The organism is Pseudomonas sp. NPDC088429 (assembly GCF_044753305.1).
Classification (GTDB): Bacteria; Pseudomonadota; Gammaproteobacteria; order Pseudomonadales; family Pseudomonadaceae; genus Aquipseudomonas; species Aquipseudomonas rustica.
Window position 1 is genome coordinate 1 of sequence record NZ_JBIVMX010000025.1, and the last position, 57,671, is coordinate 57,671.

The following is a 57,671-nucleotide window of genomic DNA, read 5'->3' on the forward strand; positions in this document are numbered from 1 at the left end:
CTGATCCCATCCCGAACTCAGCAGTGAAACGATGCATCGCCGATGGTAGTGTGGGGTTTCCCCATGTGAGAGTAGGTCATCGTCAAGATTAAATTCCGAAACCCCAATTGCGAAAGCAGTTGGGGTTTTGTTTTGCCCGCAGGAAAGTTCCTACATCATTCAACGGCGTCGTCCGGCTGTCACAACCTGCTGACAATGCTAAGGTTCTGCCCTGGCTTTCGCACTTTTCCAAGGAATCCTTTATGCCGGGCGCCCAGTCCCTCAACGCTGCATTCATGGTGGTTCAGAGCAATAGCCTGGACGAACTGCGCAGCCTGGTGATCAGCATAATGCGGCGCTATCCACTGGCGCCCTTGGAAAACGAAATTGCCCTCGTACAAAGCAACGGCATCGCCCAGTGGCTCAAATTGGCCTTGGCTGAAGACCCTGAAGAAGACGACCTCGGTGGCTGCGGTATTGCCGCTGCTATCGATGTGCAACTGCCCGGCAGCTTCATGTGGCAGCTGTACCGGATGGTGTTGGGCCGTGATGAAATCCCACCGAAATCCCTGCTCGATAAAGCCCCGCTGACCTGGCGCCTGATGCGCTTACTACCTCAAGTGATCGGTCGCCCGCATTTCGAGCCGCTGCAACGCTTCCTCACTCACGACACTGACTTGCGTAAGCGTTACCAGTTGTCCGAGCGACTGGCGGATCTCTTTGACCAGTACCAGGTCTATCGGGCCGACTGGCTCGAAGATTGGTCCGAAGGACTGCACCAAATCCGAAATGTCCGAGGTGAAATAAAGCCACTGGCGCCCGCGAGCTGCTGGCAGGCTGAACTGTGGCGTGCGCTGCTGGAAGATGTCGGTGAACAAGGCATGGCGCAAAGTCGCGCCGGTGTTCATCAACGATTTATCGAGCGCATCAACACCCTCACAGAGGCACCCGTCGGCCTGCCCTCGCGAGTGATCGTTTTCGGGATTTCTTCGTTGCCCGCTCAAGTGCTCGAAGCATTGGCCGGGCTTGCACGTTTCAGTCAGGTTCTGCTTTGTGTGCACAATCCATGTCGCCACCATTGGGCCGATATCGTTGCTGATAAGGATCTGCTGCGACACCAGTACAAACGCCTGGCACGCAAGAGCGGTATGCCCGTCGTACTCGATCCGGACGCTTTGCACCAACACGCCCACCCGCTGCTAGCTGCATGGGGCAAGCAGGGCCGCGACTACATCAACCTGCTCGACAGCTACGACGATCCCAACAGTTATCGCGCGGCTTTCCGGGATGGTCGCATCGATCTGTTCAGCGACACGCAACCCGAGAACATGCTCAACCAACTCCAGAACGACATCCTCGAACTGCGCCCGCTCAACGAGACACGCGAGATCTGGCCAGCTGTCGATCTGATACAAGACCATTCGATCCGTTTTCACATTGCACACAGCGCCCAGCGTGAAGTGGAAATTCTTCACGACCAACTCCTCGCGCGCTTCAGCGCCGATCCCGAACTACGTCCTAGGGATGTGATTGTGATGGTGCCGGACATCGACAGCTACGCGCCGCACATCCGTGCCGTATTCGGCCAGCTCGATCGCCATGATCCGCGATTCATTCCATTCACCTTGGCGGATCAGGGCCAACGCGGCCGTGACCCCTTGCTGATTGCAGTCGAGCACCTGCTAAAGCTGCCAGACAGCCGCTTCCCTGTCAGCGAAATCCTCGACCTGCTCGACGTTCCTGCACTGCGCGCTCGTTTCGGTGTGGAAGAGCGCGACCTGCCGACGCTGCATCGCTGGATCGAAGGCGCCGGTGTGCGTTGGGGCATGAGCGCCGAACAACGTGCCGGCCTCGGTTTGCCGGATGAGCTGGAGCAGAACAGCTGGCACTTCGGCCTGCGCCGGATGCTGCTGGGTTACGCCGTCGGCAGTGCGAATGCCTGCGCCGGCATCGAACCCTACGATGAAATCGGCGGACTGGACGCCGCGTTGATCGGGCCACTGGTGGCACTGCTCGATGCCTTGGAACTCGCTCATCAGGAATTGATGCAACCGGCTCAACCCAAAGAGTGGGGCTACCGGTTGCAGGCGCTGATGCAATTGTTCTTCAAAGCCAGCAACGAGCATGACGACTATTTGCTTACCCAACTCGAAGAACTGCGCGAAACCTGGCTAGAGACGTGCGAGGCCGTCGGTCTCGACGATCAGTTACCGCTGACTGTCGTCCGTGAAGCCTGGCTCGCCGGTCTGGATCAGGGGCGTTTATCGCAGCGTTTCCTCGCCGGCGCGGTGAACTTTTGCACGCTGATGCCCATGCGTGCGATCCCGTTCAAACTGGTCTGCCTGCTGGGGATGAACGATGGCGATTATCCGCGTGCACAACCGCCGCTCGACTTCGATTTGATGGGCAGCGATTACCGTCCCGGCGACCGTTCGCGGCGTGAGGATGACCGTTATCTGTTGCTCGAAGCATTGCTGTCCGCGCGCAATCAGCTCTATATCAGTTGGGTCGGCCGCAGCATTCGCGACAACAGCGAGCGGCCTGCTTCGGTGCTGATCGGCCAGTTACGCGATCACCTCGCCAGCGGCTGGCGATTGCTCGACGAGACCCAGGATATTTTGAGCGCCATGACCGAGGAGCATCCGTTGCAACCGTTCAGTGCGCGCTATTTTCATGAGGGCGATCAGCTCTTCAGCTATGCCAGCGAATGGCAGGTGCTGCACCAACAGCACGGATCTCAAACCGCTGTGGAACTGCTTGCGCCCTATGTCCAAGAGGAACCGTTGACCTTCGCCCTGTTACAGGACTTCCTGCGCAACCCGGTTCGACACTTTTTTACCCAGCGCCTCAAGGTCTATTTCGAAGCCGCCGAGGCGCCGCTCGCGGACGAAGAGCCGTTCGTGATCGACGCTTTGCAGCGCTACACGCTCAGCGACAGTCTGCTCGAAGCCGCAATGAGGCAGCCGGACAATATCGATCAGGCCCTCGAATCTCAGGCCCGTCGCCTGCAAAACAGTGGTCTGCTGCCAATGGCTGGTTTTGGCGAATGCCTGCAACGCGAGCTGATCGAGCCGCTGCCGGACTTGCTGCAACGCTACCAACAACTGCTGACGTTGTGGCCGACCCCGCTGACCAGCGCAATTCCGATCAACCTTGAATTGCGGGGCTTGCGCCTTGAAGGCTGGCTCTCAGGTTTGCATGAGCGCGCCGATGGTGGTCTGCTGTCGGTCACAACCATTCCCAACAGTATTGGCTCGATCAAAAGCCGCAAATGGCATCGGCTGACCAAGCCGTGGGTCAACCATCTGGTGGCCTGTGCCAGCGGACTTTCGTTAACCACAGCGCTGGTGGCCAGTGACGATTCACTGCTGTTGGAGCCCATGGAAAAAGACCGCGCGGTTCGTATCCTCAGCGATCTGTTGCTCGCCTGGCAGACCGGCATGCGCCAACCGCTGCCGATTGCAGTAAAAACTGCGTTCGCCTGGCTGTCCCAGACCGACCCACTCAAGGCCGAAGCCGCCGCGCGCAAAGCGTACGAAGGTGACGGCCAGACCAGTGAAGGTGAGCGCCGCGAAAGCCCGGCCTTGTCTCGACAGTTTGCCGACTTCGATGCCTTGCTCGCCGATGAGACGTTCTCTGGTTGGTGCGACGCGCTCTATCGGCCACTGCTGGAAGCGCCTTGGCGTTCGTTGTCCAGTGAAGGAGCGCGCGCATGAGCAGTAAAACTCCACTGGCACTGGCCTTCCCGCTGCACGGCAGCCAACTGATCGAAGCCAGCGCCGGCACCGGCAAGACCTTCACCATTTCTGCACTCTATCTGCGGCTGATCCTTGGTCACGGCGGCGACACCAACGGTTTCGGTCGCGACCTGCTGCCACCACAAATTCTCGTGGTGACCTTCACGGACGCAGCGACCAAAGAACTGCGCGAGCGGATCCGCACGCGTCTGGCCGAAGCTGCGCGATTCTTCCGCGACGAGACGCCGGCGCCTGACGCGCTCATCGCCGAACTCCGCGAACAGTTCGAGCCACAGCAATGGCCCGGCTGCGCCAATCGTCTCGACATCGCCGCACAGTGGATGGATGAAGCCGCCGTTTCGACGATTCACAGTTGGTGCCAGCGCATGCTGCGCGAGCACGCATTCGACAGCGGCAGCCTGTTTACTCAATCGTTGGAAACCGATCACAGCGATCTGCTCGGTGAAGTCCTGCGCGATTACTGGCGGCTGTTTTGCTACCCGATGCAGGGCGATGCGCTGAACTGGGTTCGCAACAATTGGGGTGGGCCGGCAGCGCTGTTGCCGCGTGTCCGTGGACTGTTCGCCAGCGAGCGCGACAGCGACGAAGGCAAGGCGCCCGCCGAGCTGATCGAGGAATGCTTGCTGGAGCGTCGCGCAGCATTGGTCGAGCTGAAAATGCCTTGGCGGCAGTGGGCCGATGAGTTGCTCGCCATCTGTCATCAAGGCGTTGCCAGCAAAACCGTCGACGGTCGCAAGATGCAGGCGCGCTACTTTGAACCTTGGTTCGAGAAGCTCAAAAGCTGGGCCGAAGATGAATCCATGGAGCAACTGGATATCGGCACCGGCTTCACCCGACTGACCCCCGACGGCATGGCCGAAGCGTGGAAAGGTCAGGCACCGAGTCATCCGGGGCTGGATGCCATGCCCGCACTCAAGTCGAGTCTGGATGGCTTGCCCACGCCAGACGCCGCCGTCCTGCAGCACGCCGCGAAATGGGTGGGCGCGCGCTTCGAAGAAGAGAAGCGTCGCCGCGCCGAAATGGGCTTCGACGACATGCTCTTGCGCCTCGATGCTGCGCTGCAATCAGAAGGTGGTGAGCGTCTCGCAACGCTGATTCGCGAGCAGTTCCCGGTAGCGCTGATCGACGAATTCCAGGACACCGATCCGGTGCAGTACCGCATCTTCGAAAGCATCTATCGCATCGAGGAAAACAGTCCTGACACTGGCCTGTTTCTGATCGGCGATCCCAAGCAGGCGATCTACGCCTTCCGTGGTGCGGACATCTATACCTATCTGCGCGCGCGCAAGGCTACGACCGGCCGCTTGCATACCCTGGGCACCAACTTCCGCTCCAGTCACGGCATGGTGACAGCGGTCAATCACGTATTCGAACGCGCCGAGTCCCGCGAGCTGGGACGCGGCGCGTTTTTGTTCCGCGAGAAAAGTGGCGAGAACCCGGTACCGTTTCAACCCGTCGACTCACAGGGCCGCAAAGAACACCTGCAAATTGCCGGGCAGAAAGTTGCGGCGCTGAACGTCTGGCAGCTGTCCAGCGATCAGCCGTTGTCCGGCGCGGTGTATCGCCAACAACTGGCTGCCGCCTGCGCCAGTGAAATCACCGCGTTGCTCAATGGCGGGCAAACCGGTCAGGCCGGATTTGTGCAGGACGGCAAAGACTTCAAAGGCCTGCGACCTTCCGACATCGCGATTCTGGTTCGTGACGGTAAAGAGGCGCAGGCCGTACGCGGTGAGCTGGCCGCTCGTGGCGTGCGCAGCGTTTATCTGTCCGACAAGGATTCCGTGTTTGCTGCGCAGGAAGCCCGAGACTTGCTGTCCTGGCTCAAGGCCTGTGCCGAGCCTGACGTTGAACGTTCTCTGAAAGCCGCGCTGGCCTGCATCACGCTGAACCTTCCGCTGGCCGAACTGGAGCGTCTGAATCAGGACGAACTGGTGTGGGAATCCCGCGTCATGCAGTTCCGTGGCTATCGCGAGTTGTGGCGCAAACAGGGCGTGCTGCCGATGCTGCGGCGTCTGCTGCATGACTTCCATTTGCCGCAGACATTGATTGCCCGCAGCGATGGTGAGCGCGTGCTGACTAACTTGCTGCACTTGTCCGAATTGATGCAGCAAGCCGCTGCTGAACTCGACGGCGAACAAGCGCTGATCCGGCATCTGGCCGAGCTGCTGGCCTTGTCCGGGCAGGCCGGCGAAGAACAGATTCTGCGCCTCGAAAGTGATGAGCAATTGGTCAAAGTGGTGACCATCCACAAGTCGAAAGGCCTGGAATATCCGTTAGTGTTCCTGCCGTTCATCTGCTCGGCCAAACCGGTCGACGGTAGCCGCCTGCCGCTGCATTACCACGACGCCTCGGGCAACGCGCAATTGAGTCTGAAACCGACGCCTGAGCTGATTGCGTTGGCCGATGACGAGCGTCTGGCTGAAGACCTGCGTTTGCTCTACGTAGCGCTGACGCGTGCGCAACATGCCTGCTGGTTGGGCGTGACCGATCTCAAACGCGGCAATAACAACAGTTCGGTGCTGCACCTTTCTGCGCTGGGCTATTTATTGGGCGGTGGTGCGTCGTTGGGTGAATCCAGCGGTTTGAATAGCTGGCTGCGAGATTTGCAGCAGGATTGCCCGGCGATCAGTGTCGGTGAAATGCCACCGGCCAGCACCGAACATTACGAACCTGCGCGCAACGAAGCGGTTCTCAGCGCCACGCTTGTGCCCAAGCGCAAGGCCAGCGAGAACTGGTGGATCGCCTCGTACAGTGCGCTGCGCATCAGCGACGTTTTGAGCGTCGGCAGCGATGAGGCGCCGGACAGTCCGCAAGCGCAAAAGCTCTTCGATGACGAACGCCTCGATCCGGATGCACCACGCGAAATCATCGCCGGCGGTGCCGATATCCATCGCTTCCCGCGTGGCCCCAACCCCGGGACATTCCTTCACGGTTTGCTCGAGTGGGCAGGGGATGACGGTTTCGCCGTCACGCCCAAAGCCGTGGAAGACGCGATCGGCCGGCGTTGCAACCTGCGTGGCTGGGAAGGCTGGATCACCACGTTGAGCGACTGGTTGCAACACCTCCTCAAATCGCCGCTGCCGATCGGTGCCGGCCAGGCGCCGGTGGTGCTTGAGCAGTTAACGCAGTATCGCGTCGAGATGGAATTCTGGTTCGCCAGCCATAAAGTCGATGTGCTCAAACTCGATGAGCTGGTACGTCAGCACACCCACAATGGCGTGGCGCGGGTGGCTGCCGAACCTGTGCAGCTCAACGGCATGTTCAAGGGCTTTATCGACCTGACCTTCGAACACGATGGCCGTTACTACGTGGCCGACTACAAATCCAACTGGCTGGGCGTCGATGATTTCGCCTACACCGAGCAAGCCATGGAGCAGTCGATTCTCGACAACCGTTACGACCTGCAATACGTCTTGTACCTGTTGGCCTTGCACCGTCAGCTCAAGGCGCGGTTGCCCGACTATGACTACGACCGGCATGTCGGTGGTGCGCTTTATCTTTTCCTGCGTGGCACCCGCGCAGACAGTCGCGGGGTGTACTTCGCCCGGCCACCCCGTGAATTGATCGAACGTCTGGATCGGCTGTTTCAGGGCAAACCCGAGCCCAAGGCCGAACCCGCGTGGGAACAGGGAGTCTTGCTATGAGCCGCACCTTCGCCGATCTGCTGCCGACGCCTTTGGCCGCCGACAGCCTGTCGAGACTTTCGCCGCTGACCCGTGCCGAAGACTTGTTGCTCTTGCTCACCCGCTGGGTCGAGCGCGGCTGGCTGCGTGCACTGGACAAGGCATTCGTCGCGTTTCTGCATGAGCTCGAACCGGACACCGATCCGCTGGTGTTGCTCGCGGCCGCACTGACCAGCCATCAACTCGGCCATGGTCACGTTTGTCTGGATTTGTTTGAAACCCTCAAAGCGCCGGACTTTGCGCTGTCATTGCCGCCCGAAGGCGATGTGCAGGGTGGCGTCTTGTTGCTGCCTTCGCAATTGCTTGAGGCGCTCGACGGTGCTCATTGGTGCAAGGCTCTGGCGGGCAGCGCTCTGGTCGCCCTGGCTGCCGATACCAGTGAAGAAGCTCAGCAACGCCCGCTGGTGTTGTCCTCGAAGCGTCTGTACTTGCGGCGCTACTGGGCTTACGAGCGGCGTATCGATTCCGCGTTGCGCCAGCGTCTCGCCCAATCCGAAGCGACGCCGGCCGATCTGCCGCAGCGCCTCAATGAGCTGTTCGGTTCAGCCAAGTCCGGCGAGGTCATCGACTGGCAAAAGCTCGCTTGTGCGCTCGCCACGCGCGGTGCCTTCAGCATCGTCACCGGCGGCCCCGGCACCGGCAAAACCACCACCGTCGTGCGTTTGCTGGCATTGCTGCAGGCGCCGGCGGTGGAGGCCGGCCATCCGTTGCGCATTCGCCTGGCAGCGCCCACCGGTAAAGCCGCCGCACGCTTGACCGAGTCGATCAGCCAGCAAGTGCAATCGCTGAAAGTCAGCGAAGACGTGCGGGCGAAAATCCCTTGCGACGTGACCACCGTCCACCGTTTGCTCGGCAGTCGTCCGGGCACCCGACATTTCCGCCACCACGTCGGTAATCGTTTACCGCTGGATGTGCTGGTGGTCGACGAAGCCTCGATGATCGACCTGGAAATGATGGCCAATCTGCTCGACGCCTTGCCGGCCCATGCGCGACTGGTGTTGCTCGGCGACAAGGATCAGTTGGCGTCCGTTGAGGCTGGTGCGGTGCTGGGTGATCTGTGCCGCGATGCCGAGGGCGGCTGGTACAACCGGCAAACCCGCCAATGGCTGGAGTCGGTCAGCGGTGAGTCGTTGCAGGACAGTGGTCTGCACGAAGATCTCGACGGCTCGCATCCGCTGGCTCAGCAAGTGGTGATGTTGCGTCACTCGCGGCGTTTCGGTGAAGGCAGCGGCATCGGTCAACTGGCGCGGCGGGTCAATCAGCAGCTTCCGGAAGAGGCGCGGCAATTGCTCGCGGCGGGGCACTATGACGATGTGTTTTCGCTGCCGCTCAAGGGCGAGCACGATCACAAACTCGAGCGGCTGCTGCTCGACGGTCATGGCGAGGGCCCGCACGGGTATCGGCATTACCTGAGCGTGTTGCGCAATCAACGCCCAACATCTGGCAAACCGCTGGAACATCCGGACTGGATTCTCTGGGCCCGCGACGTCTTGCAGGCGTTCGACACCTTCCAGTTGTTGTGCGCGGTACGCAAAGGCCCGTGGGGCGTTGAAGGTTTGAACCAGCGCATCACCGCCGCGTTGCTCAAGGCCCGGCTGATCGAGCACGACCAGCAATGGTACGAAGGCCGGCCGGTGTTGATGACCCGCAACGACTACGGCCTGGGCTTGATGAACGGCGACATCGGCATCGCCCTCAAACTGCCGGAACGTGAAGGGCCCGACGCCGGCAAACCGGTGCTGCGCGTGGCGTTTCCGCGCAATGACGGTCAGGGCGGCGTGCGTTTCGTCCTGCCGAGCCGACTCAACGATGTTGAAACCGTGTACGCCATGACCGTACACAAATCCCAGGGCTCGGAATTTGCCCACACCGCGTTGATCCTGCCGGATGCCTTGAATCCGGTGCTGACCAAGGAGTTGATCTACACCGGAATCACCCGCGCCAAGCACTGGTTCACCCTGATCGAGCCGCGTGCCGGGGTTTTTGAAGAGGCCGTACAACGCAAGGTCAAACGCCTCAGCGGACTGATGCTTGAACTGGAGGAGGGCGCCCAGTCTCCTGAATGATAACCGCGATGACGGCCAGCGGTTTCTGACCGACCAGTCAGAGGTCGCTGCCTCGCTGGCCATTCGCCGCTGTGCTATCGTTGCGGCATCATTTCGGTAAGATCCAAGAGAATCCCTGCATGAAGGTGTCTGTCTGGGCGGCAGAGCGCGTGGTTGGCTGCAAGCACGCGTTGCTTGTCGGCCTGCTCTGGTTGTTGACGAGCGTGGCCGTCGCACAACCGCAAGCGCCGACGGGCATGGCCGAGCAACGCGCCAAATCTGTCACCCAAGTCGTGCTGGGCATCCTCAGTTATGCTCGCTGGCCGGTAGAGCCTGCGCAATTGCGTCTGTGCATCGTCGGCCCCACCGAATACACCGACGACCTGGTCAAAGGCACCACTCAAGCCACCGGCCGACCGGTTGTCGTGCGCCGCTTGCTGGCCGACAACCCGGCCATCGTCAGCGAATGCAATGCCGTGTACATCGGCAAGCTCACCGCCGATGAGCGCAGTCGCCTGTTCGCCGCATTGATCGGACACCCGGTGCTTAGCATCAGCGAAGCCGACGACCAATGCACGGTCGGCAGTCTGTTCTGCCTGCGCGTCGGTGACGAGCAGGTGTCCTTTGAAGTCAATCTCGATTCCGTTGCCCGCAGTGGCGTGCGCATTCACCCGAGCGTGCTGCAGTTGTCGCGCCGTAAATCGGCGGCCCCATGAAATTGTTCAGATCGAATAAGCGCCCCACGTTGGGCTCGGTACTGGGCCGTGGACATTTGACCGTGGCGTTGCTGGCGGTAGCGATGGCCAGTGTCTCGCTGACGCTGCTCGGTGTTTTGGCGCTGCGGGTTTATGCCGACCACAATCTGCATCTGATCGCCCGTTCGATCAGCTACACCGTCGAAGCCGCGGTGGTCTTTAACGACAAAGCGGCGGCGACGGAAGCGCTGGCGCTGATCGCTTCGACCGAGGAGGTCGCCGACGCGCAAGTGCTGGACGCTCAGGGAAAATTGCTGGCGCGCTGGCATCGCGCGGAAAACGGCCTGTTCTCCGATCTGGAAATGCAGATCACCCGCGCCCTTCTGGAAAAACCGATCAGCCTGCCGATCGTGCATCAAGAGCATGAAATCGGCCGAATCCTGCTCACCGGACACGGCGGCAGCCTCATGCGCTTTCTGTTGAGCGGTCTGGCGGGGATCATTCTTTGCACCGCGATCAGCGCTTTTGTGGCGATCTATCTGGCGCGCCGGCAACTGCGTGAAATCATCGGCCCGCTGCGCAGCCTCGCCACCGTGGCCCACGCCGCACGCAGCGAACGGGCGCTGGATCGCCGCGTGCCACCGGCGCAAATCGCCGAGCTGGACAACCTCGGCAACGACTTCAATGCCCTGCTCGACGAACTTGAATCCTGGCAGAGCAACCTGCAAAGCGAAAACGAAACCCTCGCGCACCAGGCCAGCCACGACAGCCTTACCGGTCTGCCGAACCGCGCCTTTTTTGAAGGCCGCTTGATGCGTGCCCTGCGTAACGCCAGCAAGCTCAACGAGCGCGTGGCGGTGCTGTTTCTCGACAGCGACCGTTTCAAAGGCATCAATGACAATTTCGGCCATGCCGCCGGCGACGCAGTGCTGGTGGCGATTGCCAATCGTGTCCGCGCACAACTGCGTGAAGAAGATCTGGTCGCGCGATTGGGCGGTGACGAGTTCGCCGTGCTGCTCACGCCGTTGCACAAGATCGAAGATGCCGAACGCATTGCCGACAAGATTCTCGCCAGCATGGACACGCCCATCGCATTGCCGGGCGACACCCGTGTTGTGACGTCGCTCAGTATCGGCATCGCGGTTTTCCCTGATCATGGCGCCACCCCCGGCGCCCTGCTCAACGCTGCCGACGCGGCGATGTATCAAGCCAAGCGCCTCTCCCGTGGCGCGCAATTCACGGCCGGGTCGGAGCACCCGGTCGATCCCGTTCAAACCAGGAGCTGATTCCCGTGTTCAAACATCCATTTCGATTGTTCTCCGCTGTGCTGTTGATGGCCGTGCTGGCCCTGACCGGTTGCCAGACCGCGCCGCAAAAAGGCCTGACGCCGGCGCAAGTCGCCGTGCTCAAACAACAAGGTTTCGAGCTGACTGATGAGGGCTGGGAATTTGGCCTGTCCGGCAAAGTGCTGTTTGGCAGCGACGTCGAAAGCCTGAACAATCAAAGCACCGAAATCGTCGAGCGCATCGGCAAAGCCTTGCTCGGTGTCGGCATTGAACGCGTGCGAGTCGATGGCCACACCGATGCATCGGGCAAAGAAACCTACAACCAGCAACTGTCGCTGCGCCGCGCGAAAAGTGTGGCCGCCGTGCTCAGCACCGTCGGCATGAAGCAAGAGAACATCCAGCTGCAAGGCCTGGGCAGCAAAGACCCGGTGGCTTCCAACAGTACCGCCGCCGGCCGCACGGAAAACCGCCGGGTGGCGATCGTGGTCAGCGCCGACTAATCGGCGAACTGCATTTCGCGGGTCTCGCCCATCAACAGACCCTGATTCTGCTCAGTCACCTCGCGAATGTAATCCCACAACAAAGTAATCCGCTTCAACTTCCGCAGATCCTCCCGGCAGTACATCCAGAACTGCCGGGTGATGTTGATTTCCTCCGGCAGCACCGGCAGCAAGCGCGGATCCTGCGCGGCGAGGAAGCACGGCAGAATCGCCAGTGAACGCCCCTGCTGTGCAGCAACGAATTGCGCGATCACGCTGGTGCTGCGCAAATTTGCGTGGGCACCGGGCAGCACGTTGGCCAGGTAGAGCAGCTCCGAGCTGAACGCCAGATCGTCCACATAACTGATGAATTGATGCTTGCCCAAATCTGCCGGGCGGCGGATCGGTGGGTGTTTGTCCAGATAGTCCTGGGTTGCGTAGAGCTGCAAGCGGTAGTCGCAGAGTTTGCAGCAGACGTACGGCCCGTGCTCCGGGCGTTCGAGGGCGATGACGATGTCGGCCTCGCGTTTGGACAGGCTGATGAAGTGCGGCAGCGGCAGGATGTCCACCGAGATCGCCGGGTAGGCGTCGACGAAATGGCTCAGTTGCGGGGTGATGAAAAAACTGCCGAAGCCTTCGGTGCAGCCCATGCGCACGTGGCCGGACAAGGCGACGCCGGAGCCGGAGACCTGCTCACAAGCCATGTGCAACGTGCTTTCAATCGATTCGGCATAACCCAGCAAACGCTGGCCTTCAGCGGTCAGGACGAAACCGCTGGTACGCGACTTTTCAAACAGCAGCGTGCCGAGCGCCGCTTCCAGCGAACTGATCCGTCGCGACACCGTGGTGTAGTCGACGGCGAGCCGTTTGGCGGCGGTGCTGGCCTTGCGGGTGCGGGCGACTTCGAGGAAAAACTTGAGGTCATCCCAGTTCAGCGAACCTAGAGAGGTGATGTTTTTTTGCATGATGGACGGGCTTTTATGTGCGTTCTTATTAGAAGTTTGCACATCTATACTCCAAAAACAGTCCGACAACCAATTCGTGACACACGCCTCATCTCAAGGCGAACCTTTCGCCTTGGCTCCTACGATAAAAACAAGTTTCGGAGACCAGCATGAACGCATCGCTTACGCCCAACGAAACCACGCTGCAGAAGGTCAAGCTGCTGATCGACGGCGAATGGGTCGAGTCGCAGACCACCGAGTGGCACGACATCGTCAACCCGGCCACTCAACAAGTGCTGGCCAGAGTGCCGTTCGCCACCGCCGCTGAAGTCGATGCCGCCGTCAGCGCCGCACAGCGTGCCTTCCAGACCTGGAAACTGACCCCGATCGGCGCGCGGATGCGCATCATGCTCAAGCTGCAAGCGCTGATCCGAGAACACTCCAAACGCATCGCCGTGGTGCTCAGCGCCGAGCAGGGCAAAACCATTGCCGACGCCGAGGGCGATATTTTCCGTGGCCTCGAAGTGGTCGAGCACGCTTGCTCGATCGGCACTCTGCAAATGGGCGAATTCGCCGAGAACGTCGCCGGCGGCGTTGATACCTACACCTTGCGCCAGCCGATCGGCGTGTGCGCCGGCATCACGCCGTTCAACTTCCCGGCGATGATTCCGCTGTGGATGTTTCCGATGGCCATCGCTTGCGGCAACACGTTTGTGTTGAAGCCTTCGGAGCAGGATCCGCTGTCGACCATGTTGCTGGTTGAGCTGGCGGTCGAGGCGGGCGTTCCGGCGGGCGTGCTCAACGTGGTGCATGGCGGTAAAGACGTGGTCGATGGCCTGTGCACGCACAAGGACATCAAAGCGGTGTCCTTCGTCGGTTCGACCGCCGTTGGCACTCACGTTTACGATTTGGCCGGTAAGCACGGCAAGCGCGTGCAATCGATGATGGGCGCGAAAAACCACGCTGTGGTGCTGGCCGACGCCAATCGCGAGCAAGCGCTGAATGCCTTGGTCGGCGCCGGTTTCGGTGCGGCCGGGCAACGTTGCATGGCTACTTCGGTGGTGGTGCTGGTTGGTGCGGCGAAACAATGGTTGCCGGATCTGAAAGCGCTGGCGCAGAAACTCACCGTCAACGCTGGCAGCGAGCCGGGCACCGACGTTGGCCCGGTGATCTCGAAAAAAGCCAAGGCACGAATTCTTGATCTGATCGAAAGCGGCATCAAGGAAGGCGCCAAGCTGGAACTGGACGGCCGCGACATCAAGGTGCCGGGTTACGAGCAAGGCAACTTCGTCGGCCCGACCCTGTTCTCGGGCGTGACCACCGACATGCAGATCTACACCCAGGAAATCTTCGGCCCGGTGCTGGTGGTGCTGGAAGTCGACACCCTTGATCAGGCGATTGCGCTGGTCAACGCCAATCCGTTCGGCAACGGCACCGGCCTGTTCACCCAGAGCGGTGCAGCGGCACGTAAATTCCAGACGGAAATCGACGTCGGTCAGGTCGGCATCAACATCCCGATTCCAGTGCCAGTGCCGTTTTTCAGCTTCACCGGTTCGCGCGGTTCGAAACTCGGCGACCTCGGCCCGTACGGCAAGCAAGTGGTGCAGTTCTACACGCAGACCAAAACGGTCACGGCGCGCTGGTTCGACGACGACAGCGTCAACGACGGCGTGAACACCACCATCAACCTGCGCTGAGGATCGGCCATGAAAATCGCATTTATCGGGCTGGGCAACATGGGCGCGCCGATGGCGCGCAACCTGATCAAGGCTGGCCACTCGCTGAACCTGGTCGACCTGAACAAAACCGTGCTGGCGGAACTGGAACAACTCGGCGGCAGCATTCGCGCTTCGGCGCGTGAGGCGGCCGAGGATGCTGAACTGGTGATCACCATGCTGCCGGCGGCTGTGCATGTGCGCAGTGTCTGGTTGGGTGAGGACGGCGTTTTGGCCGGGATTGGCAAAGGCGTGCCGGCGGTGGATTGCAGCACGATCGATCCGCAGACGGCGCGTGATGTGGCTGCCGCTGCTGCCAAACAAGGCGTGGCCATGGCGGATGCGCCGGTGTCTGGCGGTACGGGCGGTGCGACGGCCGGGACGTTGACCTTTATGGTCGGCGCCACGCCAGAACTGTTCGCCACCCTGCAACCGGTGCTGGCGCAGATGGGCCGCAACATTGTGCATTGCGGTGAAGTCGGCACCGGGCAGATCGCCAAGATCTGCAACAACTTGCTGCTGGCGATTTCGATGGTTGGCGTCAGTGAAGCGATGGCGCTGGGCGATGCGTTGGGGATTGATACGTCGGTGCTCGCCGGGATCATCAACAGCTCGACCGGGCGTTGCTGGAGTTCGGAGATGTACAACCCGTGGCCGGGGATTGTTGAAACGGCGCCGGCTTCGCGGGGGTACACCGGTGGGTTTGGTGCGGAATTAATGCTGAAGGATTTGGGCCTGGCGACGGAAGCAGCGCGTCAGGCACATCAGCCGGTGGTGCTTGGCGCGGTGGCGCAGCAGTTGTATCAGGCGATGAGTCAGCGTGGGGATGGCGGGAAAGATTTCTCGGCGATTATCAACAGCTACCGCAAACCGCAGTAACTTGGGTCAGCAATACTTTTGTGGCAAGTGAGACTTTGTGGTGAGGGGATTTATCCCCGATGGGTTGCGCAGCAGCCCCCTACAGTGTGTCAGGTAAACCGAGTGCTCAGGTTTTGCGACTGCTGCGCAGCCGATCGGGGATGAATCCCCTCGCCACAGGGATCTCTATTTCCATAGGGATCATTGGGTGGGTTTGAAAATTTGCAGTAGGTGTTGCCGGGAAATCACGTCGGGTGATTTCCCGGCTTTTTTGTGCCAAAAAAAGATCGCAGCCTGCGGCAGCTCCTACAGGAAACGTATCTCTGTAGGAGCTGCCGAAGGCTGCGATCTTTTGCTTTATCAGGCAAACACGAAATACTTACGCACCGTCTCAACCACTTCCCACGTGCCTTTCATCCCCGGCTCAATCACAAAGATGTCGCCAGCACGCAAGTGAATCGGCGCCATGCCGTCCGGGGTGATCACGCAGTAGCCTTCCTGGAAATGGCAGTATTCCCACTTCACGTATTCCACGCGCCACTTGCCCGGCGTGCAGATCCACGTGCCCATGATCTTGCTGCCGTCTTCGCTGGTGTAAGCGTTGAGGTTGACGGTGTGCGGGTCGCCTTCGAGTTTTTCCCATTTGCAGGCGTCGAGTACCGGCAGCGGGTGGGTGTCGCGCAGAACGGTGATAGGGGCGGTCGCGGTCATGGGAGCTCCGGGCAGAAGGAATTGAAGTCGCACCGTATAGCGCCCGGTCGCGGCTCAGTTGTCTGGGGTCGACATCGAGCTGCTCAGAAACGCGCGAACGTTCAGAGTTTTTCCAGTGGCTGAATCTGTTTGGATGAAGTCTGCCCCTTAGGGGAGAGTCAAGGCGTGTAGCAGGGCTTTGGCGTAACCCGGCAGGGCGGTGAAGTCCTTGGCGCAGAGCATCAAGGTGCGGCGCGCCCACGGTTCGTTGAGCGCAACGCTTTTGAAGCTGCGTGGCGCCGCGCGTTCGATGGCCGCCAGTGGCACGATGGCGAGCCCGGCGCCACGGCTGACCATGCGCATCACGCCGTCGAAACCGTCGGCGCGGATACGCACCTGCATGCGGGCGCCGCTGTGCAGGGCCTGTTCTTCGAGGTAGATCGCCAAAGCGCTGTTGGCGCTGAGTCCTACAAAATCGTGGTGTAACGCATCGCTGAAACTGACCTCGTCGGCGTCAGACAACGGGTGATCGAGGGGCAGAATCAGTACCAGTGGATCATCGCGAAAGGGTTGGGTTTGTAGGTCGCGGGTGTCTACGGCGTCGGAAACAATCCCGAGATCCGCTGCGCCTTGGCGCAAGGCGTGGGTGATGCGCGCGCTCGGCAATTCCTGCAAATCGATGTCGAGATTGGGGTGATTGCGCAGGAAATCGGCGAGCACTTCCGGCAGGTATTCGGTGATCGCCGTGGTGTTGCACAGCAGTCGCACCTGGCCTTTGACGCCTTGCGCGTAGTCGGCGAGATCCTGCTGCATACGTTCGGCTTGTTGCAGGAGGATGCGCGCGTGATGGGCGAGGGCTTTGCCGGCGGGGGTCGGGGTGACGCCACGGCGACCGCGTTCGAGGAAGTCGGCGCCGAGCGAGGCTTCCATGGCGCGGATTCTGGCGCTGGCGGCGGCGAGGGATAAATGGCTGCGCGCGGCGCCGGCGGTGATATTGCCGGTGTCGAGGATGTGCAGGTAGAGGCGCAGGTCGGTGAGGTCGAAGTGCATGTCGGCAGCCGGTTTTTGTGGTGTTTAGGCCGGCCCCATCGCGAGCAGGCTCACTCCTACAGGTTTTGTGTTCGCCACCGATCTAATGTAGGAGTGAGCCTGCTCGCGATGAGGCCAGAAGCTTCAAAAAAATTTAAGCCTCTTGCTCTGGAAGAGGCACCCTCAGTATATGGCAGATTTTCAGCCAACCCCGACTGGCGCACAGTACCGCCATGAACACACTCACAGACTTCTACCAACACCTGGGCCTGACCCTGTCCCTGCTGGTCATCGCCACCTTCATCCTCGCCGGCCTGATCAAAGGCATCATCGGCCTCGGCTTGCCCACGGTCGCCATGGGCCTGCTCGGTCTGGCTATGGCGCCATCGCAGGCAGCCGCGTTGTTGATCATCCCGGCTACCCTGACCAACCTCTGGCAACTGGCATTCGGCGGGCATTTAAAAGGCCTGATCAAACGCCTCTGGCCGATGCTGCTGATGATCTTCCTCGGCACCGCAATTGGCACGTTGTGGATCGGCATGGCCGGCGGACATTGGGTAGTGCGCGGACTCGGCGCGGCGCTGTTTCTGTATGCGTTGAGCGGATTGTTCCTGCCGACGCTGAGCGTAAACCCCCGCCACGAACCCTGGCTCGGCCCGGTCTGCGGTGTGATCACCGGCGTCATCACTTCAGCCACCGGCGTCTTCGTGATTCCGGCGGTGCCCTACCTGCAAGCACTGGGTTTGAACCGTGATGAACTGGTGCAAGCACTCGGCCTGTCCTTCACCGTCTCGACTCTGGCGCTGGCCGGCGGTTTGCTCTGGCGCGGCGCACTCGGCGGCGGTGAATTGAGCGCCTCGCTGCTGGCGCTGATCCCCGCCGTGCTGGGCATGTCGCTCGGCCAATGGCTGCGGCAACGCATCAGCGCCGTACTATTCAAACGGGTTTTCTTCATCGGTCTGGGCGCGCTCGGCGCCCACTTATTGATCAGCGGTTAGCCGACGCTTCGCTGAGCATGTCGATGGCGCGAATGTCGAAATCGCGTTCCAGATAGTCCATGCGCTCGGCGAAAAACGCCTTCATGTGCGGCAGACTCGAGTGCACATCCAGGTGTGCCTGGCTCTCCCAGATCTCGTAGAAGATAAACAGCGACGGATCTTCCTTGTCGCGCAGCATGTGGTACTCGATGCAGCCGGGCTCGGCGCGGCTCGGTTCAACATAAGCGCGGAACAGCGCTTCAAAGGCCTCGGCTTTTTCCGGGCGGGTCTTGGCGTGCAGGATAAAACCCTGGCGTTCACTCATCACAACGACTCCTCTAATACAGATGGCCGAGCATGCTATGGCAACAATCTGTGTTCGATTCGTGCTTTTTGGTCAAATGTATTTTGCGCAATCACGGCTTATTCCGCGCGAGGCAGATGGTTAATCTGCCGCCATTCCAGTTTCCCTTCTCCACCCAGCCGGAATGGCTGCGCCGAGGCTTTCTCATGAAAAAAGTATTGTTGTTGAATGGCGGTAAAAAATTCGCCCACTCTGACGGTCGTTACAACGCCACTCTGCACGAAGCGGCGCTGAGCGTGCTGGATCGCGGCGGGCTCGACGTCAAAACCACCTTCATCGACGAGGGCTACGACGTCGCTGAAGAAGTGGCGAAATTCCTCTGGGCCGACGTGATCATTTATCAGATGCCGGGCTGGTGGATGGGCGCGCCGTGGACGGTGAAAAAGTACCTCGACGAAGTCTTCACCGAAGGCCACGGCAGCCTCTACGCCAGCGATGGCCGCACCCGCTCCGACGCCTCGCAGAAGTACGGCAGCGGCGGGCTGATTCAGGGCAAGCAATACATGCTGTCGCTGACCTGGAACGCACCGCAACAAGCGTTTGATGACCCGACCGATTTCTTTGAGGCCAAAGGTGTTGATGCGGTGTACTTCCCGTTCCACAAGGCCAATGAGTTTCTGGGCATGGCCGCGTTGCCGACATTTTTGTGTGTGGATGTGATGAAGCGTCCGAACATCGAAGGCGATGTGGCGCGTTATGAGCAGCATCTGACCGAGGTGTTTGGCCTTAAGGCTTGAGTGGTTTAGGGCTACTATCGGTGGTAATAGCAAAAGATCGCAGCCTGCGGCAGCTCCTACAGAGTTCACATGTAGGAGCTGCCGAAGGCTGCGATCTTGGCGATCTCAAAGAGGACACCCGTGAAAGCCAGATCCGATGAGTTGCAGATTTTCGTCTGCGTGATCGAGTGCGGTTCCATCTCCGCCGCTGCCGAGCAGGTCGGGCAAACACCGTCGGCCGTCAGCCGCACGCTGTCGAAGCTGGAAGCCAAACTCGACACCACGCTGATCAACCGCACCACGCGGCGCATGGATCTGACCGAGGAGGGCAAGTACTTCTTCGAGCACGCCAAGCTGATTCTCGATCAGATGGATCAACTCGAAGAACGCCTGTCCTCACGCCAGCAAACTCCGTCCGGGCGTTTGCGCATCAACGCGGCGTCGCCGTTCATGCTCCACGCCGTCGTCCCCTACATCGACGAATTCCGCCAGCTCTATCCGGACATTCAGCTCGAGCTCAACAGCAATGACCTGATCATTGACCTGCTGGAACAAAGCACCGACATCGCCATCCGCATCGGCACCCTCGCCGATTCGACGCTGCACGCGCGTTCGCTCGGTTGCAGTCCGCTGCTGATCGTCGCCAGTCCTGCGTATCTGGAAAAACACGGCGCGCCGCAGCAAGTCGCTGATCTGAGCGAACACACTTTGCTCGGCTTCACTCAGAACGAAGGCCTCAACCAATGGCCGCTGCGCTATGTGCACGGCGATCGCTGGCCGATCACCCCGGCGATCAGCGCCTCCAGCGGCGAGACTGTGCGGCATCTGGCGCTGGAAGGGCAGGGCATCGCTTGCCTGTCGCATTTCATGACCATCGACGACATCCGTGCCGGCCGTTTGAAAGTCCTGCTCGGCGAATTCAACAGCGGTTATCGCCAGCCGATCAACGCGGTGTACTACCGTAACTCGCAACTGGCGCTGCGCATTCAGTGCTTCCTCGACTTTATCCAGAGCAAACTCGCCGCCTACGCCAGCGCCGATTTCAAGGGCTGATTCGTGACCTCTGCGCAAGAGTGAATTGGGCGGGAGCGGGTTTTTCCCCCGGGCTCACGGGCCGATACTCGTCCCATCACTTACTCACGCAGGGAGTTTCTCCATGAACGTATTCGTCACCGGCGCTGCCGGTTTTATCGGCGGCTCGATCGCTACCGGTCTGGTTCAGGCCGGGCACAACGTCACCGGCCTGGTGCGCAGCGCTGAACAGGCTGCTGAGCTGAAAGCACTCGGCATCACCCCGGTTATCGGCACACTCGACGACCAAGCACTGCTCGCCGAACAGGCCCGCGCCGCCGACGCCGTGATCAACGCCGCCAGCAGCGACCATCGCGGCGCGGTGGAAGCGTTGCTCGATGCTTTGCGCGATACCAACAAAGTGTTCCTGCACACCAGCGGTTCGAGCATCGTTGGCGATGCGTCGGGCGGCAAGTCCAGCGACGTCATCTACTACGAAGACAATCTGCCGGAGCCGACCGTCGATAAAGCCGCACGCGTGGCCATCGACAACTTGATCCTCGCAGCGGCGAAGGACGGCGTGAACTCCGCCGTCATCTGCAACACGCTGATCTACGGGCATAGCCTGGGCGTCAAACGTGACAGCGTGCAACTGCCGCGACTGCTCAAGCAGGCACGCAAGAGCGGCGTCGTTCGCCACGTCGGCACAGGCCAGAACATCTGGTCCAACGTACACATCGAAGACGTCGTCGCCCTGTACCTGCTGGCGCTGACCAAAAACGTTCCGGGCACTTTCTACTTTGTTGAAAGCGGCGAAGCGTCGTTCATCGACATGACCACCGCCATGGCCCAAGCGCTGAACCTGGGCCAACCGCAAGACTGGCCATTGAAAGACGCCGAAGCCGAATGGGGCTACGAAATGGCCAACTACGGCCTCGGCTCCAACAGCCGTGTGCGCGGCAAACATGCGCGCGAAATACTGGGCTGGACGCCGAAGCGCACGTCCGTGGTTGAATGGATTCGTAACGAAATGGTGTGAGTTCACGCAACACCGAGTGAAGCCATTCGCGAGCAAGCCCGCTCCCACAGTTTGACCGCATTCTCACTGAAGGAATGCACTCAAAACTGTGGGAGCGGGCTTGCTCGCGAAAGCGGTATCTCAGGCAACACAGATATTGAATGTGCAACCGCCATCGCCAGGCTGGCTCCCACAATTTGACCGCATTCTCACTGAAGAAATGCACTCAAAACTGTGAGAGCTGGCTTGCTCGCGAATGCGGTATCCCTGGCAACACAGATATTGAATGTGCAGCCGCCATCGCCAGCAGGCTGGCTCCTACAAGTTGACCGCGTTCTAACTGAAGGAATGCACTCAAACCGTGGGAGCGGGCTTGCTCGCGAATGCGGTATCCCTGGCAACACAGATATTGAATGTGCAACCGCCATCGCCAGCAGGCTGGCTCCTACAAGTTAACCGCGTTCTGACTGAAGGAATGCACTCAAACTGTAGGAGCAAAGCTTGCTCGCGAAAGCGCTGTGTCAGTCGACAGAAATGTTGGATGTGACATCGTCTTCGCGAGCAAGCTCGGCTCCTACAGGTCTTGTGTGGGCATGAAAATTCGCTGGGTGGATTTTCATTAATCACGACAAGACATATCTGTTAGCGACATCCCTTACCTCTCCACGAAAATTACTTTCATGTGGTTTGAAATCTCGATCTCGAAATGATTTATGAGTTTCACAACCCATTCGAACGTGACCCTTTCGAGGAGTACCGCATGACGCCTGACTTCGGCTATTGGCTGCTGGTTTATGCAGCCGTTGCCATCATTGCTCTGATCGTTCTGATCGCCCGTTACCGGCTCAATCCGTTCATTGTCATCACCTTGATTTCCATCGGCCTGGCGCTGGTGGCCGGGATGCCGGCCTCCGGGGTTGTCGGGGCGTATGAGGCCGGGGTGGGCAAGACGCTGGGGCATATTGCGCTGGTGGTCGCGCTGGGGACGATGCTTGGCAAGATGATGGCCGAGTCCGGCGGCGCCGAGCAGTTGGCGCGCACGTTGATCGATAAATTCGGCGAGAAGAACGCGCACTGGGCGATGGTCTGCATCGCGTTTCTGGTCGGTTTGCCGCTGTTCTTTGAGGTCGGTTTCGTCTTGCTGGTGCCGATTGCATTCACCGTGGCGCGCCGCGTGGGTGTGTCGATTCTGATGGTCGGTTTGCCGATGGTCGCCGGTCTGTCGGTGGTGCACGCGCTGGTGCCGCCGCACCCGGCGGCGATGCTGGCGGTGCAGGCCTATCAGGCGTCGGTCGGGCAGACCTTGCTCTACGCGATTGCCATCGGCATTCCGACGGCAATCATTGCCGGCCCGCTGTACGCCAAATTCATCGTGCCGCGCATTCACTTGCCGGCGGATAACCCGCTGGAAAGACAATTCCTCGACCGCGAACCGCGCGACAAACTGCCGGGTTTCGGCATCACCATGGCGACCATTCTGTTGCCGGTGGTGTTGATGCTGATCGGTGGCTGGGCCAACCTGATTTCCACGCCGGGCAGCGGTTTCAACCAGTTCCTGCTGTTCATCGGCAACTCGGTGATCGCGCTGTTGCTGGCGACGTTGCTGAGTTTCTGGACGCTGGGTATCGCTCAGGGTTTCAGCCGTGAATCGATCCTCAAGTTCACCAATGAATGCCTCGCGCCAACGGCCAGTATCACTTTGCTGGTCGGCGCGGGCGGCGGTTTGAACCGCATTCTGGTGGATGCCGGTGTGACCGATCAGATCGTCGGCCTCGCTCACGAATTCCACCTGTCGCCGCTGATCATGGGCTGGCTGTTTGCAGCGCTGATGCGCATCGCCACAGGCTCCGCGACCGTGGCCATGACCACCGCATCGGGCGTGGTCGCGCCGGTGGCCATTGGTCTGGGATATCCCCACCCTGAGCTGTTGGTGCTGGCGACCGGCGCCGGGTCGGTTATCTTTTCCCACGTCAACGACGGCGGCTTCTGGTTGATCAAGGAATACTTCAACATGACGGTCGCCCAGACTTTCAAGACCTGGACTGTATTGGAGACCCTGATTTCGGTGGTCGCTTTTGCAATGACCCTCGGTCTTTCTTACCTGCTGTAACCGGAGCCAGCCGTCATGGACATCCTTTATCAGATCCGCGCCCGTCAGGATTCCTTCAGCGCCGGCGAAGGCCGTATCGCCCGGCTGATGCTCGACGACGTCGGTTTCGCCGCGAGTGCCAGCCTCGAAGACCTCGCGCAACGCGCCGAAGTCAGCACCGCCACGCTGTCGCGGTTTGCGCGCACGGTTGGCTGTCGTGACCTGCGTGATCTGCGTCTGCAACTGGCCCAGGCCAGCGGGGTTGGCAGCCGTTTTCTCGACCCTGCCGGTACGCCCGATCAGTCAGCGTTTTACGGGCAAATCGTCGGCGATATCGAAACCACCTTGCGTCAGCATCTGGCCGGTTTCGATGAATCACGCTTCGCCGATGCGGTGAGATTGCTCGGCCAGGCACGGATGATCCACGCCTTCGGCATGGGCGGTTGTTCGACCCTGTGCAGCGATGAATTGCAGGTGCGGCTGGTGCGCCTCGGCTACCCGGTTGCGGTGTGTCATGACGCGGTGATGATGCGCGTCACCGCCGCCAGCCTCAACGCCGAACAAGTGGTCATCGTCTGCTCGCTGACCGGCATCACCCCGGAGCTGCTCGAGACCGTCGAACTGGCACGCAACTACGGCGCACGCATTCTCGCCATCACCCGCGCCGACTCGCCGCTGGCCGAATTGGCCGACGTCGTGCTGCCGCTGCAGAGTGCGGAAACCTCGTTCATTTTCAAACCGACGGCGGCGCGCTACGGCATGCTGCTCGCCATCGACGTGCTCGCCACCGAGCTGGCGCTGGCCAATCCTGAAGACAATCAAGAACGTCTGCGGCGGATCAAACTGGCCCTCGACGAATACCGTGGCGGCGACGATCACCTGCCGCTGGGAGACTGACATGTTGTACGACACCCTGATTCGCAATGCCCTGATCATCGACGGCAGCAACACGCCCGGCTACCAGGCCGACGTGGCCATCCGCGATGGCCGTATCGAGCGCATCGGCGATTTGTCCGAGGCCACGGCGACCGAAGAAATCGACGCCGCTGGCCGCGTGCTGGCGCCGGGGTTTATCGACGTGCACACCCATGACGACACGGTGGTGATTCGTCAGCCAGAGATGCTGCCAAAACTCAGCCAAGGCGTGACCACGGTGATTGTCGGCAACTGCGGGATCAGCGCCTCACCGGTGAGTTTGAAGGGCAATCCACCGGATCCGATGAACCTGCTCGGTACTGCGGCGGCGTTTGTTTATCCACGTTTTAGCGATTACCGCGCGGCGGTTGAAGCGGCGAATACCACACTGAACGTCGCCGCATTGATCGGACACACGGCGCTGCGCAGTAATCATCTGGATGACCTGATGCGCACTGCGACACCCGAAGAAATCGCCGCGATGCGCGAGCAATTGCGTGAAAGCCTTGAGGACGGTGCGTTGGGTTTATCCACAGGTCTGGCCTACGCCAGCGCTTACAACGCGTCCACCGATGAAGTGATGCAACTGACCGAAGAACTGACGTCATTCGGCGCGGTGTACACCACCCATTTGCGCAGCGAATTCGCCCCGGTTCTGGAGGCGATGGATGAGGCGTTTCAGATCGGTCGTCACGCCAAATCGCCGGTGATTATTTCCCACCTCAAATGTGCCGGCGTGGGTAACTGGGGGCGCAGCCCTGAGCTCCTCGCTTCATTGGAAGAGGCCGCGAAAACCCATCCGGTTGGCTGCGATTGCTATCCGTATGCGGCGAGTTCTTCGACGCTGGATTTGAAGCAGGTCACCGATGCGCATCGCATCACCATCACCTGGTCGACGCCGCACCCGGAAGTCAGCGGCCGCGATCTGATCGACATCGCTGCGGAATGGAATCTGCCGCTGCTTGATGCCGCGAAACGCTTGCAACCGGCGGGGGCTGTTTACTACGGCATGGACGAGGCGGATGTACGAAGAATCCTCGCGCATCCGTTGTCGATGGTCGGTTCCGACGGACTGCCGGAAGATCCGTTCCCGCATCCGCGTTTGTGGGGCGCGTTCCCACGGGTGTTGGGCCATTTCAGTCGCGACGTCGGCCTGTTTCCGCTGCACACCGCCGTACACAAGATGACCGGTTTGTCGGCGGCACGGTTTGGTTTGAAGGAGCGCGGCGAGATTCGTGAAGGGTATTGGGCGGATCTGGTGTTGTTCGATCCGGCGACGGTGCGTGATGTCGCGGATTTCAACGATCCGCAAAGAGCGGCGCAGGGCATTGACGGGGTTTGGGTTAATGGCGTGTTGAGTTACCACGACGGGCAGGCAAATGGGCGCAGGGAAGGGCGGTTTCTGGCGCGCGAAGGTGATTTACGCAAAGGATTTCATCAGTCGAAATCCCCCCTGTAGGAGCTGCCGAAGGCTGCGATCTTTTGATCTACGTCTCATAGTGGCAATCTGAGATTAAAGAAAGCCATCAACAAGCCGAATTCCTGACATCCACCCCGTCTACACTGTGGGGCCAACCAGTCAGGGAGCACCCCATGAGCTTCGGCAAAACCACCCCGATCCTGCGGATCTTCGATGAAGCCAAAGCGGTAGAGTTTTACGTCGACTTTCTCGGATTCAAGATCGACTGGCAGCATCGCTTTGAAGCGAACTTCCCGCTGTACCTGCAGGTGTCGCGTGGCGAGTGTGTGCTGCATTTGTCCGAGCACCATGGCGACGCGAGCCCGGGTTCGGCGCTGCGTATCGAGACGGATGAGCTGGAGGCGTTTCAGCAGCAATTGATCGCCAAGGACTACAAGTTCTCGCACCCGCAGATTCAGGCGATGCCGTGGGGGAGTCAGGACATGACGATTGCCGATCCGTTTGGCAATCGGTTGGTGTTTACCAACGCAATCAGCCTTTGAGGTGAATCAGGCTAAAAGCCCCTCACCCTAGCCCTCCCGAAACGTCGGACCGCCCGGAGGGAGAGGGGACCGATCCGGGGATGCTTGAGAGATACACCGACCTGAACCAGCTCGGTCGAATCCATAATCGACTCGGTCATTCAGGTCGATGTATAGCGCCAGACACCTCGGTCGGCCCCCTCTCCCTCGGGAGAGGGCTGGGGTGAGGGGAACATGGCACACCGCAAAAAGAAGCCCGCCATCCAACCCTTCCTGTTGGGCCGCGGGCTCTTGCGTTACTCGGTCGGCACTAACTGATCCAGCACGCGATTGACCGCCATTTCCGCCACCATCACCACTTGCGCAATGCCCTGCAAAGTCTTGCGATGGGTGCCTTCAACCTGCGCGGCGTGGTTGTTGAGCATGACAGTGGCCGAGCCAAGGGTTTCGCTGGCGTCGGTCAGCAGGGATTCGGTGTTTGCTGCGGGGTTGGCCATGTACAGCGTGTTAGGCGAATAGGGCGTGGCCATGAGGTCGGCGTTCGTCGGACCGAGGTAGTGGTCGAGCGCGCGCTCGGCGGCTTCGTGGAATTTTCTGGAGTCGGGGGATTCATAGGGGGATGCCGGGTCGGTGGCCGGCGGGTTTGGCGTTATCTTGAACATAGCTGTGTTCCCTTTGTTGAGCGGCAACCCTTTGGCTACTAAACGAAAGGGTGGCAGCTGTACGCAGGTTAGTAGACCGGGGAACTCAGCTAAGCCGGCGCGCCGAAGCGCCCTGCGTACAGCCACCATCAAGCTCAGGTATGCAAGCACCTGTGATGAATGTACGACCAGCCGAGTTACCACCGGGCTACTAAACCCGATCACTGGAAATCAGTGACGCAATCAAGTTACGCAGCATGCTCAGGGCGCACAAGCCGGCGGATTCTGGCGTAGGCGTAGGTTATGGCGCAAGGATTTGTGGGCTGTTTCGCGTAACGCCTGGTGTCCTTAAACATCATTATCGAAAGTGTTTATTGCGTTGTGGTGAGAGGCCTCATCGCGAGCAGGCTCACTCCTACAATTGATCTTCAGTGAACGCAGATTCTGTGTCCGACACGGCCCCCTGTAGGAGTGAGCCTGCTCGCGATGACGCCGGCTCATTCACCCCCGATGCATCTGCCGAAACTCCCCCGGCGGCATCCCGCGCCGGCTCTTGAATGTGCGGTGAAACGACCTCGGTTCGGTAAACCCCAGATACTGCGCAATATCCTGAATCGGCAACGTACTGTTGAGCAAATAATGCTCCGCCAACTCCTGGCGCAAATCATCCAGAATCTGCTGATACGACGTCCCCGCCTGATGTAACTGGCGCTGTAACGTACGCACCGACACCGCAAGATGTTCTGCAACCTGTTCCTTGCGCGGCAGTCCTTCCTTAAGCAACTGCCGCAGAATGTTCTTCACCTGCTGCTCCAGCGAAGCGTCCTCCAGCGTTGCCATCAACCCCAGCGCATGTTCCTCCAGCGTGCGCAGTAACTGCGCATCGGCCTGACGCAGCGGCAACTGCAAATATGCCAGCGGCACAACCAGCGCCGAATACGGCTGATCAAACAGCACCGGGCAATCGAAAAACGCCTCGTACTGCGCAGGCGTCGCCTCGGCCGGGCATGAATGTTCGAGCCAGACTGCGGCCGGCGACATCTGCGTATCGGCGATCCAACGTGCATATTGCAGCCAGGAACCGAGCACGTTTTCCACCAGATGCCGGCGAATCCGTGGGCGCTGATAACGGCACGTCCAGATCAAATGCACGTGGCCATCCAGCACCTCGGCGCGACTCACGCCCATGTCGCCGACCAGTTTTTCGAACGGCATGATCCGGCTCATCGCATCGCCCAACGTCGCGCAGTTCATGGTGATGTAACCGAGCACACTCCACGAATTGGGCAGGACGAAATTCGCCGCGTTGAGCCCGAACAACGGATCCCCAGAGTGCTCGCAGAAATAATCCAGCAGCCGCTCATGTGCCTCACCGGGCAAACGCAGGGTGTTGTCGCTCAACTGCTGCGCCTGCAAACCCGCCGCCGCCAACGCCGGTTCGACGGCCATGCCCAGTTGTTCGGCGTGGCGCAGGTATTTGAGCAGGGGCGGAACTGAGGTGAAGCCGAGCGATTGCATGATCCCTTCCTTTGATCGACGGCCGCGCGGGCGGATGAATGCCTGAAAGGTAATTTGAAACCACGACTAAAGTAAATGGCTGACGCTTGCGCGACGTTTGACTCAATTGGCTACACGAACTGGCCGGATGCGACCGTGACACTTTGCGGCCGCTGGCTAGTATGGGGGCCTGAAATATCACTGATCTGACGGCAAAAAAAGGACACACGCATGCGACGCTGGAACGGCTGGGGAGATGCAACCACGGTGGTCGAGCTGCCGGCCCGGGGCGCGGAGTTTCTTCATGAGCGACTGGGCGAGGGGCGCGCGCTGCCCGATGCCACGCTTGAAGCCGCATTGGCGCGTGTGCCGGCCTCGCGGTTGTCGGCGCACACTTTGTACAGTATCGATGCTCATGATCGTTTGTTGCATGCGCGGGGCCAGAGCCTGCCGGACTGGCTGGCGTTGCGCGAAGGTGCGCTGGGCAATTATCCCGATGCGGTGGCGTTTCCCGAGACCGCTGAACATATTCGCCAATTGCTGGCGCTCGCCCACGAACAGGACTTGTGCCTGATCCCGTATGGCGGCGGCACCTCGGTGGCCGGGCACATCAATCCGCCGGATTCTGCGCGGCCAGTGGTGACGGTGTCACTGGCGCGGATGAATCGCCTGATCGATCTCGATGAACAGAGCCTGCTGGCGACGTTCGGCCCCGGTGCGAGCGGGCCGCAGGTGGAAAGTCAGTTGCGTGCGCGGGGCTACACGTTGGGGCATTTTCCACAGTCGTGGGAGTTGTCGACGTTGGGTGGTTGGGTTGCCAGTCGTTCGAGCGGTCAGCAGTCGTTGCGCTATGGCCGGATCGAGCAATTGTTTGCGGGCGGAACCTTGGAAACCTTTGCGGGGCCTTTGGAAATTCCAACTTTCCCTGCTTCGGCCTCCGGACCCGATTTGCGCGAAGTGGTGCTCGGTTGCGAGGGCCGTTTCGGGATCATTTCCGAGGTCAAAGTGCGGGTCAGCGCGTTGCCGGCGGATGAGCGTTTCTACGGTGTATTTCTGCCCTCTTGGACCAAGGCCCTGCAAGCCATCCGCCAATTGGCCCAGGCACGCGTACCGCTGTCGATGCTGCGCCTGTCCAATGCGGTAGAAACCGAAACGCAACTGGCGCTGGCCGGTCATCCGCAACAAATCGTCTGGCTGGAAAAGTATCTGAAGCTAAGGGGGGCAGCAGAGGGCAAATGCCTGCTGACCTTCGGCGTCACCGGCAATCGACGACAAAACGCATTGTCGCTGACACAGGCGCGGCAACATCTGAAGGCGTTCGGTGGCGTGTTCACCGGCACTTTGCTCGGCAAGAAATGGGCGCAGAACCGCTTCCGTTTCCCCTACCTGCGCGAGAACCTGTGGAACGCCGGTTACGTCGTCGACACCCTCGAAACCGCCACCGACTGGAGCAACGTCGACAACCTGCTCAACCTCATCGAAATCAGCCTGCGCGAGGCCTTGGCCGCCGAGGGCGAGCGGGTGCATGTGTTCACTCACCTGTCCCACGTTTACGGTGAAGGCTCGAGCATCTACACCACCTACGTGTTTCGCCCGGCGGCGGATTACCCCGCGACGCTGGCGCGCTGGCAGGCGCTCAAACACGCGGCCAGCCAGACCATTGTCGACAACCACGGCACCATCAGCCATCAGCACGGCGTCGGCAAAGATCACGCGCCGTACCTGTTGCGCGAGAAGGGCGCACTGGCGATGGATACCTTACAGGCGCTGAGCAAACACTTCGATCCGGCCGGGCGCCTCAACCCCGGCACGCTGTTGCCGGAGTGACGGCCATGAGTCAGGACTGGAACGCCGCATGGCGCCAGCAGACTCTGCCAACACTGGCGGATGAAACCTGGGATCTGATCGTCATCGGCGGCGGCATCAGCGGCGCCGGAATCCTGCGTGAAGCGGCACGCCGAGGCTGGCGCTGCCTGTTGCTGGAACAGCGCGATTTTGCCTGGGGCACGTCCAGTCGATCGTCGAAAATGGTCCATGGCGGTTTGCGTTACATCGCCAAGGGCCAGTGGCGTCTGACCCGCGATTCGGTGCGCGAGCGTCAGCGCTTGCTCGACGAAGCGCCGGGGCTGGTCGAGCCGATGAGTTTCATGATGCCGCACTATCGCGGCGGCTTTCCCGGGCCTCGGGTGTTGGGTGGTTTGTTGAGTGTCTACGATGCTTTGGCCGGACGGCGCAGCCACCGTTTTCATGATGCACAACAGCTTCGATATCTGGCGCCGGGCGTGAAGGAAAGTGACTTGCTCGGTGGCACCAGTTTTGTCGATGCGCTGACCGACGATGCACGGCTGGTGATGCGCGTGTTGAGCGAGGCACGAGCGGATGGCGCGGTCGTGGTCAATGGCGTTCGCGTCGAGCATTTGCTGCGAGAAAACGGGCGAGTGTGCGGCGTTCAGATCGAAGACTGCGAGGCCGGGGCGACCCTGCAATTGCGTTGTGGCGTGCTTGCTGTGGCCACCGGTGCATGGGCTGAGCGCTTGCGGCCGACTGAGGCACCACGGCAATTGCGGCCGTTGCGTGGCAGTCATTTATTGCTGCCGGGTTGGCGTTTGCCGGTGGCGCAGGCGTTTACGTTTTTGCATGAACGCGACCGCCGTCCGGTGTTCGTTTTTCCGTGGGAGGGCGCGACGGTGGTCGGCACCACGGATCTCGATCATCGCGAAGATCTGGATCACAGCGCGAGCATCAGCGGCGAAGAACTCGACTATCTGCTGGCTGCCTGCACACAGCAATTCCCCGGCGCAGAAGTGACGGCCAATGACGTGCTATCGACCTGGTCGGGCGTACGTCCGGTGGTTGGGAGTACGGCGGGCAATAATCAAAACCAACCGTCGAACGAAACCCGTGAACATGTGCTGTGGCAGGAGCCCGGTTGCGTGACCCTGGCCGGCGGCAAACTGACTACGTTCCGCCCGCAAGCCATCGAAGTGCTCAAGGCCTGCGCGGACATGCTCGAACGTCCCTTCGTCGATGACGCCGCGCCGGTGTTTGCCGCCGTACCTGCGCTGGCGATTGCAGCATTGAGCAGTCAGCAGTGGCGACGACTGGCCGGACGGCATGGCCGAAACCTGCCGAGGCTGGCGCAACTGATCAACGATATCGGCCACGAAACGGTCGGCGCCACGGACACCTTGTGGGCGGAACTGGCCTTCGCTTGCGAAGCGGAAATGGTTCTGCACCTCGACGATCTGCTGTTGCGCCGCACGCGTCTCGGCCTTTTGCTGCCTCACGGTGGCGAAGATTATTTCGCCGCCATCCGCCAAATCTGCCAGCCACGACTCGGTTGGAGCGACGCATACTGGCAGCAGGAAATTCAGCGTTATCGTGCGTTGTGGCAACGCCATCACGGTCTGCCGGATGCCACGCCTTGATGCCCCTTGAAGAGAGCTCCATGGATAACCACCCGAACAAGCGTTACCTGCTGGCGATCGACAACGGCACCCAGAGCGTGCGCGCGCTGCTCTTCGATCTGCAGGGCAATCTGCTCGGCAAAGGCAAGGTCGAACTGCAGGCGTACTACTCGACGCAACCGGGTTGGGCCGAGCAGGATCCGGAGTATTACTGGGCGAAACTCGGCGAGGCGTGTCAGCAAGTCTGGGCGCAAACCGGCATTGATCGTTCGCAGATTGCTGGCGTTTCCCTGACCACCCAGCGCGGCACGGTTATCAACGTTGATGCCGAAGGCAAACCGCTGCGCCCGGCGATTTTGTGGCTTGATCAGCGCCAGAGTGAAGTCGAGGGCGGGATCAAAGGGCCGTGGGGCTGGTTGTTCAAACTGGTCGGCGCGCAAGGCACGGTGGATTATTTTCGTGCCCAGGCTGAGGCGAACTGGATTGCGCAGCATCAGCCAGAGGTGTGGGCGGCGACCGACAAGTTTCTGTTGCTGTCCGGGTTTCTCACTCATCGACTGTGCGGGCGTTTTGTCGACTCGGTGGGTTGCTGCGTTGGCTATCTGCCGTTCGATTTCAAACGGCTGAAATGGGCCGCGCCGAGTGACTGGAAATGGCAGGCGCTGGCGGTGCGTCCCGAGCAATTGCCGACCCTGCACAAACCCGGTGAAACCCTCGGCTACATCACTGCTGAAGCGGCTCGCCACACCGGCATTCCCGAAGGCTTGCCGCTGATTGCGGCGGGCGCCGACAAGGCTTGCGAAGTGGTCGGTGCCGGCGTGGTCGATGCGGGCACGGTGTGCCTGTCCTACGGCACCACGGCGACGATCACCAGCACCCGTTCGCGCTATCTGGAAATCGTCCCGTTGATTCCGCCGTACCCGTCGGCGGTGCCCGATCAGTTCAACTGCGAGGTGATGATTTATCGCGGTTACTGGATGGTCAGCTGGTTCAAAAACGAGTTCGGCTTGCGCGAGATGCAGCAGGCCAAAGAGCAGGGCATCGAGCCGGAGCAATTGTTCGATGCGCTGGTCGATGCGGTGCCACCGGGCTCGATGGGTTTGATGCTGCAACCGTACTGGTCGCCGGGGATTCGTGAGCCGGGCGTGGAAGCGAAGGGCGCGATGATCGGCTTCGGCGATGTGCACACCCGCGCGCATATTTACCGGGCGATTCTTGAGGGGCTGGCGTATGCGTTGCGCCAAGGCATGGAGAACATCGAGCGGCGTTCGAAGGTGTCGATAAAGCGCCTGCGCGTGGCCGGTGGCGGTTCGCAGAGCGATGCGGCGATGCAGCTTACGGCGAATATTTTCGGGCTGCCGGCGGAGCGACCGCATGTGTACGAAGCATCTGGCTTGGGGGCGGCGATCTGCTGTGCGGTGGGGCTCGGATTGCACGCAGATTTCCCAACTGCAATCGCCGCGATGACCCGCGTCGGCGCGGTCTTCACCCCACAACCCGAGGCGCAGAAAATTTACGAGCAACTGTACAAAGAGGTTTACCTGCGCATGTACCGCCAGCTCAAACCGCTCTACCAAAGCATCCGCAAAATCACCGGCTACCCCGCCTAAAAGCACACCACAATTCCCCCTGTAGGAGCTGCCGAAGGCTGCGATCTTTTGATCTTGTTTTTTAAGATCAACATCAAAAGATCGCAGCCTTCGGCAGCTCCTACAGGGATCGTATCGTCACCTGAAATGGCGTACCGCCAGCTCAAACCGCTGTACCAAAGCATCCGCAAAATCACCGGCTACCCCGCCTAAAAAGCACACCACAATTCCCCCTGTAGGAGCTGCCGAAGGCTGCGATCTTTTGATCTTTTTTTTAAGATCAACATCAAAAGATCGCAGCCTTCGGCAGCTCCTACAGGGATCGTATCGTCACCTGAAATGGCGTACCGCCAACTCACACCGCTGTACCAAAGCATCCGCAAAATCACCGGCTACCCCGCCTGAAAAGCACACCACAATTCACCCTGTAGGAGTGAGCCTGCTCGCGATAGCGGAGTGTCAGCCAGCGAATGTTTGACTGACACACCGCTATCGCGAGCAGGCTCACTCCTACATGGAATTTATGGTGCTCCATTGATTGTGCAAATGGCGCCATCGGAGACTTTTTCTGGTGAGATCGGACAGTGTCAGCGGCGGGGGCGGTTGTTAGGCTCATTCCCCACGGCACCTCCAATAAGAACCCGGCAATGAAGCTGACATTCCTCCTGTTGCTGCTTTGTGCAACGGCCCCAAGTGCTTGGGGCTGGTCGAACCATACGGTGGGCAGCTACCTGGCGTTGCAGGATCTGCCGGGGTTGCGCGATGCGCCACTGGTGGAAGTCGAGCCGCTGGAAAACTTCCTCACGCAGCAATACCAAGCCGTCAGCGCATTGCTGGAGCAGCAGGAAACCTTCGCCCGCGAACACTTCGCTCAATACCCGCCACGCCCCGATGCGCTGAAATTACCGGCCACGCCGAGTGACAATCTGCGCCACGACTTTTTCACCGCGATGCGCATCAACCCGCAGATTCATCTTGCGATGGTCATCCAGCCATTACCCGGCAAAGACCTGCCCGAACGCGAGCATCTGCAAGCCAATCAAGTCATGGTCGAACAAACCCTGTCACCGTGGAATCGCCAGCGCTTTATCGTCGTCGCCAACCACGAAAAAGTCGCGCCACTCGCGGTGCTCGCCAGCGCCGCCGACGAGCCGGATTACGGCCACGACATCAACCTGTTCAGCGACAACCCCGGCGACGCTGGCGCGCGCTACGGTTTCGGCCCGCAACCCTTTGGTGACGAGCGTTTCCAGTACAGCTCGCAAGCGCCGTTCCACATGGGCTTCTTCCACGAAAGCCCGGTGGTCTATGCCGCTGCCGGATTCCTCGAACGCAGTTGGCCGGACTGGCGCGCGTATCAATACATGGGCCTGGCGCGACTGGCATTTGCCAGCGGCCATCCGTATTGGGGTTATCGCTTTCTCGGCTGGGGCCTGCACCACGTTCAGGATCTGACTCAGCCGTATCACGCCAAGCCATTGCCGGGCGTCGACCTCGCCAGTCTTCTGCTGCTGGAAGGCAAGGCGCTGGCCGGTTTCGCCGCCGACAAACAGGCCTCCATCGAACGCGTTGCGACCCGGCACATGGAAGTGGAGAAGTATCAATCCACCTGGCTGCGGCGTTTGCTGCGTGCCGGCAATCCGCATCCGATGCTCGACGCTTACACCGATGTCGCGCAAGACAAAAGCTATCCGCCGTACTCGGTCGACTACCTGCGCGAAGTGGTCAGCGCTGAGTCGGTCGACGACTCCGCCGCCTTCGACGAAGCGATCGGGCAGTGGCTGGAAACGGCGCCAGCGACCAGCGATTTCAGCAGCGGTAATCAGCTGCAACGCGAAGATTTCGACCATCCGGTACTCAATCAACAGCTGTTCAAACTGCTCGGCCATTTTGGCGCGCACAGCCGGATCTACGTCAGCGCGGGATTGGCGCCCTAGCCACCGCGACAGGACAAAAAACAATAAAAAAACAGGGAAGGAGGAACACATGATCAGCACTCGATTGCGCCTGACGGGCGCGGTGCTCCCCGGTGTCGGCCTGGCAGGGCTGCTGCAACTGTGCGCAGTCGATGCGGCGCACGCGGTGGAGTTCAGCTTCATGGACAAACAGGTTACCGGTTCGATCGACACGACCTTGTCGTACGGTCGTATGTGGCGGGTGCAGGGCCGCGACAAATCCAACGATGACGTCAACACCAACGACGGCAATCGCAACTTCGACACCGGGCTGGTTTCCGAGGTGTACAAGATCACTTCCGAGCTTGAAGCCAACTATCAGAACTACGGTTTGTTCATGCGCGGCACGGGGTTTTATGACACGCAGCTGATGGACAAGCGCAACAACTACTACGACAACAACAGCCCCTCGCAACCGAGCCAGAGCTACCCGCAGGACGACCGTTTCACCAGCCAGACCCGCGATATTGCCGGCAGCCGCATCGAGATGCTCGACGCGTATGTGCACGGCAGTTGGGACGTCGCGCAGATGCCGGTGACCGCCCGAGTCGGTCGACAAGTGTTCAACTGGGGCGAGGGGATTTTCTATCGCGGCGGGATCAACACCACCAACCCGGTGGACGCGGCCAAGTACCGACTGCCCGGTGCAGAAGTGAAGGAAGTGTTGGTGCCGGTGGAGGCGCTGAGCTTCAACGTCGGCCTCACCGATTCGCTGACCATGGAGAGTTTCTACCAGACCAACTGGAAAGAAACCCGCATCGATCCGGTCGGCACTTTCTACTCGCAAACCGACCTGTTCGCCGATGGCGGCAACACCGGTTACAACAACTTCAGCGGCACCGCGCTCGACACGCCGGTGCCGGGGTTTGGCAACGTGATCGGCTTGTACAGTGCACTGGGTAACAACCCGTTGCTGAGTTCAGCCCTGCAAACCACCGGGCTGTACGCCAACGGTGTGACGCCTGCGTACGGCAACACGTTGAAAGTGGCGTCGATCGGCAAGGACTACAACGCGCGCAACGACGAGCAGTTTGGTTTCGCTTTCCGCTACATCGCCGAGCAGCTCAACAGCACCGAGTTCGGGTTGTACATGGTCAACTACCACGCTAAGGAACCGACCATCGCGGCGGATCTGGGCGGGTACAAGGGCATCGACATGGATGCGCTGACCAATCTGTTGTCCGGCGTCGCAGGCGATCAGGCCGGGGCGCTTGCCGGTGGTCTGGCCACGGCCGATGTGATGGGCAACATTCAGGCGCATCGTCGTTACGCCGAAGACATCCGCATGTACGGCTTCAGCTTCAACACCACGCTGGGCGAGGCCTCGGTGTTTGGTGAAATCGCTTATCGGCCGAACCTGCCGATCGGCGTCGCGGCCACCAACGATTTGATCGGCGACCTGGCCAACGGTGCGGCGGTGGCGGTGACGGGCCGGTCGATCAACGTCGGCGGGCAGATGGTCAATCTCAACAGCGAGATTAACAACGCCGAGCGCGTCGAAGCGTTCAACACCTCGCTGGGCACCATCTACAACTTCGGTCCGACGGCCTCGTTCGACTCGCTGTTCGGCATCTTCGAACTGGCATCAGAACACCTGCGTGGCAGCAATCTGCAATACACCGCTTATGACGGCAGCACGCGTTATTACGCGGGGACCGGTAACTATTCCTATGTGTCCGGTGGTGATCGCGATGATCAGGTCAACCGTGATTCCTACAGCTACACGGCGATGCTCAACGGCACGTGGAACGACGTTTACGCCGGGGTCAACGTCTCGCCTTACATCGTTTACAAGGACGACTTCCAGGGCAACAGCTACCAGGCCGGCAACACCATCGAAGGTCGCAAGGCCTACACGCTGGGGATCAAGGCCAACTATCAGAACAAGCTCGAAGCCGAACTGCAATACACCGAGTTCTACGGCGGCGGACAAAACAACGGCATCCGCGACCGCGACAACGTCGGGTTCAACCTCAAGTATTTCCTTTGATACCCAGAATACCGACGCACCCCTTGTAGGAGTGAGCCTGCTCGCGATGGCGGACTTTCAGTCGCAGTAGTTTTGCCTGATACACCGCCATCGCGAGCAGGCTCACTCCTACAGGTGGCTCCGGTGATTTGCAGACCTCACTCCCATTTCGGAGATTGATCATGTTTCACACTTCACGATTGACCAAGACCACGCTGGCGCTTGTCATGAGCCTGGCCGCCAGCACCGCCCTGGCGGCCATCACCCCGCAACAAGCCGAACAACTGAAAACCACCCTGACCCCCATGGGCGCCGAGCGGGCCGGCAACGCCGCCGGCACCATCCCGGCCTGGACGGGCGGCATCACCCAAGCGCCGGCCGGCTACAAACCGGGTCAGCATCACCCTGATCCGTACGCGGCGGACAAACCGCTGTTCACCATCACCAAAGCCAATCTCGACCAATACAAAGCCCACCTCAGCCCCGGCCAGATCGCGCTGTTCAATAGCTATCCCGACACCTTTCAGATGCCGATCTACCCGTCCCGTCGCTCCGGCTCGGCGCCGCAGTGGCTGTACGACAACACCTTGAAAAACGCGACCTCGGCGAAACTGCTCGAAGGCGGCAGCGGTTTCTCCGATGCCTACGGCGGTGTACCGTTTCCAGTGCCGAAGGACGGCGTCGAAGTGCTGTGGAACCACATCACCCGCTATCGCGGCATCTACGTTGTGCGCCGCGCTTCCGAAGCGCCGGTACAGCGCAACGGCAGCTTTGCGCTGGTAACGTCGCAACAGGAAGCGCTGTTCAACTACTACCGCCCGAACGGCCAGTTCGCCGATCTGAAAAACATCCTGTTCTACTACCTCGCCTTCGTAAAAAGCCCGGCGCGACTGGCCGGTGGTGCAGCCCTCGTTCACGAAACCCTCGACCAGCTCAAAGATCCGCGCCAGGCCTGGGTCTACGACGCCGGCCAACGCCGCGTACGCCGCGCGCCAAATCTCGCGTACGACACGCCGATCTCATCCTCCGATGGCCTGCGCACCGCTGACGACACCGACCTGTTCAACGGCTCGCCGGATCGCTACGAGTGGAAGCTCAAGGGCAAACAGGAAATCTACATTCCCTACAACAACTACAAAGTCTCCAGCCCCGACGTGAAGTACGCGCAACTGCTCACCCCGGGCCACCTCAACCCGCAATACACCCGCTACGAACTGCATCGGGTCTGGGTGGTGGAAGGCAACCTGAAACCAGGTTCGCGACACATCTATTCCAAACGCGTGCTGTTCCTCGATGAAGACAGTTGGGGTGCCGCGCTGGTCGATCAATACGACGGGCGAGGGGAGCTGTGGCGCGTGTCGATGGCCTACTTGAAAAACTTCTACGACCTGCCCACCACGTGGAGTGCGCTGGACGTTTTCCATGATTTGCAGGCCCGTCGTTACTACGTGCAGAACCTCGACAACGAAGAAGCCGAGACCGTGGATTTCGCCCAGCCGGTGCCCGAGGATGCGTACTTTATGCCGTCGGCGTTGCGCCAGCGTGGGACGCGCTGAGGATTCATTAACTCGCGATCGAACAGGATTTCTGTAGGAGCTGCCGAAGGCTGCGATCTTTTGATCTGGCTTCTGATGGTTCAAAAGCGAAGATCAACAGATCGCAGCCTGCGGCAGCTCCTACGGGTACCGGGGTTTTTTCGGGATATCGAGGTGGCAGGTCTGACGCTTTCGCGAGCAGGCTCACTCCTACAGGGGATTGGCGTCGTTCACATAATCTGTGATCAACACCATACCTGTAGGAGTGAGCCTGCTCGCGATTCGGTTACAGCGTCAGCGCTAAATCAGGATCAAACGCGGAAGTGGCTAACCATCTGCTGCAGCTGACCACCCAGGCGCGCCAGCTCAACACTCGACGCCGCGGTTTCATCACTCGCCGCTGCGGTTTGTTCCGAGACGTCGCGCACGTTGATGATGCTGCGGCTGATCTCTTCCGCCACTGCGCTCTGCTGTTCAGCCGCCGCCGCGATCTGCTGGTTCATCGACTGAATATTCGACACCGTGCGGGTGATGCTTTCCAGTGACAGGCCGGCCTTGCGGGTCAGCGCGACGCTGCTGTCGGTCAGTGCGCGGCTGTTGTTCATCACCGCCGAAACCTGCTGGGTGCCGTTCTGCAGACCGGCGACCAGGCCTTCGATTTCTTCGGTGGATTTCTGTGTGCGCTGGGCCAGGCCACGCACTTCGTCGGCAACCACGGCAAATCCACGACCGGCTTCACCGGCACGTGCCGCTTCAATCGCAGCGTTGAGCGCGAGCAGGTTGGTCTGTTCGGCGACGGCTTTGATCACGTCCATGACGCTGCCGATCTTGTCGCTTTCCTGTTGCAGCACGCTCATGGCTTCGGTGGAACGCACCACTTCGCTGGCCAGACGTTCGATCTGCGCGATGGCTTCGTTGACCACTTTGTCGCCTTCACGGGCTTCGCCGTCAGCGGCGGCAGCGGCTTGCGAGGCTTCCTCGGCGTTGCGCGCGACTTCCTGCACGGTGGCAGTCATTTCGTGCATTGCGGTGGCGACCTGATCGGTCTCGACTTTCTGGCTGTTCACGCCGGCGCTGGTCTGCTCGGTGACGGCGGACAACTCTTCGGCGGCGCTGGCGATCTGGGTAACGCCGTCGCGGATGCCGCTGATCAAATCGCGCAGGGTTACGCCCATGCGCGCGATACCTTGTTGCAGCACACCGAGTTCGTCGCGACGGGTAACGATGACATTGTGGGTCAGGTCGCCGCTGGCGATGCGGTCGACCACGGCCATGGTTTCGCGCAGAGGACGGGTGATCTGACGGGTGATCAACACCGCGGCAATCACGCCAACCAGCAACGCCAGCAGGGTGCTGATCAGTTGCAGGGTGCGAGCCTGAGCGCTTTCGGCGTCACGACGATCGAGTTGAATCTGATACAGCTGCTCGCTCTGGGTCACGATGGTCGCGCCCTGATCGGTCATTTCCTTGCGCGCCTGCACGGCTTCGCTGTTGGCGTTTTTAAACGCCAGCAATGCGCTGCGGTAATTGACCAGCGCGGTCTCCAGCTGACGCAGGGCATCTGCCTGAGTGTCAGCGAAATGCACGTTCAATTGTTTGAGGCTGGCGATCGCCACGTCGAGTTGGGCGACGGCTTTCTGCTCGGTGTCGGCGTTGGTGGCGGCCATGTAGCTGCGCACTTCGTAGCGGGTGAGGATGAACGCTTCCTTGGCCGTGGTGATGGCCTGGAACTGTTCGAAACGTTGCTCGCTTATGTCCATTTGCTGCACATGTTTGCTGATCGATTCGATCTGACGGTACGCGGCCTCGGCATTCACGCTCATGGCGTCGCGCGCACTGTTGGCGGTGCGGTAGGCGTTGCGCATTTTGTTCAACGAGGTCTGGTATTCAGCGATGGTCGCCGCCTGCGCCTTGAGCAACTTGACGTTTTCCGGGCTCTTGAAGCTGCTGATCAACTTCTGCTGTTGCGCGGCGAAGGCTTCAAGGGTGGTCTGCACGTTTTGCGCGGCGGTTTCATCGCCGTTGGTCAGCATGTATTGCAGGCGCACCACGCGCAGTTTGGTCAGGCCGGAGTTGAGCTGGGTGATGTCGCTCATCCAGTTGCTGCGGTCGATCAGGCCGCCGAGGCTGGTCCAACCGGTCAGGGCCAGGACGCAGGTCAGGGCCAGCACCAGGCCGAAGCCCAGGCCCAATTTCATGTTCACGCTGATGTTGCCGAACCAGCTATTCATCAAAAATCCTCCAGAAACGTTGGGTTTCTTGGTCGTCGGTTAGGCTGGAAGATTGTTGTTTTTTTGAGCCAGCAAGGGTGTTAGCAGGTCTGTATCGGCCGCGATGCCGAGAGCTGAAAGGATTTTGTCCTACGGAATTTGTAACAAAGGATCCCAAGACTTTTTTCACATGGGTTTCACTGGCTGCCCACGCCCGCCTCTGTACCTTCGCCGCATCGAATGACAAGTGATGCATGCCGGTGAGGCGGCTTTTTGTGGAATTGAGACTGAATCTGTTCGGCGTCAAACGCTCGATCGATCTGAGCGGTTTGGCGCGTTTTCGCAACACGTGGGTGGTGTTGGCCGCCTCCGTGCTGGTGATTCCGCTGACCCTGTGGTTGTTGGCACCCGCTGCCGTGCCGGATCTGGCCCACGGCAATGTCGCCGGCGCGCAGGCGTTGGCGCAGGGCTGGGCGCAAGGCGACATGATCGTGCTGGTGCGCCACGTCGAACGCTGCGATCACTCCAAGGCACCGTGCCTGAGTGGCAACGACGGCATCACTCAACGTTCGCGGAGTGTCGCGGATGCGGTAGGTTCGCAGTTTGAACAACTGGGCCTGAGCAACGCCGACCTCTACAACAGCCCTATCGAGCGCACCGTGCAGACCGCCGGTTACATGTTCACCAAGACCTCCACCGCCGCCGACTGGTTGATCAGTTGCAAGGGGCGGATGTTGCAGGACGCGCTGGCGCACAAAGTGCCGGGGCGCAATCTGATCCTGGTGACCCACAGCGAATGCATGGGGCAACTGGAGAAAGACCTGAACGTACCGGCCTCCGATCCCGGTTACGGCTCTTCGCTGTTTGTCGCCGCTGCCAATCCGGCGGCCCCACAAATGCTCGGCTTCATTGAAGCCTCCGACTGGCGCACGGTGACCACCCGATGAAATCGCGTTTCTACGCTTATAACTTTGGCATCCCGCTGCTCTGTGCAGCGGTGGTGTTTCTGCTGTTCGACATGACCAAAATCGACATCGCCTTCAGCAACCTGTTGTTCGACCCGCTGACCCAGACTTTCCCGCTCGACAAAATCCATCTCTTCGAAAAACTCACGCACAAATGGGCGCGGATCATTCCGAACTGGACGGGCGAAATCGCCGTGATCGGCGCGATGCTCTCGGTGATCTGGCCATTGGTCAATCCGCAGAAGCGGCCACGACTGGGTGCCTTCCTGCAGCGCAGCCGAGTCGCGCCGGTGCTGCGCTTTGCCGCCGATCACCGTAGGGATTTTTTCTTCGTTGTGGTGGCGTTCGCCGTTTGCACCGGGGTGATTCACTTCCTCAAGGCGCACACCAGCGTTTACTGCCCGATCGAGACCACGCTGTACGGCGGCAAAATGGCTCATGTCGAGTGGTACGAGAATTTCCAGTTGTTCCATGAAGCGGGCGAGGGCCGTTGCTGGCCGGGCGGGCACGCGTCGGGTGGCTTCACCATGCTGGCGCTGTACTTTGTTGCGCGACGCTACCAGTGGCGGTTTTCCAAGGCGATTTTGTGGGGCTCGTTGTTGCTCGGTTTTGTCTACGGCACGACACGCGTCCTGCAAGGTTGGCACTACATGTCCCACACGTTTTGGGCAGGGATCTTTGTCTGGCTGGCGTGTTTGCTGACAGCGTTGGCGTTTTATGGACGGGCGCGGTTGGAGATGCCGGTGTTGGAGAAGCATGAGCGGACAGTGTCAGTCGCCACGTCGGCAACAGTTGGAATGCCCATCCAGTGAATAACCTGTGGCGAGGGGATTTATCCCCGATGGGGCGCGAAGCGGCCCCTCTCTTGATTCAAAAGAAAGGGCTGCTGCGCAGCCCATCGGGGATAAATCCCCTCACCACAGGAGTGTGTGTTTAGTCTGGTTTAGTCGGTGACAAAGTAATAAGCCTGTCGCCCGACCATCATGGTTTTCAGCACTTTCAGCGGCGCCGCAGGCTCAGCATCCGCCGAGATCACCGCCACATTCGTCGCTGCCGCCCCCAGAAACGCCCGCAACTGCGCCTCCGTATCGAGCCCCTTCAGCACACTCTGCGTATAAAACACGCTCGCGCCGCCCACCCGCTCATTCGCCTGAAACAACGCCACCTGATGACCACTGGCCTGTAACGATTGAATGTGTTCCGTCAGCGGCAGGAACGACAGGTGTTTATCCGCATTCGGCAGCGCCCACTGCGCCGCACCGAGATAACCGGCGATCACCACCGCCAACACGCCGAACGCCAATGCCTGACGCCGACGAGCGACCCAGCCTACAAATCGATTCGCCGATTCGTACGCTTTCAACCGCTCAAACAACACAAATGCGTATTCAGCCGCGATCACCGCAGCCGCCGGCGTCATCGACATCAAGTACACCGTGCGCTTGCTCGACGCCAACGTCAGCATCACAAACTGCGCCACGATCCACAGGCTGAAAAACAGCAAATACCGATTAGCCTTCAACTCTTTACGGAAGTGCCACAGCCCCAGATACACCAGAATATTCCACGGCAAAAACGCTTGCGGCAGCTTGGCGAGGTAGTAATAAAACGGCTCGTAATGCCCGGCCTCAACGAACGACCCGCTGAACCGTCCGACACTGTTGGTCAACAAAACCTCTCTCACCGCTTGCGCCCCGCCATGCTGATAAAGCACCACCAGCCAGATCAGCAGCGGAATCAGACCGACCGCCGTGAGCACTCCCGGCAGCAACCAATCCCTGATCTTCAAGCGCCGGTCGATCAGGTTGTCCGCCAGCAGATAAGCAAAAATCACCACGCCAGGCATCGCCAAACCGAGCACACCTTTACTCAACGTCGCGATGGCAATGCCGACGACAAACAGCAGCGAATTGCCCAGCGTCGGCACTCGCTGCGCCTGGAAAAATGCCAGCAATGCCGCCGTCACGCCGAGCGCCAGCAGCGCGTCTTCACCGACGCCACGTACGTTGCTCCAGTAACTGGCCATGGTCGCCAGCAGAATCCCCGCCGTCCATGTGACCCTTATCGGCCGCTCGAAGCGACGCAACATGCCGTACAACAACATCACGCTAAACAACCCGGCCACCGCCGAGGCCAACCGCACCGCCCACGGCGAAACGCCGAACACGCGCATGGCGCCGGCGTCCAGCCACAAACTCAGTGGGGGTTTTTCCAGAAACGCTTCGCCGAACAGACGCGGCGTCACCCAGTCATTGTCCAGGTGCATTTCCATGGCGATGCCGGCGACGCGGGCCTCGGTGGAGCCTTGCAACTGATGGTTGCCCAGCGCAAAGAAAAACAGCAGGGCGGCAAGCAGAAACAGCGAAGTGACGGCACGCGACATGGCGTTCAGGCTACCGAAAGGGGCGGGAACCCCGAGCATACGTCGGCAATGCTGAACAATTCGTGAAGCTTAAGCGAGTGGTCGCGACCAACGTTTGTCCGGCGTTTCGAACCGCGGATTGACCAGCGCCGTCAGCACATGATCCTGCCAGCGTCCGGCAATGTTCAGATACGCCTTGGCGTAACCCTCACGCTCGAAACCCAAGCGTTCCAGCAACCGCGCACTGCGCTCGTTGCCGGGAATGTAGTTGGCCATGATCCGATGCAGGTTCTGGCCCTCGAACATGTACGCGATGCCAGCCTCCAGCGCTTCCTGCATCAAACCCTGGCCCTGATGGGCTTCATCGATGTGATAACCCAGATAACACGCCTGAAACGCCCCGCGAATAACCCCGCTGAAATTGCACGCGCCGATCATCTGCTGGCCGTCCGGCGACAACAGCGCGAAATGCATCGCCAGTCCGGCCTCAAACGCACTGGACTGAATCTCGAGGCGGCGGCGGATTTGCGCGGTGGAGAAATATTCAGTGGTACGAATCGGCGACCACGGCGCGAGATGGCGCAGGTTGCGGCGATAAAACTCACTTTCGAGTTCCGCCTGATCCGGGGCAAGAATCGCCAGCGTCAGGCGTTGGCAGGGCAGGGTCAACAGCGGCATCGGACGTTCCGGTCGGCAGGGTTGTCAGACAGCATTGCCCGACACCGCAGAAAATACAAACCGGTTGATCTTCAGTAGGAGCTGCCGAAGGCTGCGATCTTTCGCTCCTGCGTTTCAAGATCAAAAGATCGCAGCCTTCGGCAGCGCCTACACGGGAAACCTTGAACGATGAGGAATTTCAGGCAAAAAAAAGCCCGCAGGAGCGCGGGCGAACCGTAGTTTCTTGAATGAGCGAGCGAACTTTACAGGTTCGGTCGGGCAGGGGCAGTGAAGAAAAATTTAAGTCGGTTGCGGCCGTTAATGCTCGCCTGGGTCGAACCGTGCAATCACCTATGGAAGAGGTGGATTGTTAATTACAGTGATCACCCGTTGTGGGAACGGAATGGTGATGCCTTTCTCAGCGAGGGCGTCCCGGGACTTTTCGTTGAACTCAAACATCAAATCCCAATAGTCGGTATTCAATGCCCATACGCGCAGTGACATTGTTATTGCGCTATCGCCCAATGTGCTCACCACTACCTGCGGGGCAGGGTCGCTCAGCACTCTCGGATCCCGACACATCTGCAGTAGCACTTGCCGTGCAGTGTCCAGATTGGCGTCGTAACCAACACCAACGTCGAAGACAATTTTGCGCAAGGTTTCGCTTGAGTAGTTGGTGATGACTCCATTGGAAATACTCCCGTTCGGCACGACGATGCGCTTGTTGTCCGTACTGAGAATGACGGTGTGGAAAATGAGAATAGAGTCGACCGTGCCATACACGCCTTGGGTTTCTACCGTGTCGCCCACTTTGTAGGGGCGGAAAAGCAGGATCAAAACACCACCGGCGAAGTTGGACAAACTTCCCTGCAATGCCAATCCTATGGCCAGGCCAGCAGCACCCAGCGCAGCGACAAAACTGGTGGTCTGGATTCCAATCATTGACGCCACACTGATGATCAGCATGATCTTCAGTGCGGTATTAACCAGGTTTCCCACAAATCCTTGCAGGGTTTTATCCACACTGCGTTTTCCCAGTAACACGCCGACTCTTCCGGTGACGGTACTGATCACCCACCAGCCAAGGGCCAGAGTGGTAAACGCCAACGCAAGATTAGCGCCGTATTCCAATACAACGGGGAGCCAGTTTTCGGTGTGTTTAATGACTTGGTCGAAACTAAAATCCATGGAACACCTTGTTTATAATTGCGTGCCGGCGCTATCGAGAGTGGTCATAGTCGATGGGTGAGGTGAGCCGGATTCCCCCCCGAAGTATTTGAGCCGCGGAGTTACCTGCCGCATCCTGCGCATTCAAATCTGCACCCCAGTCTTTCATCGCCTGCAGCAACTCAACCCGCTCGAACAGTGCTGCGTACATGGCGGCGGTTTGGCCGGCGTTATTGCGCTCGTCGACGTTGCAGCGTGTACCGATAAGGCGATAGGCGATCTTCTCTTCTCCTTTGAATATCGCCCCCATAAACGCCGTGTTACCCCGATTGTCTTTGATGCATGGATTGGCGCCCGCTCTCAGCAGGCGCTCGACTGCATTCAAATGACCGTAATAAGTGGCCAGTATGAGCGCGCTATAGCCCTTGGTGTCCTGAGTATCCAGGTCGTATCTGGACTCGATAAAAAGTTCGAGTACTTCCATGTCGCCTTCGCGAGCGGCGTTGAAAAAATGCTTCTTCAGTTCCATCGCTACTTCCTCCGGATCGCTGAAGTGGCTGGCTTCGGAAATGGAAGAGTGCATTGCGTACAGCGGTAACAGAATCATCAAAACAGTTTTGTACCAAGCCATGCACGAATACCTGAAGAGCGCCATGGTCACGACGAACTTCGTCGACGTGACGTAGGCCAATAACGATTAATCGACCAGCTTCGCAGCCATTGTCTGCACACGTGCCAAATCGCCTTTTACGACTTTGGTCACGCCCGTGCCGTACTCAGGGTCGGCTTTGTACAGAAAGGATAAGACGATGTGCTTGCTGATATCGTCGGCACTGCTCAGTGAACCACCCAGTGAGGCGATCAGGTCATCACGATCCTTGCGGCTGAACGAGCGATACAGATCGCCCGCTTGTTTGAAGTTCTGCTCACGCTGAATTTTGACCTGTTGGGTATTGCCTGAGAGCGCCAACTGGCTGTAGCGAGCCGCTTCAACTTCATCACGCGGCACCAGACGACTCGGTTGATAGTTGACGCCAGTCGTCGTGTTGGCCGAGTTCAGTGCGCCATCCTGGTTGCCATTGTTGATCGAAAATTTCGGCGCATTGACCGGCAGTTGCATGTTGTTGGCGCCCAAGCGATACATCTGCGCATCGGCGTAGGAAAACATCCGCCCTTGCAGCAAACGGTCTTCCGAAGCTTCGATCCCTGGCACGAGGTTGGACGGTGCCATGGCCACTTGTTCGGTTTCCTGGAAGACATTGGCCGGGTTGCGATTCAATACCATTTGACCGACTTTGCGCAGCGGCACATCCGGCCATACTTTGGTGGCATCCAACGGATCAAAATCGAAATTCTTCAGCTCTTCAGGTTTGAGTACTTGCACATACAGATCCCACTTGGGAAAGGCACCTTTGCTGATATGGCTGACCAGGTCGTTGGACATGTGGCTGTAATCGTTTCCCTGAACTTTGGCGACCTCGCCTGGGGTGAAATTCTTTATCCCTTGCAGGCTCTTCCAGTGAAACTTTACGTAGTGCACATCCTTCTGGGCGTTCACCAGTTTGTAGGCGTGTACACCGTTGCCATTCATTTCCCGGTAGCTGGCAGGTATGCCTGAATTGGAATAGAGCTCGGTTAACGTGCGGGTAGCTTCGGGCACGTGGGAGAAGAAGTCGAAGCGGCGTGAATCATCATCCAGGTTCGTGCGTGGATCGGGTTTGAAAGCATGAACCATGTCCGGAAACTTGATGGCGTCACGGATGAAAAAGGTTGGAAAGTTGTTACCCACCAAATCCCAATTACCATCAGCGGTATAGAACTTTGTGGCGAATCCACGTGGGTCACGCAATGTTTCTGGCGAGTGGTTGCCATGCACCACCGAGGAGAAACGCACGAATACCGGCGTCACCTCACCGGCGCTGAAAACCTTGGCCATGGACAAGTCGCTGAGCCCATCGGTGGCGGTGAATGTGCCGTGAGCACCGGTACCGCGTGCATGCACGACACGTTCTGGAATGCGTTCACGATCGAAGCGCTGGAGCTTCTGGATCAACTGCATATCTTGCAGTAACACCGGGCCATGGGCGCCGGCGGTTTGAGAGTTCTGGTTATCACCCACCGCTGCGCCGTTGTCGCGGGTCAGATTGCCTGCGTGGACGGAAAAGGAAAGCGCACTCAGGGTCAAAATGCACAACGAGTGGGGGGGCGTAAAAAAGCGTGATCGAGACGTCGCCATTTATCGAGGCTCCTGGGGTTTAAGAAGGAGCAGACAAGGTCCTGGGGCGTGTTCCGCCGACGGGACTACATCCTGAGCTGAAGCACAAAAAGCGGACATGTCTTGGGGTCATGTTCGTCGTCGGTGCGGCACGCTCGATGTCATTTCTGCTTTTCTAGATTCCTCTCAGGCGGTAGGCGTCCAATGTAGGACTTGTCTCAATTTTTTTAAGGAAAGTTGAAGCACGCTGACGAGGGATGCGTGCTTGAGACCCCTATAAAACGGGAGATCGGTTGTAGGACTAATCCTGCGTTTGAGACAGGTCTCATATCGACACTTGAAGGCGAACGTCAACATTCAACCTATCCCGAGGTATCGGCTTTTCAATGAGCAGTGCCTGGATGATTAGGACGTGCCGGATGACCGGCGCGGTGACCAACCTGACGAATGAAGGCCTCAAGTGAACACAAACGCAGTGAACGTCGCCGTTGTGGACGGCAAAACCATTACCGAGTCGGTGGAGCTTCGCGCCACCCAGCAAGGTCAACCGGTACGTATTAAAGCCGTGCAGAACGGCAAATACATTCTTGCCGAGGGCGGTGATAAACCAGTCGCTCCGGAAAACATTACCATCAAGCGCGTCGGCAACGACTTGCATGTGGCCACCGAAGGCACCAGCCCGGATCAACCCCAACTGATTATCGAAGGCTTCTTCGAAAGCCAGGGTCAGTTGGTCGGTGTGGCCGAAGATGGCGCCTATTACGAGTACATCTCGTCTGATGGCGATCAGGATCGGGCGGCAGCCTTCCTGCATGACGGCGCGTCCTCACCTCAGGTGCTGGGTGCCGACGAACTGGTCGGTTTTGGCAATGGCCTTGTAGCCGGCAACGGCATCGGCTGGTTCTGGCCTGCCTTGCTCGGGCTGGGTGCTCTTGGCCTGTTGGGGGCCGGTTACGCACTGACCCGTGACGATGACAAAAACCACGATGGCGGTGGCGCGGTGGTCGTTCCTCCGACCCCGGGTCTGGGTGGCGCCACTGATAATGTCGGTGACATTCAGGGGCCAATTGACAAGGGCGGCTCAACCGACGACACCACTCCGACCTTCGGCGGTACCGGTACGCCGGGCAATACCATCATCATCTCGGACAACGGCAAGCCGATCGGCGAAGTCATCGTCGGCGATGACGGCAAGTGGACGTACACGCCGCCCACGCCGCTGCCTGGCGGTGAACATTCGATTGTCGTTGAAGAGAAGGACAAGGACGGCAACATCAGCAAGCCCTCCGACGAATTCGACTTCATCATCGACATCACCGCACCGGGCAAGTCCGTGATCAACTCGATCAGCGACGACGTCGGTGACCAGCAAGGCGTGATCGCGCCAAACGGTTTCACCGATGACAACACTCCGACGCTCAGCGGTACCGGCGAAGCAGGTGCCCGACTCGATGTTTTCGCCAACGGCGTCAAAATCGGCGAAACCACTGTCAATTCGGATGGCACCTGGGCATTTACCCCTTCGCCAGCCCTGGTAGACGGGCAGTACAGCTTTACCACCGTGGCGACTGACGCTGCCGGTAACGTCGGCCTGCCGTCTGATCCGTACATCGTCACTATCGATACCATCGCACCGGTCAAACCAGGTATCGGAACGGGTGGCATTGAAGAAGCCATCGACAACGTTGGCCCGATCACCGGCGACATTGGCGACGGCGGTGTGACTGACGACGGTACCCCAACCTTCGGTGGCGGTGGTCTCACCCCGGGCGACAAAGTCACCATCATCGACGACGGCGAGGCCATCGGTGAAGTCATCGTCGGTGATGACGGTCGCTGGGAGTTCACCCCGGATCCTGCGTTGGCAGAAGGTCCACACCCGATCACCGTGATCGTCACTGACCCGGCGGGTAACACCAGCGAGCCGTCCGATCCGTATATCGTCATTGTTGATACCACTGCCCCCGGCAAACCGGGCGTTGGTACCGGCGGTATCGAAGAAGCCATCGACAACGTCGGGCCGATCATTGGCGACATTGGCGACGGCGGTGTGACTGACGACGGTACCCCGACCTTCGGTGGCGGTGGTCTCACCCCGGGCGACAAAGTCACCATCATCGACGACGGCGTGGTCATCGGTGAAGTCGTCGTCGGTGATGACGGTCGCTGGGAGTTCACCCCGGATCCTGCGTTGGCAGAAGGTCCGCACCCGATCACCGTGATCGTGACCGACCCGGCGGGTAACGCCAGCGAGCCGTCCGATCCGTATATCGTCATTGTTGATACCACTGCTCCCGGCAAACCAGGCGTAGGTACCGGCGGTATCGAAGAAGCCATCGACAACGTCGGGCCGATCATCGGCGACATTGGCGACGGCGGCGTGACTGACGACGGTACCCCGACCTTCGGTGGCGGTGGTCTCACCCCGGGCGACAAAGTCACCATCATCGACGACGGCGTGGCCATCGGTGAAGTCATCGTCGGTGACGACGGACGTTGGGAGTTCACCCCGGATCCTGCGTTGGCAGAAGGTCCACACCCGATCACCGTGATCATCACTGACCCGGCGGGTAATGCGAGCGAACCGTCCGACCCTTACATCATCATTGTTGACACCACCGCGCCACCGGCACCGACGATCGACAGCGTTTTCGATGACCAGGGCACAAGCACCGGCAACCTCACTCCGGGTGACATCACGGACGATGCGCAGCCGGAAATCAGTGGCAGTGGCGAGCCGGGCAGCACCATCATCATTTATGACAATGGTGTCGAGATTGGCCGTGCACCGGTCGGCACAGATGGTCGCTGGAGCCACACGCCGGTACCGCCGCTGCTCAATGGCCCGCATGATCTGACGGCCGCGGCGCAAGATGCTGTCGGTCACATCAGCGATCCATCCACCGGTTTTGATTTTGAGCTGGTTGCTGGGGGGACTCCACCAGCGCCGAGCATCACCGGGGTAGTCGATGACGTGGCCGACAATATCGGCAACATCATGCCCGGCGACAGCACTAACGATACCGAGCCGCAAGTGTCCGGTACTGCTGAACCGTTCTCTACCGTCACCCTGTTCGCCAATGGAGTAGCGGTGGGTTCCATCGTGGCAGACGCACTTGGCAACTGGAGCATTACCCCGAATCCGGCACTGCTGCCGGGGCTGAATAACCTGTCCGCCACAGCGACCAATGCGGCCGGCAACGAAAGCACGCCGACCGGTGATTACCCAATTACCGTCGATGTCACTCCACCTGCTGCAGCTGACGCGAGTCAGCTTGAGGACAATGTTGGGGCGATTACCGGGCCGATCACCAGCGGCGATACCACCGATGACAGTACGCCAACCTTCAGCGGTACCGCAGAGCCGAACACCACGCTGATTGTCTTCGACAACGGTGTCGAAATCGGTCGCGTACCGGTAGATGGCGCAGGCAACTGGAGCTTCACCCCGGCACCTGCGCTGGCCAACGGGCCGCACAGCTTCAGCTCTGTCGTTGTTGACGCCGCAGGCAACCGCAGCCCGGAAAGCGCGCCGATCGACTTCATTGTCGATACCAGTGCCGTCGCTATCAGCATTGACCAAGTAACTGATGACGTAGGCCCAAACCAGGGGCCACTGGCCAGCGGCGGTGTGACAGACGACACCACCCCGACTCTGAGCGGGCAGGCGACACCGAACTCGACCGTCAACATTTATCTCGACGGTGTGTTGTTGCAAGCGGCTGTGCCTGTTAATGCCTTGGGGCAGTGGGAGTACACCGTTAACCCCGCGTTGGGCGAAGGTAATTACGCGTTCAGTGCCACGGTCGTCACCGCTGGGGGAGGGGAAAGTGCGCCAACTGGCGATTTCAATCTGCAAATCGACGTCACGGCCTCGGCAGCACCCACCATTGATGCAGTTACTGACGATGTAGGCGCCATTCAGGGGCCTGTGGCTGACGGTTCGACCACTGATGATACGACTCCGACTCTGAGCGGTAGCGGTGTAGCGGGTGATGTGATCATCATTCGAAACAACGGTATTGAAATCGGCCGTCAAACAGTACAGCCAGACGGCACTTGGAGCTTTACACCCAACCCGCCACTGAACAATGGCTCAACCAACCAGTTCGACGTCATCGCCCAGGATCCGGCCGGCAATCAGAGTGCGCCGTCCGCTTCGTGGACCATCATCATTGATACCGACGCTCCAATCGCCTCGGCAGTTGTTGAGAGCATGGGCAAGGACAGCGGGGCTGACAGCGGTGACTTCGTCACCAACGATGGCAGTGCCGGGCGTTTGATTCAAGGTTCGTTGACGGCTGCATTGGCGGCTGACGAGAAGGTGCAGATTTCTATCGATGGAGGAACAAACTGGCTGGATGCTCTGCTAAATGTCGATGGTACCTGGAACTTCCTCGATCAGAGCAGCCACACAGGTAACTGGACTATACAGACTCGGGTGGTGGATGCGGCGGGCAACACCAACATCTCAGCCCAGACTGTGGAGCTTGATACTCAAGCCCCCGATGCGCCGAGTTCAGTAGTACGTGTCGGCAATGAAGTTACCGTTGACTTCGCCAGTTCAAGTGCAGCGACGGGTGATACTCTGTATGTTGTAATAGGCGGGCAGAGAGTAGCCACTGTGTTAACCAGTGCGGATATTGAGAGTGGCTCAATAATTGTAGATGTTCCCGGCGCCTTAGTGGGGGCGTTGAGCAGTTTTATAGTCGATGAAGTAGGGAATTCTTCTGATGTATTGTTTTCGAGGTATAATTCTTCAGAGAGGTTCGACGGTAGTCGGGTTACTATAGCAAGAGACGAAGTTGTAGATTACGGCTCATTCACTTTGCATAATAAAACTGGTTCAAACATTTCAAATTCCGAAGGCGCCGGTGCTGGGGTCTCACGAGGGCTTTGGGTGGGCAATGGTGATGGAGCGAATGAGCTGTTGCTGGAATTCAAGGAGGGCGGCGGGGTTACATCTTTTGACTTTACATTAGGCTGGACTGATTCAACCTCAAGTGCAGTTTCATTTTTTGATATAAGTGGACGTCTTATAGAATCAGTTTCGATGCCACATGTAGGTTTTAGCATTGTTAATCAGTCTTACTCGGCACCACCTGGAGTGCTAATTGGTAAGGTGGTGTTTGATATTGAGATTGAAGCAAATGGGGTCTATTTGGATAACTTTGTCTTTGGGAGAGGCGCGGACGTTACTCTTCCACACGCAGATTTTCAAATAGTAACCGGAGATAACGCCTATTACGGTGGTGATGGCGATGGCGTGTTTAGGGTTGATGATGTGATAGGTCTTCAAGGCGCGAACTCAAGTATTCACGGTGGTGAGGGTACTGATACGTTGCGTTTAAGTAGTGCGGATCAGATTCTTGACCTGAGCACCATCGCAGGCAAATTACAGTCCATCGAAATCATCGACCTAACCGGAACCGGCAATAACACCTTGAACCTGTCCCTGGGTGATGTTCTGGAACTGGGTGAGAGCTCACTCTTCAGCACGGATGAGACCGTCCAGATGTTGATCAAAGGCAACGCCGGCGATGTCGTCAACCTCGACGACTTGCTGGCAGATGGCACCGATCCGGGCGATTGGGCCGGTCAAGGTACGGTCACGGTGGAAGGCATTGTCTACAACGTCTTCCAACATTCCAGCCTCGATGCCCAACTGCTGGTTCAGGACGGGGTCACCACCAATCTGGTTTAAGCGCAATCGCCGTGCGCGGGCGGTGCCTGCGCACGGCTTGCGGTTGCCCTTGGTGGTCAAGCCTTTCTCACATTCAATCAACTGCGGGCACCGATCGGTGTTCGCGGTGGAGTCATCATCATGTTTAAACGTATGACTATTCTTAACGTCGCGCTGCTGGGTGCGGCACTGGCCAGCGCCCAGATCGCTACGGCCGATGAGGCGTTCAAGCCGGGGAGTGTTTCCGGCAAAATCTTCGGCAATGCCTACAGCCAGGTGGCCCCGGTACCTGATCGCCAGGTGCAGGTTGTTTACTACCGCCCCAACGGTTTGGGCTCCCGTCAGGGCGCGGCCAACGTTTACGTTGACCGTGAGTTCCATGCCGCGCTGCTGCCGGGCGGTTTCAGTGCCTTTTGCGTAGCGCCCGGTCAACACAGCCTGGGCGCTTACGTCAATGATGCCCCGCAATACAAAGGTAAAAGCACCGATGTGTTCTCGGCTGAACTGGACGGCGGCAAGACCTACTTCTTGCGGGTTCGCGAAGACGCTTACGGTGCCCCGCAAGCAGTGACGCGAGCCGAGGCTGAACGTGAGTTGCAAGGCACGCACCGGCAGGTTCAGGCTTTGTCTCGCGCATCGACCGTGCTGGCGTGTGACTACTTGCCGATGGAGCAGGTGCAGTTCAAGGAATACGCCTTGTCGGGTGACGTGCTGTTTGCCTTTGGCAAATCCGGCACTCGCGATATCACCGCCAGAGGACGTGATGCCATCGGTGATCTGATCGGCCAGCTCAAACGTGAAAACGCCAACCTCAGCAGCATTGAAGTTGTCGGCCACACCGACCCGATCGGTTCGGCATCGTCCAACTACGCGTTAGGCCTCAAGCGTGCACAAACCGTGCGTCGTCTGCTGGTCGATGGTGGTCTGGCCTCCGGCAGCATCACGGCTAACAGTGCCGGTGCCGACCAGCCGATCAGCAGTGGTTGCGACGGTTCCCGTTCCGCGCAGATTGCTTGTTACGCCACTGATCGTCGTGTGGTGGTGCGGGTCAACACTCAGCAATAATCGTTCATAGACAGCCTTTGGGAGGCTTGATCTCCTGTCATTGCTCCGACCCGACGTCCTGGTTACGTCGGGTTTTTTTTGTCTGTGAAACAGCCGATAAAACCAGGGAAAGATTTCTGAGACGGGTCTTATATGGATCTTCCCGGCGTGCTCGGATAATGGTCTCCATAGCAATGTGATTGGCACTTGCACGCATTGAACGACTTGAATTTCAGCGCAGAAAGCTTGGGCGCGGGTAGTGGAACGAAGATGACTTATGAATTGAACATGACCCGAGCCGTTGTGCTGTTTGGCGCCACATTGTTGGGCGCGCATCCCTCCATCGCACAGGAGCCCAAGGACGGCACAGTACCCGCTCGGGTGTTCTATGCGGCCTACATGGGATTACCGCCCGTGGCAGTCGATCAAGTGCAAGTGGTGTATTACCGCAACAAGGAAGACGTCCAGCGAAAGGGCGCGGCTCACGTTTATGTGGATCGCCAGTTTCACACCGGCCTGTTGCCTGGTGGGTTCACCAGCTTCTGCATGGCCCCCGGTAGCCATACTCTGGGCGCTTACCTGAATGATGCACCGACTTATTTTGGCAAGAGCAGCGACCTTTATCAGGCCAATCTCGAAGGCGGTCAAACCTATTACCTGCGGGTGCGTGAGGACGGCAACACTTTTCCGGCACCGGTGAAGCGTGAAGAGGCGGAACGAGAGCTGGGCCAGACCCGCTCGCAAGTTCATGTGCTGTCGCGTGCTTCCAGTGTTGAAGCGTGTCGGTATTACGAGTACCTGAAGGACGATGCCCGCTTCAAGCATTACACCTTGGCCAGCGACGTGCTGTTTCCTTCCGGCAAGTCAGGGTATGAAGACCTATCGGTGGCAGGCCGCCAGGCTGTCTTCGACATGCTCAATGAGTTGCACAGCGACGATGCGCAGATCAAACATATTCAAGTCACTGGCCATACGGATGCGTTCGGCACCGAGGCAGACAATCAACTGCTGGGTGAGCAACGTGCAAAGACAGTCGTTCAGATGTTGATCGACGGCGGTATCGCTGAGTCAATCCTCACGGCCCACAGCTCGGCCAGTCGTGATCCGGTCATTCACACCTGCTACGGCCCCCGGATCGAGCAGATCAATTGTTACGCGCCCAATCGTCGCGTGACATTGCGTGTGGAACTTAGCGGCATCCGCCTGTAGCAAATCGCTCCCTCTGCGAGAAGTTCTGCTTCTTGCCTTTAACCGTCGAATCTGAGCCCCAGGTCGACGGTTTTTTTTGCCTGCATTTAGCGCTCGTGCGAGCAGAGTCAACGATCCTTCAACAGGGCTACTTCCAATGAATGCATACAGCCCAAGAGAATGTTGACTTGCTGACCGCACGCCGCCATATCACCTCGAGCGGCGCATGCGTCCAGCTGCGCGCATGCCTCAATCAACTCAACGGCATCGGCGAGATGCGCCCCGCCTTTGATCTTGTGCGCGAGGCTGCGGATTTTTTGCAGATCCTGATCAAGTACACATTGCTCAAGCCGGGCGCCGTCTTCGCGATTGGTCCGCAGCAGTTCATCGACCAGCGGAGCGTACGCATCGGGGCACAAAACCCGGAGTTTTTGCAGTTCTCCGCCGGTGGTGCTGGCGGCCATCGCCCTACGTTCGATCTGGGCCGAGACTGCGCCGACGTGCTCCGTCAGTTGCTCAATGCCGATAGGTTTGAACAGGCACTGAGTCATGCCGGCCTCCATGCAGTCGTCGACGGCCTCCGTTTGTGCCGTCGCTGTCAGACCGAAGATGGGATGCGCACCGAGTGCGCGTGATTGTTCGCTGCTGCGCATTCTGCGGGTCATCTCAAACCCGTTCATGTGCGGCATGTTGCAGTCGGTGATGGTCAAATCGAACGGCGGGTTTTCCTGCTCCCACATCGCAAGTGCGGCTTCCCCGTCGTCGGCGGGCACCGCTTGGTGTCCCAGGTATTCGAGTTGTTGGCAGAGCAATAAACGATTGGCAGCGTGGTCTTCGACCACCAGAATTTTCAGGCGGTAATTTGAAGGGGCGGCGATCGGGCTCGATACCGTGAGTTCATCTGAATGGGTCACTTGAGCGGCGAACACCAGGCTGAAACACGAGCCTTCACCAGGCTTGCTTTCGACGCTCAGGCGGGCATCGAGTAATACCGCCAGACGCGTGCAAATACTCAAGCCCAATCCCGTGCTACGAGCAGTGCTGACCTTTCGAGCCACTTGAATAAAGGGTTCAAAAACCGCTTTTTTCTGCAGTTCATTGAGACCACTACCCGAATCACGTACCTGGATGACAAACCGGCCCTCGCCCGTTTGCGGGTCACTGGAAGTCTGCTGCAACGACAGCTTCACGAAGCCATGGTCGGTGAATTTGATTGCATTACTGACCAGGTTCGAGACGATCTGATTAAGCATCAGCGCGTCGATCATGACGTGAGGGTCGGCGATATCGACAACCAGGTCGAACTTCAGATTTTTGTTTTTCGCGTTAACTTCGAAAAGCTTGTAGATCGATTCAACGACGGTAGTGAGTCGAGTGGGTCGTGGCATCGCCACC

At 59.3% G+C, this 57,671-nt stretch carries 40 protein-coding genes, 1 rRNA gene and 1 pseudogene (1 of these 42 running past the window's edge); 28 read left to right on the forward strand and 14 right to left on the reverse strand.

Features of this window, described 5'->3' with window-relative positions; translation table 11 throughout:
* The 7 genes from rrf to ACIP66_RS14725 form a co-directional block, all read left to right on the forward strand.
* Positions 1-88: ribosomal RNA gene (gene rrf / locus ACIP66_RS14695) — 5S ribosomal RNA — on the forward strand; the annotation flags it as partial.
* 154 nt (positions 89-242) lie between these two features.
* Positions 243-3,695 (forward strand): exodeoxyribonuclease V subunit gamma, encoded by a 3,453-nt coding sequence (gene recC / locus ACIP66_RS14700; protein WP_400648887.1) that lies wholly within the window; start codon positions 243-245, stop codon positions 3,693-3,695.
* Entirely contained in the window at positions 3,692-7,381 is a 3,690-nt protein-coding gene (gene recB / locus ACIP66_RS14705) for an exodeoxyribonuclease V subunit beta (RefSeq protein ID WP_400648888.1), read from the forward strand. The genes recC and recB overlap by 4 nt, the downstream gene beginning before the upstream one ends.
* Positions 7,378-9,486 carry an exodeoxyribonuclease V subunit alpha gene (recD, locus tag ACIP66_RS14710; protein WP_400648890.1) on the forward strand — a complete coding sequence of 703 codons (2,109 nt, stop codon included), beginning with the start codon at positions 7,378-7,380 and terminating at the stop codon, positions 9,484-9,486. Before recB ends, recD begins: the two co-directional genes overlap by 4 nt.
* A 119-nt stretch (positions 9,487-9,605) precedes the next feature.
* Entirely contained in the window at positions 9,606-10,181 is a 576-nt protein-coding gene (locus ACIP66_RS14715) for a YfiR family protein (RefSeq protein WP_159812829.1), read from the forward strand.
* Positions 10,178-11,446 carry a diguanylate cyclase domain-containing protein gene (locus ACIP66_RS14720; RefSeq protein WP_400648892.1) on the forward strand — a complete coding sequence of 423 codons (1,269 nt, stop codon included), beginning with the start codon at positions 10,178-10,180 and terminating at the stop codon, positions 11,444-11,446. The genes ACIP66_RS14715 and ACIP66_RS14720 overlap by 4 nt, the downstream gene beginning before the upstream one ends.
* 47 nt (positions 11,447-11,493) lie before the next feature.
* Positions 11,494-11,946, forward strand: a complete 453-nt coding sequence (locus ACIP66_RS14725; protein ID WP_172680078.1) for an OmpA family protein — start codon at positions 11,494-11,496, stop codon at positions 11,944-11,946.
* On the opposite strand, the gene ACIP66_RS14730 is transcribed toward ACIP66_RS14725, so the two are convergent.
* Complete coding sequence (locus tag ACIP66_RS14730) at positions 11,943-12,890, reverse strand: LysR family transcriptional regulator (protein WP_053116972.1); 948 nt, start codon at positions 12,888-12,890, stop codon at positions 11,943-11,945. The genes ACIP66_RS14725 and ACIP66_RS14730 overlap by 4 nt on opposite strands.
* Before the next feature lie 149 nt (positions 12,891-13,039).
* On the opposite strand from ACIP66_RS14730, the gene ACIP66_RS14735 reads away from it, so the two are divergent.
* Together ACIP66_RS14735 and mmsB are read left to right on the forward strand one after the other, a co-directional pair.
* Positions 13,040-14,566: a CoA-acylating methylmalonate-semialdehyde dehydrogenase gene (locus ACIP66_RS14735; protein WP_400648894.1), complete on the forward strand. Its 1,527-nt coding sequence runs from the start codon at positions 13,040-13,042 to the stop codon at positions 14,564-14,566.
* Between the two features lie 9 nt (positions 14,567-14,575).
* Positions 14,576-15,463, forward strand: a complete 888-nt coding sequence (mmsB, locus tag ACIP66_RS14740) for a 3-hydroxyisobutyrate dehydrogenase (RefSeq protein ID WP_212544191.1) — start codon at positions 14,576-14,578, stop codon at positions 15,461-15,463.
* Between the two features lie 339 nt (positions 15,464-15,802).
* Here the strand turns inward: mmsB and ACIP66_RS14745 are convergent, their stop codons facing one another.
* Positions 15,803-16,153 carry a cupin domain-containing protein gene (locus ACIP66_RS14745; RefSeq protein ID WP_103303269.1) on the reverse strand — a complete coding sequence of 117 codons (351 nt, stop codon included), beginning with the start codon at positions 16,151-16,153 and terminating at the stop codon, positions 15,803-15,805.
* A 147-nt stretch (positions 16,154-16,300) separates the two neighbouring features.
* Entirely contained in the window at positions 16,301-17,182 is an 882-nt protein-coding gene (locus tag ACIP66_RS14750) for a LysR substrate-binding domain-containing protein (protein ID WP_400648895.1), read from the reverse strand.
* Positions 17,183-17,394: 212 nt separating this feature from the next.
* On the opposite strand from ACIP66_RS14750, the gene ACIP66_RS14755 reads away from it, so the two are divergent.
* Complete coding sequence (locus tag ACIP66_RS14755; protein ID WP_400648897.1) at positions 17,395-18,159, forward strand: sulfite exporter TauE/SafE family protein; 765 nt, start codon at positions 17,395-17,397, stop codon at positions 18,157-18,159.
* Here the strand turns inward: ACIP66_RS14755 and ACIP66_RS14760 are convergent.
* Positions 18,149-18,463, reverse strand: a complete 315-nt coding sequence (locus tag ACIP66_RS14760) for a putative quinol monooxygenase (protein WP_159812841.1) — start codon at positions 18,461-18,463, stop codon at positions 18,149-18,151. The genes ACIP66_RS14755 and ACIP66_RS14760 overlap by 11 nt on opposite strands.
* Positions 18,464-18,648: 185 nt before the next feature.
* On the opposite strand from ACIP66_RS14760, the gene ACIP66_RS14765 reads away from it, so the two are divergent.
* From ACIP66_RS14765 to ACIP66_RS14795, 7 genes are all read left to right on the forward strand, one after another.
* Positions 18,649-19,239, forward strand: a complete 591-nt coding sequence (locus tag ACIP66_RS14765; protein ID WP_400648899.1) for an NAD(P)H-dependent oxidoreductase — start codon at positions 18,649-18,651, stop codon at positions 19,237-19,239.
* Between the two features lie 120 nt (positions 19,240-19,359).
* Positions 19,360-20,271, forward strand: a complete 912-nt coding sequence (locus ACIP66_RS14770; RefSeq protein ID WP_008083392.1) for a LysR family transcriptional regulator — start codon at positions 19,360-19,362, stop codon at positions 20,269-20,271.
* Between the two features lie 103 nt (positions 20,272-20,374).
* A complete protein-coding gene (locus ACIP66_RS14775) occupies positions 20,375-21,268 on the forward strand; it encodes an NAD-dependent epimerase/dehydratase family protein (protein WP_400648901.1) in 894 nt (297 codons plus the stop codon).
* A 739-nt stretch (positions 21,269-22,007) separates the two neighbouring features.
* Positions 22,008-23,357 carry a GntP family permease gene (locus ACIP66_RS14780; RefSeq protein WP_159812847.1) on the forward strand — a complete coding sequence of 450 codons (1,350 nt, stop codon included), beginning with the start codon at positions 22,008-22,010 and terminating at the stop codon, positions 23,355-23,357.
* Positions 23,358-23,372: 15 nt separating this feature from the next.
* Entirely contained in the window at positions 23,373-24,233 is an 861-nt protein-coding gene (locus tag ACIP66_RS14785) for a MurR/RpiR family transcriptional regulator (protein ID WP_053116981.1), read from the forward strand.
* A 1-nt stretch (position 24,234) separates the two neighbouring features.
* Positions 24,235-25,710, forward strand: coding sequence for an amidohydrolase family protein (locus tag ACIP66_RS14790; RefSeq protein WP_400648902.1), 1,476 nt, complete (start codon positions 24,235-24,237; stop codon positions 25,708-25,710).
* 134 nt (positions 25,711-25,844) lie between these two features.
* Positions 25,845-26,213 carry a glyoxalase superfamily protein gene (locus ACIP66_RS14795; RefSeq protein WP_126359889.1) on the forward strand — a complete coding sequence of 123 codons (369 nt, stop codon included), beginning with the start codon at positions 25,845-25,847 and terminating at the stop codon, positions 26,211-26,213.
* A 275-nt stretch (positions 26,214-26,488) separates the two neighbouring features.
* Here ACIP66_RS14795 and ACIP66_RS14800 read toward each other — a convergent pair whose 3' ends face one another.
* Both ACIP66_RS14800 and ACIP66_RS14805 read right to left on the reverse strand, forming a co-directional pair.
* Entirely contained in the window at positions 26,489-26,854 is a 366-nt protein-coding gene (locus tag ACIP66_RS14800; RefSeq protein ID WP_008083403.1) for a DUF6124 family protein, read from the reverse strand.
* Between the two features lie 480 nt (positions 26,855-27,334).
* Positions 27,335-28,351 (reverse strand): AraC family transcriptional regulator, encoded by a 1,017-nt coding sequence (locus tag ACIP66_RS14805; RefSeq protein ID WP_400648904.1) that lies wholly within the window; start codon positions 28,349-28,351, stop codon positions 27,335-27,337.
* Positions 28,352-28,561: 210 nt separating this feature from the next.
* Here ACIP66_RS14805 and ACIP66_RS14810 point away from each other — a divergent pair, with 210 nt between their 5' ends.
* The 6 genes from ACIP66_RS14810 (at position 28,562) to ACIP66_RS14835 (ending at position 38,806) form a co-directional block, all read left to right on the forward strand.
* Entirely contained in the window at positions 28,562-30,157 is a 1,596-nt protein-coding gene (locus ACIP66_RS14810) for an FAD-binding oxidoreductase (protein ID WP_400648906.1), read from the forward strand.
* Positions 30,158-30,162: 5 nt separating this feature from the next.
* Complete coding sequence (locus ACIP66_RS14815; protein ID WP_400648907.1) at positions 30,163-31,758, forward strand: glycerol-3-phosphate dehydrogenase/oxidase; 1,596 nt, start codon at positions 30,163-30,165, stop codon at positions 31,756-31,758.
* A gap of 20 nt (positions 31,759-31,778) precedes the next feature.
* Complete coding sequence (locus ACIP66_RS14820) at positions 31,779-33,347, forward strand: FGGY-family carbohydrate kinase (protein ID WP_400648909.1); 1,569 nt, start codon at positions 31,779-31,781, stop codon at positions 33,345-33,347.
* 626 nt (positions 33,348-33,973) lie between these two features.
* Positions 33,974-35,263: a phospholipase gene (locus ACIP66_RS14825; protein WP_400648911.1), complete on the forward strand. Its 1,290-nt coding sequence runs from the start codon at positions 33,974-33,976 to the stop codon at positions 35,261-35,263.
* Positions 35,264-35,312: 49 nt separating this feature from the next.
* Positions 35,313-37,271, forward strand: a complete 1,959-nt coding sequence (locus ACIP66_RS14830) for a DUF1302 domain-containing protein (protein WP_400648912.1) — start codon at positions 35,313-35,315, stop codon at positions 37,269-37,271.
* A gap of 206 nt (positions 37,272-37,477) precedes the next feature.
* Positions 37,478-38,806: a DUF1329 domain-containing protein gene (locus tag ACIP66_RS14835; protein WP_400648944.1), complete on the forward strand. Its 1,329-nt coding sequence runs from the start codon at positions 37,478-37,480 to the stop codon at positions 38,804-38,806.
* Positions 38,807-39,096: 290 nt separating this feature from the next.
* Here the strand turns inward: ACIP66_RS14835 and ACIP66_RS14840 are convergent, their stop codons facing one another.
* Together ACIP66_RS14840 and ACIP66_RS14845 are read right to left on the reverse strand one after the other, a co-directional pair.
* A complete protein-coding gene (locus ACIP66_RS14840) occupies positions 39,097-39,960 on the reverse strand; it encodes a methyl-accepting chemotaxis protein (protein WP_371262359.1) in 864 nt (287 codons plus the stop codon).
* Positions 39,955-41,016 (reverse strand): annotated as a pseudogene (locus tag ACIP66_RS14845) (methyl-accepting chemotaxis protein); the annotation flags it as partial. The gene ACIP66_RS14840 and the pseudogene ACIP66_RS14845, both read right to left, overlap by 6 nt.
* A 254-nt stretch (positions 41,017-41,270) precedes the next feature.
* On the opposite strand from ACIP66_RS14845, the gene ACIP66_RS14850 reads away from it, so the two are divergent.
* Both ACIP66_RS14850 and ACIP66_RS14855 read left to right on the forward strand, forming a co-directional pair.
* Positions 41,271-41,942, forward strand: coding sequence for a histidine phosphatase family protein (locus ACIP66_RS14850; RefSeq protein ID WP_400648914.1), 672 nt, complete (start codon positions 41,271-41,273; stop codon positions 41,940-41,942).
* The gene (locus tag ACIP66_RS14855) at positions 41,939-42,772 is read left to right on the forward strand and encodes a phosphatase PAP2 family protein (RefSeq protein ID WP_400648915.1); all 834 of its coding nucleotides are present in this window, start codon (positions 41,939-41,941) and stop codon (positions 42,770-42,772) included. The genes ACIP66_RS14850 and ACIP66_RS14855 overlap by 4 nt, the downstream gene beginning before the upstream one ends.
* A 131-nt stretch (positions 42,773-42,903) precedes the next feature.
* Here ACIP66_RS14855 and ACIP66_RS14860 read toward each other — a convergent pair whose 3' ends face one another.
* The 5 genes from ACIP66_RS14860 to ACIP66_RS14880 form a co-directional block, all read right to left on the reverse strand.
* Positions 42,904-44,343 carry an ArnT family glycosyltransferase gene (locus tag ACIP66_RS14860; RefSeq protein ID WP_400648917.1) on the reverse strand — a complete coding sequence of 480 codons (1,440 nt, stop codon included), beginning with the start codon at positions 44,341-44,343 and terminating at the stop codon, positions 42,904-42,906.
* 69 nt (positions 44,344-44,412) lie between these two features.
* Positions 44,413-45,000, reverse strand: coding sequence for a ribosomal protein S5-alanine N-acetyltransferase (gene rimJ, locus ACIP66_RS14865; RefSeq protein WP_212549762.1), 588 nt, complete (start codon positions 44,998-45,000; stop codon positions 44,413-44,415).
* A gap of 330 nt (positions 45,001-45,330) precedes the next feature.
* Positions 45,331-46,167 carry a mechanosensitive ion channel family protein gene (locus ACIP66_RS14870; RefSeq protein WP_400648919.1) on the reverse strand — a complete coding sequence of 279 codons (837 nt, stop codon included), beginning with the start codon at positions 46,165-46,167 and terminating at the stop codon, positions 45,331-45,333.
* A gap of 31 nt (positions 46,168-46,198) precedes the next feature.
* Positions 46,199-46,729, reverse strand: coding sequence for an ankyrin repeat domain-containing protein (locus tag ACIP66_RS14875; protein WP_400648946.1), 531 nt, complete (start codon positions 46,727-46,729; stop codon positions 46,199-46,201).
* Positions 46,730-46,843: 114 nt separating this feature from the next.
* Positions 46,844-48,382 carry a catalase gene (locus ACIP66_RS14880; protein ID WP_400648921.1) on the reverse strand — a complete coding sequence of 513 codons (1,539 nt, stop codon included), beginning with the start codon at positions 48,380-48,382 and terminating at the stop codon, positions 46,844-46,846.
* Positions 48,383-48,821: 439 nt separating this feature from the next.
* Here ACIP66_RS14880 and ACIP66_RS14885 point away from each other — a divergent pair, with 439 nt between their 5' ends.
* The 3 genes from ACIP66_RS14885 (at position 48,822) to ACIP66_RS14895 (ending at position 56,297) form a co-directional block, all read left to right on the forward strand.
* Positions 48,822-54,065, forward strand: a complete 5,244-nt coding sequence (locus ACIP66_RS14885; protein ID WP_400648922.1) for an Ig-like domain-containing protein — start codon at positions 48,822-48,824, stop codon at positions 54,063-54,065.
* A gap of 120 nt (positions 54,066-54,185) precedes the next feature.
* The gene (locus ACIP66_RS14890; protein WP_400648924.1) at positions 54,186-55,109 is read left to right on the forward strand and encodes an OmpA family protein; all 924 of its coding nucleotides are present in this window, start codon (positions 54,186-54,188) and stop codon (positions 55,107-55,109) included.
* 249 nt (positions 55,110-55,358) lie between these two features.
* Positions 55,359-56,297 carry an OmpA family protein gene (locus ACIP66_RS14895; RefSeq protein ID WP_400648926.1) on the forward strand — a complete coding sequence of 313 codons (939 nt, stop codon included), beginning with the start codon at positions 55,359-55,361 and terminating at the stop codon, positions 56,295-56,297.
* A gap of 107 nt (positions 56,298-56,404) precedes the next feature.
* On the opposite strand, the gene ACIP66_RS14900 is transcribed toward ACIP66_RS14895, so the two are convergent.
* A protein-coding gene (locus ACIP66_RS14900) for a transporter substrate-binding domain-containing protein (protein ID WP_400648928.1) crosses the window boundary here: on the reverse strand, positions 56,405-57,671 show its final stretch. The gene runs 2,429 nt beyond the window's last position; the window shows 1,267 of its 3,696 coding nt (coding positions 2,430-3,696); the start codon falls outside the window, past its right edge; the stop codon is at positions 56,405-56,407.

What these genes read in the sequence shown, in the direction of transcription:
- recC (WP_400648887.1), top strand. Translation starts at nt 243, where the DNA reads ATGCCGGGCGCCCAGTCCCTCAACGCTGCATTCATGGTGGTTCAGAGC.
- recB (WP_400648888.1), top strand. Translation starts at nt 3,692, where the DNA reads ATGAGCAGTAAAACTCCACTGGCACTGGCCTTCCCGCTGCACGGCAGC.
- recD (WP_400648890.1), top strand. Translation starts at nt 7,378, where the DNA reads ATGAGCCGCACCTTCGCCGATCTGCTGCCGACGCCTTTGGCCGCCGAC.
- ACIP66_RS14715 (WP_159812829.1), top strand. Translation starts at nt 9,606, where the DNA reads ATGAAGGTGTCTGTCTGGGCGGCAGAGCGCGTGGTTGGCTGCAAGCAC.
- ACIP66_RS14720 (WP_400648892.1), top strand. Translation starts at nt 10,178, where the DNA reads ATGAAATTGTTCAGATCGAATAAGCGCCCCACGTTGGGCTCGGTACTG.
- ACIP66_RS14725 (WP_172680078.1), top strand. Translation starts at nt 11,494, where the DNA reads ATGGCCGTGCTGGCCCTGACCGGTTGCCAGACCGCGCCGCAAAAAGGC.
- ACIP66_RS14730 (WP_053116972.1), bottom strand. Translation starts at nt 12,890, where the DNA reads ATGCAAAAAAACATCACCTCTCTAGGTTCGCTGAACTGGGATGACCTC.
- ACIP66_RS14735 (WP_400648894.1), top strand. Translation starts at nt 13,040, where the DNA reads ATGAACGCATCGCTTACGCCCAACGAAACCACGCTGCAGAAGGTCAAG.
- mmsB (WP_212544191.1), top strand. Translation starts at nt 14,576, where the DNA reads ATGAAAATCGCATTTATCGGGCTGGGCAACATGGGCGCGCCGATGGCG.
- ACIP66_RS14745 (WP_103303269.1), bottom strand. Translation starts at nt 16,153, where the DNA reads ATGACCGCGACCGCCCCTATCACCGTTCTGCGCGACACCCACCCGCTG.
- ACIP66_RS14750 (WP_400648895.1), bottom strand. Translation starts at nt 17,182, where the DNA reads ATGCACTTCGACCTCACCGACCTGCGCCTCTACCTGCACATCCTCGAC.
- ACIP66_RS14755 (WP_400648897.1), top strand. Translation starts at nt 17,395, where the DNA reads ATGAACACACTCACAGACTTCTACCAACACCTGGGCCTGACCCTGTCC.
- ACIP66_RS14760 (WP_159812841.1), bottom strand. Translation starts at nt 18,463, where the DNA reads ATGAGTGAACGCCAGGGTTTTATCCTGCACGCCAAGACCCGCCCGGAA.
- ACIP66_RS14765 (WP_400648899.1), top strand. Translation starts at nt 18,649, where the DNA reads ATGAAAAAAGTATTGTTGTTGAATGGCGGTAAAAAATTCGCCCACTCT.
- ACIP66_RS14775 (WP_400648901.1), top strand. Translation starts at nt 20,375, where the DNA reads ATGAACGTATTCGTCACCGGCGCTGCCGGTTTTATCGGCGGCTCGATC.
- ACIP66_RS14780 (WP_159812847.1), top strand. Translation starts at nt 22,008, where the DNA reads ATGACGCCTGACTTCGGCTATTGGCTGCTGGTTTATGCAGCCGTTGCC.
- ACIP66_RS14785 (WP_053116981.1), top strand. Translation starts at nt 23,373, where the DNA reads ATGGACATCCTTTATCAGATCCGCGCCCGTCAGGATTCCTTCAGCGCC.
- ACIP66_RS14790 (WP_400648902.1), top strand. Translation starts at nt 24,235, where the DNA reads ATGTTGTACGACACCCTGATTCGCAATGCCCTGATCATCGACGGCAGC.
- ACIP66_RS14795 (WP_126359889.1), top strand. Translation starts at nt 25,845, where the DNA reads ATGAGCTTCGGCAAAACCACCCCGATCCTGCGGATCTTCGATGAAGCC.
- ACIP66_RS14800 (WP_008083403.1), bottom strand. Translation starts at nt 26,854, where the DNA reads ATGTTCAAGATAACGCCAAACCCGCCGGCCACCGACCCGGCATCCCCC.
- ACIP66_RS14805 (WP_400648904.1), bottom strand. Translation starts at nt 28,351, where the DNA reads ATGCAATCGCTCGGCTTCACCTCAGTTCCGCCCCTGCTCAAATACCTG.
- ACIP66_RS14810 (WP_400648906.1), top strand. Translation starts at nt 28,562, where the DNA reads ATGCGACGCTGGAACGGCTGGGGAGATGCAACCACGGTGGTCGAGCTG.
- ACIP66_RS14815 (WP_400648907.1), top strand. Translation starts at nt 30,163, where the DNA reads ATGAGTCAGGACTGGAACGCCGCATGGCGCCAGCAGACTCTGCCAACA.
- ACIP66_RS14820 (WP_400648909.1), top strand. Translation starts at nt 31,779, where the DNA reads ATGGATAACCACCCGAACAAGCGTTACCTGCTGGCGATCGACAACGGC.
- ACIP66_RS14825 (WP_400648911.1), top strand. Translation starts at nt 33,974, where the DNA reads ATGAAGCTGACATTCCTCCTGTTGCTGCTTTGTGCAACGGCCCCAAGT.
- ACIP66_RS14830 (WP_400648912.1), top strand. Translation starts at nt 35,313, where the DNA reads ATGATCAGCACTCGATTGCGCCTGACGGGCGCGGTGCTCCCCGGTGTC.
- ACIP66_RS14835 (WP_400648944.1), top strand. Translation starts at nt 37,478, where the DNA reads ATGAGCCTGGCCGCCAGCACCGCCCTGGCGGCCATCACCCCGCAACAA.
- ACIP66_RS14840 (WP_371262359.1), bottom strand. Translation starts at nt 39,960, where the DNA reads ATGGGCGTAACCCTGCGCGATTTGATCAGCGGCATCCGCGACGGCGTT.
- ACIP66_RS14855 (WP_400648915.1), top strand. Translation starts at nt 41,939, where the DNA reads ATGAAATCGCGTTTCTACGCTTATAACTTTGGCATCCCGCTGCTCTGT.
- ACIP66_RS14860 (WP_400648917.1), bottom strand. Translation starts at nt 44,343, where the DNA reads ATGTCGCGTGCCGTCACTTCGCTGTTTCTGCTTGCCGCCCTGCTGTTT.
- rimJ (WP_212549762.1), bottom strand. Translation starts at nt 45,000, where the DNA reads ATGCCGCTGTTGACCCTGCCCTGCCAACGCCTGACGCTGGCGATTCTT.
- ACIP66_RS14870 (WP_400648919.1), bottom strand. Translation starts at nt 46,167, where the DNA reads ATGGATTTTAGTTTCGACCAAGTCATTAAACACACCGAAAACTGGCTC.
- ACIP66_RS14875 (WP_400648946.1), bottom strand. Translation starts at nt 46,729, where the DNA reads ATGCACTCTTCCATTTCCGAAGCCAGCCACTTCAGCGATCCGGAGGAA.
- ACIP66_RS14880 (WP_400648921.1), bottom strand. Translation starts at nt 48,382, where the DNA reads ATGGCGACGTCTCGATCACGCTTTTTTACGCCCCCCCACTCGTTGTGC.
- ACIP66_RS14890 (WP_400648924.1), top strand. Translation starts at nt 54,186, where the DNA reads ATGTTTAAACGTATGACTATTCTTAACGTCGCGCTGCTGGGTGCGGCA.
- ACIP66_RS14895 (WP_400648926.1), top strand. Translation starts at nt 55,359, where the DNA reads ATGACTTATGAATTGAACATGACCCGAGCCGTTGTGCTGTTTGGCGCC.